Genomic DNA, 51,591 nt, shown 5'->3' with positions numbered 1-51,591 from the left:
TCCCAGCCCCGAGCTGAAACAAGGGGCCATCGAGCTGAAAGAGCAGGTGGATGGCCTGCGCCGCCGCGCCTACGTCGCCCGCCTCGGCGGCTGCATTGTCCACTGGCATGACGAACCCGAGCAGGACGACTTCGAGCTGACCGGCAACATGACCGCCGTCGAGTACCTGCACCACCGCGCCGCCGGTTTCCCGGCTGAGGAACAAGACGATGAAACCTAGCCGAGAAAGCCTTTTGGAATCAGCGCTGGAAGCGCTGCTCTCCGAAGTAACGAACGTCTGTCAGGACTACCCGGCAGAGGCATGGCGATTCAGCAAAAAGACGATAGCTGATGCCGAGAACGCACTTAATGCACCGAAAGCAGAAATAGATAAGGACCAACAACAATGACTATCGCCACCGAAAACAAGACCGAACAACTGCGCAAGAACGCCCTGGGCCACTTCGTACCGGAGTCCCTGATTGCCCCGCTCGACCTGCTGCGCGATGACCTGGTGACCCGCCTGTGCAACGAGGCGCACGAAGAGCAGCTGCGTCTGCTGGCCCGCAAGGCCAGCATCGCCCATGAGATAGAAGCCTTCATGGATCTGTCGGCCGCCGAGTACGGCGTGCAGTACGGCGGCACCAAGGGTAACGTCACCCTCACCAGTTTTGATGGCCGCTTCCAGGTGGTGCGAGCCATCGGCGAGCACCGCAAATTCGACGAGCGCTTGCAGACCGCCAAGACCTTGATCGACGGCTGCATCGGCCGCTGGAGCGAGGGCAGCAGCAATGAGATCCGCGCCCTGGTGGATCACGCCTTCCGCGTCAACAAGGGCGGCCATGTGGACGTCAACCAGGTGCTCAGCCTGCGCAAGCTCGACATCAAGGATGCCGAGTGGCAGGAGGCCATGAAGGCCATCGCCGACGCCATCACCGTGGTCGGCAAGGCCGAATACATCCGGTTTTACGAGAAGACCGGCACCGGGGCCTACAAGGCCATCGTCATCGACTGGTCGAAGCTGTGAGGCCCGCCATGAAGAACCTGACCCCCGAAGTGATCAAGCAGTTGGCGCTGGCCCAGTTGCTGGCGTGGAAGAGCGAAGACCAGGGCACCGAGTTTGAAGATGGCACCTACGAGCAAGGTGTGCGGGATGCCCTCGGCTGGATGTGCGGGCTGCTCGATAACCCGCCATACAACCCCGACGAGTGGCCCGTCTGCAAACAAGAACTGGCGGACATAACCGAAGGAATGGGGCTTGTCGGGATAGACGATGGAGTTTGAAACCCGTTATGGCCCGCTGTACGTCACCCGCCACGCCGTCGAGCGTTGGGTGCAACGTACCGGCCGCAGCGAACTGGACATGCTGGGCGCCCTGTAACGGGCTTGGCGCCCAAGCAAACGACAGCTGCGGCGGATCCGGCAGCGCGAGGCGGGATGGAACCCGCGCCGGATCCTCGAATGTGACCATGCCTATTTCATTCTGAAAAACGGCTCAATCGTCACCGTCTATGACAAGCACCAAACCGAATACGAACAGGAGTTACACCATGATTAATGCGGCTTTGAAGGGTGACCAACTCACCCGCCAAATCGAAAACAAGCCCAACGGCTACATGGCGCTGGCCACCCGCGCCGCCGAGTTCGAACGCGAAGGGCGTTACATCACCGCGCTCGACCTGTGGACCATGGCCCGCAAGGCCGCCAAGAACGTCCTCAATCGCCAGTGGGCCACCGTGCGTGCAGACCTGTGCATGACCTGCATCCACCGTTTCGGCAAGCGGGAGGCATGATGACTATCAGCAAGGAGCAGTGGCAGGCCATAGAGGCCGAGCTGAAAGGCAGTTGGGTGCAGGTCAAATTCAAGCTGCACGGCCACGAGATCTACATCACCCGTGCCCGCAAGAGCGAAAGCACCACCGTGCTGGCGGTGTATATCGATGAAGTCATCAAGTCAGAATGGGCCAAAGAACTGAGTGAGATAGACCCAGCAGACGAGTTTATGAACCAGGTGGTAAAGCAGGTTTTCTTCCACAAGTTCAAGGCCATGTATAGCAAAAAGCAACTTGAAACCATGGCCAAGCATAAACGCCGTCTTGGCGCCAAGCGCATGAAGGAGATGTTTGGCGAAGCCCCAGAAAAAGCAGGGTGGACCTACCTTATACCCTACTTCGGCAGCAGCACCGCCCTGGTGCGCCAGTTCAAGAAGATTGACGGGCTGGAGCTGGTCAGCGAACTGAAAGAGGTGACCGCATGAGCTTTGAAGTCAGCACCGAAGGCGCCTTCTGGCTGCTGGTCAATGTGATGGCCCTGTTCTATGGGGCCTTCGTTGCCGGTCTGTTCACCGGCCTGTTCCTGGTCCACTGAGGTACCCGATATGGAAAACGTGAAAGCCCTGCTCAACACCAGCGTGGCCGATGCCAAAAGCACAATGGAGTGCCACCTGCAGAGCAACCCGCAACAGGCGCTGGCCGATGCGCAACTGGCCATCGACTTCATCAACCAGTACGGCAACACCGAGGGCCAGAAATCCAGGCTGGCCATGCTGGCCGCCATCGTCAACAAGGCGCGCAAGCGCCTGACCAAGTAAGGGATCTGAAATGGAAAACCCTAATAGCTACACCATCACCACCATCAAGGACATCGCGGTCAAGATCCCGGATGACAAGCTCGATGCTTTCTTCGCAGATTTGCGCGCGGCCATTAGCCAGCAAAAGGCTGTCATCGATATGGCTACGTCTGTACTGGGCGAGGATGGCCGTCAGCAAATGATCGATGCGCTCCAGGAGCAAATGGTCTGGATGGATGACGGAAAGGCTGAGGTCACCTCCACCATTACCGTCAACAAGACACCGATCGCCAGCGTCACCGTCGGGTACTCGGCGCCAGAACAATAAGCGAAACGGGGGCTTGCCCCCGTCTACCCAGCGTGGTGGCTGGGTACTGATGAGCAGCCGACCGGGCCCGGTCATGACCGTTCCACTAGATAAGGAAACGAGAATGACAAACGGTGAGTTGAGTATCGAATTAACCAAGCTGTGCGGGGATGCGTGTACCGCCAACAGCTATCTGCAAAAGCTCATGGCCATGCGACGGTACGCGGCCTTCGCAACCAGGGCGAATGAACACGGGGCCATGGCGCTGGCGGCAGAAGCCCAGCGCTATGAAGAGGAACTGCGGGCCGAGCTGTACCAGCTCACCCAGCGCGAACAGAGGGCAACGCCATGCACGGTGAATACACCCCACCGATGAAACCTGGTTTGTTGGAGAAGCGGCTGGCCTCTGGTAAAGCGCGGCTCGATCCATTGGTGGGACTGGAAAAACTGTGCTCCCGCTGCCAGGAGTATTGGCCGCAAGACACCGTGTTCTGGTCGGTGTGGAACAGCCCAAAATCCTGTGATGGCCTGCAGCACTACTGCAAAGCCTGTGAATCCGAAGTAGCCAGGACCAGGAAGGAGGGTAAGGCCGCATGAAGTTGACCGCCTATCAACGCCGTCAGGTGGATTACGTCAAGGCCAATATGCCCGGCATGGTCACCCGCCAGCATAAGGGGATGAGCCGGGCCGCCGTGAAGGCGGCCAAGGCCGAAGATGACCAGAAGGCCATGGCCTGGCTGGATCGCACAGTGCCCCGCTGGCGCGAAGGCACGCCGCCGAAGACCAACAAGATTTATGTCGCCGCGCTGTCAGAAAGCGAGGCGGATAAGGAGCAATATGATGAATGATGCCAAACGCCTGCTCAAGCTGGTGCAAGTCGGCCGCCGCGAGCTGAGCCTGGATGAAGAGGACTATCGCGCCCTGCTGGAGTCGGTCACCGGCGCCCGCTCGGCCAAGGATCTCAAGGCCGCCCAGCTGGAGGCCGTGGTGAAGGCGATGAAGGGATTGGGGTTCAAGGTGAAGGTCAGCGCAACCAGTCACCGCTCCCCCCCCAGCACTGCCCATGTGCAAGCCCCTGAGGTGCGCAAGCTGCGGGCAGTCTGGATCACCATGTCGCAGGATGGCCTGCTGCACGACGGATCCGAGGATGCCCTGGGCAGCTTTATCCGCCGGATGACGGCCAATGCCAACGGCGGTGTGGGTATCAATCGGGCGGAGTGGCTGACGTCGGTGCAGGCCGAGCGGGTGCTGGAAGCGCTCAAGAAGTGGCATATCCGGTTGATGACCGATGCCATATTGAACCGGGGTGATATCATGCCGGAAAGCAACTCCCACCGAGTCAATGCCATGCCGGGCTATGACCTGGTGCGGGAGGTGTACGAAACCCCAGGCTGGCGCGCAGGCGGTCGGATGGTAGTCGATGGCAGCAAGCCGGTGAGTGAATTGCAGAGCAAGGAGAGTTGAGGTGGCAAAGATAAACGGTTTTGGTTTGGCAGTGCTGGGTGTGATAGCGCTAGTTGGTGGCGGAGTGGCTTATCTGGCCATGCCCGCCAAGCAACAAGTCGACATCAGCATACAGGGGGTCAATGACGGCGTTGACCGCACCGACCAGGTGAAAGCCAGCTTCACAGCACTGGCGGCCCATTGCCCAGCCATACTCAAAGCCAAGTCGGTGGTTGTAAAACATGAACAGGGCGAGGCGCTGTTCTGGCGCAACGAGAAGCTGGGCTGGCAGAGCGACTTCTATTTCCAGGCCGTTGACGGCCGGGCCGAAGCCCACCACTTCTATCTGCGTGATGACGGCCCGCGTGAGCTGATGGTCTTTGCCAAACAGGCCAGCCTTGACTGGTGCGGCATCAAGGAGAAGATGCAGGACTATTACCTGATCAAACTGTGACTAGCCCAGAATTGGGCGCCCAGATCCACTGCGTTATCATGATGACACCCAGCCATGCTGGGTGTTGTTTTATCTGGCGTTCGGAGGCGATATGAAACAGACACACGACAAGCAGACCATCGAGCTGTTTGGCATCGGCGTTGACCTGGACGCCATTGATCCAGAGACCTATCGCATGCTGAGCGATGAAACGGCCCCGGGCTGGAGCGAGCAGTTGCGCAGCATGTTCGACACCATCGAGGCAGTGGTGGAAAAGCATGGCGACGACAAGATGCTGCCCTTCATCATGCTCTCAGAGTTCTGCCGCACCTTCGGGGGCGCCCCCTTCTATGTGCCGAACGGCAAGACCCTGGCTACGGTGCTGCGCTCCATTCAAATATGGAAGGAGTTCACCGGTAATAACGTATTCGAGCTGTCGCGAAAATTCGGGGTATCTACCCGTGAAATTCAATTCGTGCTGGCAAAGATGCGCCGCTCTGAAATGCGAAAGATCCAGGGCGATATGTTTACTGGTCTCGACCCGGTGGCTGATGGTCAGGGTCGGCGAAATGGCAGAGCCTATTAACCAGTAATAAGTATCACGAAATAAGCGGCCCAAGTGGCCGCTTCTTTATGAAGTCCGTCAGTACAGCAATGGGCTTTATAAAAAGCACACTGGATTAAATCCCCTACCTATCCAGGTGTGTCATGTCTTCCATCTATGCCCTTATCCGAATAGAAGAGGGCTGGCGCAATAAGCCATACCTATGCACAGAGGGTTACCCCACCGTCGGTTTTGGTTTTCGCATCGGGCCCAAGGGTGCCGATATCAACCTCTATCAGTTCAACCTGCCGGTGCGGGCTGGTGAAGCCTGGCTTGATACCATCCTATCCGGTCTGGAAATGGACATGCGCCGCGATCCCAAGCTGGCCATGGCAATGCAAACCTGCGAGCGCGATCCAGCCCGTATGGCCGTGCTGCAGTCGATGGCCTACCAGATGGGCGTCAAGGGGCTGGCTGCTTTCAAAACCACCCTGCAGGCGGTGATCGAGCGCCGTTGGAACGATGCGGCCGCCGGCATGCTCAATAGCCGCTGGGCCAAGCAGACGCCCAATCGGGCAAAGCGCCATGCCGAGCAGATGCGCTCCGGCCTCTGGTCCCCGGAATACGGTGCCTGACATGGGCCGTAACGCGATGTGGAGCTTTGCCCAGGGCCGCGCCAAGCGGCTGACCCGCGAGCACGAAGCCGCCAAGCAAGGCATTGCCGAGAGCGAGGTGGATCGCGCCGTGCCGCTCCATAGTCACGACGGCACCCTGCAATCCCAGTTCGCCAAAGGCTGGCACTTGGTCACCGCTGCCGAAGTGTATGAAGCCCGCAATCAGCACCGTTTCAACATCCTCACCACTGACAACGACAAGGCCGCAGCGCACTGCGCTCGCCTGCGCGCCCTCTTCAATAAGGACATCCCATGCTTCCGTTAATCCCCGCCCTGGCCGCGCTTGCCGTGCAGCAGGGCCCGGCGTTGATCCGTGGTATCGCCGGCATGTTTGGCGGCAGCAAGACCGCCGACAAGGTCGCCGATATTGTCGAACAGGTATCCGGCATCAACCTGACTGCCGCCCAGCAGCAGGCCTACATCGAAGAACAGCTCGGCCGCATCACCGATCCGACCGCCCTGGTCGAGCTGCAGAAGCTCAGGAACGAGATGGAGAAGGAGCAGACCCGCCGCCAGGAACTAGAACTGCAGGACCGCCAATCCGAGCAGCACGAAACCCAAGAGACCATCCGCAGCGGCGACGCCGCCACCGACACCTATGTGCGCAACACCCGGCCGCTGATGGCCCGCCAGTCCTGGTACGTCACCGCCTTCTACGTGATCGCCTTCGAAGGGCTCAAGGTGGCCGGCTATGGCGAGGGCGCCGATCTCAGCATGGTGGCCATGCTCAGCACCCCGGCCTGGGCCTATCTCGGCCTGCGCACCCTGGACGGCTTCGCCCCGCATCCCAAGAGCAGTGGCCAGAAGGTGCAAACCGCCGTGACCGGCGCCGTCTCCAAACTGCTGACGAGGGGCAAATGACCGACCTGTTTGACCGTGCACAACAACAAGAACAAGAGAATCGCGAGCGAGCCATCACCAAGGTGGTGGGCCGCCGCAAGGAACAACCAGACCAGGACGAACGCGGCAACCGCTTCTGCCTGACTTGTGGGGAGCAGATCGCCCTGGCGCGACTGCAAGCAGAGCCTGACGCGGTGCGCTGTGTGCCATGCCAGTGCCGTGTAGAGATAGCGGGGAGACATCGCTATGGAGTTTGACTGGATCCCGAAGTGGTGGGGAATTGTGAGCTACATCATCAGCGGATTGGCAGCATTGATCGCGACTGTCATCTCGCTATGGCTGAGCAAAACCTTCGCCCGCCGCGAGGACTTGAAGAAAGTGGAGTCAGGTATGGACGAATTAAGTCATCGCGTCACTGGCCTCGAAACCCGCGTTGAAGCTCTTCCGACCCAAGAAGAGGTCACCGCCCTACGCCTTGAAATGGCTGAAAACAGGGGATGTATGAAAGCCCTGACCGAGAAGCTGACATCAGTCAATCACCTCGTTCAGCTGCTACTCGAACAGCAAATGAAAGACAAATAAACGGGGGATATATGAGCTTCAAAGAGATGGTCACCGCCGACCAACGGCTGGTGATGTTGCGTAGTCTGCGCGAGATGACCGGTTACTCGGCCAACGAATCGATCCTGGATTCGTGCCTGGAAACCTACGGCCACAACATCAGCCGCGATGCGGTGCGTACCCACATGCGCTGGCTGGAAGAGCAAGGGCTGATCAGCATCATCAAGGTTGGCGAAACCTTGGTGGCCAAACTGACCGGCCGGGGTGATGACGTGGCCACCGGGCAATCGGTGGTAGATGGCGTGAAGAAACCGCGCCCGGAGTAAGCCATGAAGGAGCTGATGATGAGTATGAAACATGCCCTGATGGGACTGGTACTGAGTGGCATAGGTATCTTGATGAACCGTGACTTACCCAATTACGACACCAACACCCCCATCGAGAAAGTCATCCGGCAGGTGCAGCGTGCCAGCCGCTACCGCCCCGCTTTCAATGGTGGGCGACCATCGGTCAAACGGGCCCAGCGTCAGGCCATGGCCAAGCGTGCCGGCCGCCGTGCTCGTCGGCTGGGCCACGCATGAAATCCCGCCTGCTGGATGTCGCCGCCATGATGGCCATGGGCTACCTGCTGGCCCTGCCTGTTGTCGGCGATCCGGTCTATGCACTGTGGGGCTGTGCGGCCCCGCTCGTTGACAAGCTGCTGGGGTAGTCATGTCCAAGAAGAAAAACACCAAAAGCAAGATCCAGCAGCTGCCTGACGATATTCGCAGCCAGCTGGCGACCATGTTGCGCTCTGACTCCATGTCGCAGAAAGCCATCCTGGAAGAGATAAACCAGCTGATCCGGGAAGCCGGCTTGCCGCAGGAAGATCAGATCAGTCGGACTGGTTTGAACCGCTACTTCAAACGCATGGAGCTGGCCGGTAGTCGCATGGCCGAGGCGCGCGCCACCGCCGAGGTCTGGACATCCAAACTTGGCCAGGCCCCCACCTCAGAGGTGGGCAAGCTGCTGCAGGAGTTCGTGCGCACCATGGCGTTCGAGACCTCCATGAAGATGATGGATGCCAGCGACGGCGAAGAGGGCAAGATGATCGACCCCAAATCCCTGGGCCAACTCGCCCTAGTGATCCAGCGGGTGGAGCAGGCGGCCATGACCAGCCACAAGGTCGAGAAGGAGATCCGCGCCGCGTTCGCCGCCGAGGTCGCCGACAAGGCCGAGACCATCGTGAAGCAAGCCGGTCTGACGGCTGAGACCGCCGCCGATATCCGGCGCCAGATCCTGGGGATTGCGCGATGAAGCATCTCACCCAAGCTGAAAATTCCCTGCGCAACCAGTCAGCGGCCGCCATCATCGGCGGCCAGTTCAATCCTGCCGATGTGCTGCTGCCCTATCAGAAGCGTTGGATCGCCGATGATGCCACCCTCAAGATTGCCGAGAAGTCGCGCCGTACCGGGCTCACCTGGGCAGAGGCCGCCGATGCCGCGCTCAATGGCTCGATGTCAACGGCGGCGGGCGGCTGCGATACCTTCTATGTCGGCACCACCAAGGACATGGCCCGCGAGTTTATCGACGCCTGCGCCATGTGGGCCAGGGCCTACCACTACGCTGCCAGCGAAGTGAGCGAAGAGGCGCTGGCCGATGAAGACAAAGACATCCTGGTCTACGTCATCAACTTCGCCAGCGGCTTCAAGATCAAGGCGCTCAGCTCCAACCCCAGCAACCTGCGGGGGATGCAGGGCAACGTGGTGATCGATGAAGGGGGCTTCCATAAAGACCTGGCCGCCATCCTCAAGGCCGCGATGGCGCTCACCATGTGGGGCAGCAAGGTGCGCATCATCTCGACCCACAACGGGGTCGAGAACCTGTTCAACACCCTGATCCAGGACAGCCGCGCCGGCAAGAAAGAGTTCAGCGTGCATCGCATCGATATTGAGACCGCCATCAACGAGGGTCTCTATCAGCGCATCTGCCAGGTTTCCAAGCAGGAGTGGAGCCGCGGTGCCGAACAGGAGTGGCTGCGCAAGCTGCTGCGCAATACCGCCACCGAGGAAGACGCCCGGGAGGAATACTTCTGCGAGCCCAAGAGCGGCGGCGGTGCCTATCTGCCCCGGGGCCTGCGCGAGCGGGCCTGTCGAATAGATGGCCCGGTGCTGCGCTTCACCGGCTCGGCACAGTTCAATGCCGCCAGCGAGTCAGCCCGCCAGGGCGAGATGCAGGAATGGCTGAATACTGACGTCCTGCCCGAGCTCGACAAGCTTGACCCAACGCTGCGCCACGCCCTGGGGGAAGACTTCGCCCGCTCCGGTGACCTTACCGATTTCGCCCCGATCCAGGTGCTGCCCAATACCCGTCGCCGAGTGCCGTTCCTGGTAGAGCTCAAGAACGTGCCGTTCAAGCAGCAGGAGCAGGTGCTCTATTTCGTCTGCGATCGGCTGCCACGGCGAGACGGGATCTGGCTCGATGCCCGAGGCAACGGCCAGTACCTGGCCGAGCAGGCGGCCTATCGCTATGGGCAGGAGGTGGTGCAGGTGATGCTGTCGGTCGGCTTCTACCGCGACAACATGCCGCGCTTCAAGGCGGCGTTTGAAGATGACGAGCTGGAACTGCCCAAGCACGAAGACATCATCACCGACCTGGGGCAGATCCAGATCTACCGGGGCACCCCTGGTATCGATGACAGCCGCACTCAGGGCAGTGATGGCAACAAGCGCCACGGTGACTCGGCGGTGGCCATCTTCCTCGCCTACCTCGCCAGCCGAGCCGAGAACGTCGAGTACGCCCTGCACACCATTGGTAACCGTCACCCCGATCCTGCTGCATATATCACTGATGTAAACGAGCGAAATCGACTCGCTGACCTGCAATCGAATACGAAGGCCCTGCGTGGCCGAGGAGTCTCACTGTGACCAGCATTCTCGATGACCGGGGCAACCCCATCAAACCCGACGTGCCAGCCCTCGGCGAAGATATCGCCAAGGCCTTTGTCACCGGGGTGCGTAACCCGCGCCCGGCGAGCGTGGCCAGCACCATCACCCCCCATCGGTTGGCGGGCCTGCTGCGTTCGGTCGTGGATGGCAATAATCCCCAGGACTACATGACCCTGGCCGAAGAGATCGAAGAGCGGGATCTGCACTATGCCTCGGTGCTGCGTACTCGCAAGCTGGCGGTGGCGGCGCTGCCCCCCAGCGTCGAGGCCGCCAGCGAAGAAGCCGAAGACCTGCGCCTGGCCGAGGAGGTGCGCAAGCTGATGACCGGCGACCAGATCCCTGAGCTGTTCTTCGACCTGCTCGATGGCCTAGGCAAGGGCATGGGGGTGTGTCAGATCTTGTGGGACACCACCCAGCGCCCCTGGATGCCGAAGGATTACACCTGGGTCGATCCCCGCTACCTGCGCCCGGACCAGGAGACCCTGAGCGAGATCCTGCTCATCAGCGACGATGCCCCCCAAGGCGCCCCGCTGGAGCCCTACAAGTTCATCGTCCATCTGCCGCGCACCAAGTCCGGCAGCATCTGGCGCAACGGCCTGACCCGCCTCTGCGCCGTAATGTACATGCTCAAGAGCTTCACCATTCGCGACTGGTGGGCCTTCGCCGAGGTGTTCGGCATCCCCATCCGGGTGGGTAAGTACGGCGCCAACGCCACCCCCGAGCAGATCGACACCCTCAAGCATGCTATCGGCAGCATCGCCTCCGACGCCGGCGCGGTGATCCCCGAGAGCATGAAGCTCGAACTGATCGAGACGGCGAAGGGCAACGGCGGCAACACCCTGTTCGAGAACATGGCGCGCTGGTGCGACGAGCAGACCAGCAAGGCGGTGCTGGGTCAGACCATGACCACCGACGATGGCAGCAGCCGTTCCCAGGCCGAAGTGCACGACGAGGTGCGCCTCGACATCGCTCGCTGGGATGCCCGCCAGCTGGAAGCCACCATCAACGAGTACCTGGTCAAACCGTTCATCATCCTCAACTGGGGTGAACAGAAGGCCTATCCCCGCGTCTGCATCCGGGTGCCGGAGCCGGAAGACCTCAAGCTGCTGGTCGAGAGCCTGATGCCGCTGATCGATCGCGGCATGAAGGTCAGCGAGAGCGAGCTGCGCGACAAGTTTGGCCTGGCCAAACCGGCTGATGACGACATCGTGATGCAGCCCCTCAGTGTCATGCAGATTCAGGCGGTGCAGCCAGTCGCGCTCAATCGCGAGCAGGGCAAGCGCCTGGCCATCAACCGCATCCAGCAATCGAGCGAGACGCTCATCAACGAGCTGACCGACGAGGCCATGAGCGACTGGGTCGAGCTGGGCGGCGACGAGTTCATGAACCCCATCATCGAGCTGGCCACCACCTCCGCCAGCTTCGAGGCATTCAATGCCGGCCTGCTGGCCCTGCAGGAGCAGTTGGCGCCGGAGGCGTTCGTGCAGCAGATGGCCGATTACATGTTCCGCACCCGTGGCCTGGGAGATGCCCAGGATGGCTGACAAAAAGCAGGCTGAGGTCAAGACCACCGACTATCCCCCCCAGGCGGCGCTCGACTGGTTCAAGGCCAAGGGCATCCAGCCCGGGTTCGACTACCGCGACGTCTGGAAGGAGGAGCAGGCCAACGCCTTCACCGTGGCCAAGATGCTCAACGCCGACCTGCTGGTCGAGGTGCGGCAGCTGGTCGAGCAGGCGCTGGCCGAGGGGCAGACCTTCTCCCAGTTCCAGGCCATCCTCAAACCGCTGCTGGTCAAGTCCGGGTGGTGGGGCATCCAGACCATGGATGACCCGACCACCGGAGAGACCAAGCAGGTGCAGCTCGGCAGTGAAGGTCGCATCAAGACCATCTACAGCACCAACATGCGCACCGCCCGCGCCGCCGGCCAGTGGCAGCGCATCGAGCGCACCAAGCGGGCCATGCCCTACCTGGTCTACCAGCTGGGGCCGGCCAAGGAACACCGGGCCCTGCATGTCAGCTGGCAGGGCATCACCCTGCCGGTGGACGATCCCTGGTGGTTGAGCCATATGCCGCCGAATGGCTGGGGTTGCCACTGCGGGGTGAGGCAGGTCTCGAAGTACGAGCGGGACAAGATGGTGGCCAGCGGTGCGGCGCTCACCACGGCGCCAGACAACGGCACCAAGGAGTGGGTGAACACCCGCACCGGGGAAGTGGAGACCCTGCCAAACGGGATCGAGCCAGGTTGGAACTACAACCCCGGCAAGAGTCGTCCGCAGGCCCTGCAAGCCGACTTGGCAGCCAAGGAACAAACCATGCGCCAGACGCTCTCAGTGCCTCTGTGAGCGTTTCAGGCTACCAGCGCATGACTGTAGGTGCTGCCTCTTCATCTGACGCGATTTAAAGATGGTTTAAAGATGGTGTGAGGTGGCGGCGAGGGCTGCCATTTCATGCCGCGCTATCCGTCCTGCAGATTGCCGTGTACCCTGTTGATGCCCGGTCATCACCTCCCTGTTCAGAACATCGCCACCCTCTCGCCGGCGATCTCCCACCCCCAGACCTTCCCTGTTTCAAAGCGAAAACCGTCATTACACCCAGGCCGCCCCGCGCCGCCATCATCGACTCGTCCCAATTACTTCATTCAACCCACTCAGCCACCTGGCGGGAGGTTGTTATGTGACGGAGCGAGTCATGCACCAACGTATCCATAAGGCCATCTGTTTCGACATGTCCCGCATGGTGGCAGAAGACCAGAGCAGTTGGCTGCCGATGATACCGGCCGGCCTGTTCTCTGGTCGTGATGGTCGCAGTTGGAATAATTCAGACCCTGATGGAATGGTCGCGTCCTTCGATATGAAACTGCCGTTCGACGTTGAGCACGCCACCGAAACCCGCGAAGGCAACACCGAAGCTGTCGGTTGGATCGTCGAACTGCAGAATCGCGCTGGCGAAGTCTGGGCCCGAGTGGAATGGAACGCCGAAGGAAACGAGCTGATTGAAGGCAAGAAGTTTGGCTTCTATTCGCCGGCGTTCGATTACTCCCCTGTTGACGGTCGGGTGGTGGCGATGTCCAGCGCCGGCCTTACCAACAAACCAAATCTGAACGTCCCCGCCCTCAACAATCAAGAGGATAACCCTGTGAAATTGCCCCTTATCGTGACCCAAAAACTGGGCCTGGCAGAGGATGCCACCGCAGAACAGGTCGTGACGGCCATCAATGCCATGCAGGTACAACACCAGGTGGCACTGAATGCCCAGCAGGACCCGACCAAGTTCGTCCCTGCTGCGACCCACCAACTGGCCCTGAACCGCACCCAGGAGCTGGAGACCAAATTGGCCGACATCGAGAAGGGCAAGATCGATTCCCTGGTCGATGCAGCCATCACCGAAGGCAAGGTCGCCCCGGCTGATAAAGCGATGTATGTCGGCCTCTGTCAGACCGAAGCCGGTCGCGAACAGTTCACCGCCTGGTGTTCTCGCGCCCCGGTCATTGCCGATGACAACAAGGTCAATGGCCAGGAGCACCAGCAAGACGGCAAGCTCAGCAAAGACGAGCTGGCGCTGTGTCGTGCCATGGGCGTCAAACCCGAAACCTGGTTGGCTAACCGCCACCACAAACCCACCTATTAATCGGAGAGTCTGACCATGGCTTTTACTGAAGCGCAGATTATTGAAGCCCTGACCGTCGGCGCTAATTCCGCCTTTGTCGAAGGGCTCAATACCGTCGAACCGCAATGGCCCCTTGTTGCCAGTCAAGTCCCCAGTTCTGGCTCCAGCGAGTTTTATGGCTGGCTCAAAGATTTGCCAGGCCTGGTGGAGTGGACCGGTGATCGCATGCTCAAAGTGCTGGGTTCCCACGGCTACGCCATCCCCAACAAAACTTTCGAAGCGTCCATCAAGATCAAGCGTGAAGATCTGGAAGACGACAAGATCGGCAAATACTCTATTACCTCCCGTGGCTGGGGGCGTGAAGTCGGCCTGTTCCCGGACAAGAATTCATTTGGCCTTCTGGTCGCAGGATTTACCACCCTCTGTTACGACGGCCAGAACTTCTTCGATACCGACCACCCGGTCGAATCGACTCCGGCTACCACCTTCTCCAACGTCATCGGCGACCCGAGCACCGATACCGGTTCGCCCTGGTTCCTGATCGACGACATGCAGATCCTCAAGCCGATCATCTTCCAGGAACGGCGCCCGATGGCCCTTGAGTTCGTCGGGGCAACTAGCGAATACGCCTGGTTCAACAACATGGTCGCCCAAGGGGTGGATGGTCGTCACGGCTATGGCTTCGGCTTCCCGCAGACCGCCATTGGCTCCAAGGCCGCGCTCTCGGTTACCAACTTCGAAGCCGCCTATGACCGGCTGGCCAGCATGAAAAAAACGGATGGAACCCCCATCGGAACCATGGGGCGTGTGCTGATCGTGGGCCCGGGTAACCGTGCCGCCGCCGAGGCCATCCTCAAGCGTCAGCTGCTCGATAACGGTGGCAGCAACACCAACTACGAGCGCGTCAAGTTGGTGGTCACCCCCTACATCGTGTAACCCCCAGGCCTGGGCAGAGCTTCATGGCGATGAAGCCCAGGCATTTATTCACCCGGCCAGGGTGGAGCTTCAAAGCGTCGAGGCCCAGGCCATTACCAGGACAGCGAGATGGACAACCAACATCGCAAGATTGCCGGCTATCGCGAGCTGAGCCAGGCCGAGATCGATCTGATGAACGATATCAAGGCCAACGGAGAACAGTTGCGATCCCTGCTGACCAGGGTGCGGGCTCATGTTGCCAGCCAGCCCGAGCCGGAGGTGCCGCACAGCACTGTGACCGAGCCCATGCTGGCTATCGATGAAGCTCAGCGCCTGCTGCAATCCGGCCAGATGTGGCTGGTGCGGGCTGTTGCCCAACCGAACAGCTTCTAAGGGAACACCATGGCCACCAGTATCAAGACCCTGACCACGACCGCCTGGGTGCTGGTCTCCAGCGCCGTCAGCGGCACCATGGAGAACCAGACCGGCCAGCTTGTTATCTACCGCGTCGGCGCCGCATTGCCAGCTCCCACCGAGATGGTGGGCTTGACGCTGGAGCGAGGCAAGTCTGTGAGCTGGAGCTTTAACCCGGCCCAGAACGTCTATGCACGTGCGAAGAGTCAGCCTGGCGGTCCGCTGGTTGTGGTGGAGGGATAACCCATGCCGTTCGGTGACAACTTCATTCCGGGGCCTGTCATGCCCCTGCCTGCTCGCAAGAAGAGCGAGGTGTTTTGGGCTGCACTGACCGGCGCCTCGCTGGTGGCCAACACCGATATCGACCTGGTGGCTTGGCTTAATGCACTGGTGGCCCCGACCAGCGGCACCCTGGCCCCGTTCTTCAACACGACCAGCAACAAGCTGAACGTCTACAACGACAACGCCAGCGTGGCGTTCAAGTTGAACCTGCGCGGTACCTGGACCGGCGGCAACAACCGCTCCATGCAGCTCGACTTCGTGGGTACCAACGGCAACCGCCTGGTGCAAAGCCGTGACTCGGCGGTGACGGTAGATGATCTCACCCTGGCCACGTTCTTCAGCATCGACAAGAACGGCAACATCGCCACCAACGGCACCAAGCCGGTGATCCGCAGCAACGGGGCTCCCTTCACGGTGACCGCCGTCCAGATCATCGCCGAGCAGATCACTACCGAGACCGTCATTACGCCGGTTTAACCCCCGTTTAAAGGAGCATTGAAGATGGCTGGTAAGAAAGTGAAAACCTTGGGTGACAACAAAAGCGAGCAGCTGGCAGCTGCGGCAGTGGGCGCAGGTACCGACCTGGTACAAGCGCAATCCGAACCGAAGAAAGACGGTGAAGTGCTGGTAGACCCGGAGGCCGAAGCCGCCCGCCTGGAAGCGGAAGCGAAAGCCGCCGAAGGGCAAGGTGATGACCAGGGCGCGGCCAACGCCATCGGTGCATCGAACGAACCCGGGGCGAACCTGAGTTCCGACGTGCTCACCGCCGAGCAGTTGCCTGCAGGTGTGAATGAGGAAGGTCTCACCCTGGAGGGGATAGATGCCTCCGCCGCCACCTTGATCCTGGGTGTCGAGGCAAACCAGTCCGACTGGCTGCTCGGCCAGTTCGACGTCAAGGCCAAGTCGCCGGCTGGCTTCTGGCGCTGCGGCGTGCAGTTCCTCCACTCCAGCCCGACGCGGGTGTTCGTGGTGAACAGCAAGGCCGACGTGCCGGCGGATCACGACTGCAGTGTGGTGTGCTGCTACCTGACCCTGGAAGAAGCCCGCCGCGTTCATAGCGACCAGTGGCTGACCGTGGTACTCGGCAGCGAAGTGATCAAGGAGTAACGGATGACAACCCCAATCGAAGAACAACTGGCAGGCATTGCGCTGCCGCCCGCCAAACTGGTCAAGATTGACCAGCTGATGACGACCACCAACGGCCTGATTAACCAGATCCAGCATGACCTGGCGCCTTTGGTAAAAGAGCTCGGTGGTAGTGCCGACCACGAGGTGCAAAAGCTTCTCGAACAGGCAGCGGGTTGCCTGCTGGCCGCAGCAGCGACCACCTCTGGCGCTGCCTTGGTTGGCAGTTACATCAAGGTATAAGCCATGGCCATCTACGCGACGAAACAGGATCTGGAGACGAGGGACGGGAGCATGCTTTACAACCTCGCCCTCGATCGCTCTACCGACACCCTCAACGACACCTGGATCGATGAGGCGTTGGGAACGGCCGACGACGAGATCAACGGCTACCTGTCGCGTCGCTATGTGCTGCCGCTGCCGGAGGTGCCTGACCTGCTCAAACGTCAGGCCGTGGTCATCGCCTTCTACTGGCTCGGGGATCGGGACAACCAGGTCACCGACCTGCTGCAGGACCGCTATGACCGCGCCATCACGAAGCTGAAAGAGATCGCCTCCGGCAAGCTGGATCTGGGGCTGCCCACGCCAGAACAACCGCCAGAAGGCGTTGTTGGCAAGGTGGAGCTGGTGCAGGAGAACGAGCGCCTCTTCACCCGCAACAGCCTGAAAGGGGTGCTTTGATGGCCGTCTCGGTCGAGGTCCACACCCAGGGGCCCGAGCTCGCGGCTTATCAGCGCCTGCTAGATACCCTGGGGCGCAGCGATCACAAGGCCGAGCTGCTGGAGAGCCTTGGCGCCGTGGTAGAGAGCCAGACCCGGCGCCGCATCAGCGACGAGAAGACAGCACCCGATGGCAGTTCCTGGACGCCCTGGTCTACGGCCTACCAGAAGACCCGCCACGGCAACCAGTCGCTGCTGCAGGGAGAAGGCGCGCTGCTCGACAGCATCGAGTACCAGGTGCAGCGCAACAGCGTGCGGGTGGGGTCGGCCCTGGCCTATGCCGGCGTGCACCAGGACGGGTTCAGCGGCTCGGTGCAGGTGCCGGCCCATATCCGCCGCATCACTCAGGCGTTCGGCAAGGCGCTCAAGTTCCCGGTCTATTCGTCGGTGGGGGCTTTCACCCGCCAGATGGAGATGCCAGAGCGCCCCTACCTGGGGCTTTCCAATGACAACCAGACCGAGTTGCTCGCCGTGATCGGCGACTTCTGGCAAGACGTGATGAAGGAGGCAGGCCTATGAGCCGCCCGGATTTCGGCACCATCGGCAGCACCGTCTCCGCCTGTGAGGCGGTGGTGCAGTATCTCAAGCCTTACCTGGAAGCGACGGGCCCCGGCGCCGATCGCTTGGTTGATCGGGTGCAACTGGTCGAACGTCATATCGGTCAATTCGACAAGGCCGAAGAGCTCGGCCGCTGGATGAGCGACAAGGATGGCGGGGTGCGCATCGCCGCCTTGCGGGTTCCTAAAATGGAGAACCAGGGTAATACCCTGATCGGCACCATCGAATTTGCAGCCTATGTGTTCTGCGCCGACATGTGGGCCTACGCCAAGGACCAGCGCGCCGAGGTGATCGCAGGCCGCCTGGCCAAGGCGCTGATGCTCAAAGGCAACTGGACGGGCACGGGCGCGGCCAAGGCACCCGAAGCGGTCTCGATGCAGAACCTCTACACCATCAAGACCGACAAGAAAGGCTTGGCCATCTGGGCCGTCACCTGGCGCCAGGACTGGCCGCTGGATGACCCCATCGACCCGGCCACCCTGGACGACTTCCTGCACTTCAACTGGCAGGCCAAGCAGGGCGATGGCGCGCCTGTGTGCGAAGCGGATATCAACCTGCCCGGCCCAACCCCCTAGGAGAGAACGTGGAGCTGACCCTGAAACCCAAACCCGGGCTGACCGTGAAGAAGCCCGATGGCAGCAAGCTGGCCGAGGCGGGTGAAACCGTATCGCGCAACAGCTTCTGGTTACGTCGCATCAAAGATGGCGATGTGCTTCCTGTCGAGGAAGCGCAAGCCGCGCAGGCTGACCAAGAAGACGTGAAACCGGCCAGCAAGGCCCCCAACAAGAAGACGGAGAAGTGACCATGGTCCTCGGATCCATCCCCAATGACGTGCGCGTGCCGCTCGTCTACATCAAGATCGACAACAGTCAGGCGCTGAGCGGCAACATCGCCCAGGACCAGCAGGTGATGCTGTTCGGTAAGATGCTCAACGCTGGCCCCGATGCCGGTACCGCCACCCCGCTCAACGTGGTCGAGGTGCCGGTCAGCGAGTCGGCCATCGATAGCTTGTTCGGCGTCGGCTCCATGATGGCGCTGGCTGCCAAGCGCTACCGCAAGGCCAACAGCTACACCCGCACCTTCGCCCTGCCCATCGGTGATCTCACCGCCGGCGCGGCGGCCGTGGGCTCGTTCACCTTCGCAGGCCCCGCGACCCAGGCCGGTACCCTCTACCTGCTGATCGCCGGCCAGGCGCTGCAGGTGGGGGTGGCCGCTGCTGCCACGGCTGCCAACGTGGCCACCAACGTGGCCGCCGCGATCACCGCCGCCAAGAACCTGCCGGTGACTGCCGCCGTGGATGGCACCGATACCGCTAAGGTCAACATCACCGCCAAGTGGAAGGGGCTGACCGGCAACGACATCGATCTGCGCTTCAACTACTACGCGGGCGAGCAGCTGCCGCCGGGTATCACCATCACCACCGTGGCCATGACCGGTGGCTCTGGTTCGCCCGATATGAGCGCGGTCATCGCCGCCATGCCGGATGAGTGGTTCAACCACATGATGATGCCGTTCACCGATACTGCCAGCCTCAATACTCTGCGCGATGAGCTGCTGGAGCGTTGGGGCCCGCTCAAGATGAGTGAGGCCATCGCCTATGCTGCATTCCGGGGCACCTACGGCGAAACCATCACCTTCGGCGAGGGGCGTAACGACTTCCTGATCTCCTGCCTGGGCACCAGCAAATCCCCCAGCCCCTCCTGGGAGTTCGCCGCCAGCTATGCGGGCATCGCGTCCTACTACCTGGCCATCGATCCGGCGCGCCCGCTGCAGACCCTGGTGCTGCCCGGCATCCTGCCGCCGGCCAAGGCCGATCGCTTTGCCTTCGACGAGCGCAACAACCTGCTCAAATCCGGTATCGCTACCTGCCAGATCCAGCCTGGCGACGTGGTGGCCATTGAGCGCGAGATCTCCATGTACCAGGAGAACGCCTACGGCGACCCGGATCCGAGCTACCTGGACATCACTACCCCGGCCACCCTTGGCAAGATCCGTTATGACATCAAGGTTATGGTCACCAACCGTTTCCCGCGCCACAAGCTGGCCGATGACAACGTGCTGAGCCAGATCGACCCGGCGCAGCCCATCGTCACCCCCAAGCTCATGCGCGAAGCCATTCTGGAAGTGGCGCTGGATTGGGTCACTGCCGGCCTGATGGAGAACTACGACCTGTTCAAGGAGACCCTGGAGGTCTACCGCGACACCGCCGATCGCAACCGCCTCAACTGCGTGTGCCACCCGGACGTCGTCAACCAGCTGCGTGTGTTCGCGGCCCTGATCCAATTCAAACTGTAAGGAGCGCCCCATGGGACAAGTCCTGGGTGAAGTCATCATCCGTGCCAATGGCCAAGAACTGAAAACCAAGACCGGTGCCGTGCTCAACCCCGGCGGCTTTACCCGCACCCAGCATACCGGCGGTGGCCGGGTGCGAGGCGTGAGCAGGCGCTTTGCCGCCCCCAGCATCGAGGTCGTCATCGCCGCAGATGAAGACGTGGATGTGATGACCATCAACGCCATCGAGAACGCCGCTATGGTCTGGGATGGCGATAACGGTGTCAGCTACATGATGACCGGTGCCGCCGTTGGCGAGCCGGCCACCCTGCGGGAAGAGAGTGGCGACATCGCCGCCACCTTTATCGGTGATCGGGTGGTGAGGATCTGACGATGGCACTGACGACCTTTGAGCTTGAACATGGCATCACGGGCACGACTGAGGAGGGGGAAACCCTCCTCTATCGTGAAGTCGGCCTGCGAGAGCTGACCGCCGCCGACCTGATTGATGCGCAGCTTGCCGCCGAAAAGGTGGTGGTGCAGAACGGCAAGGCCGTTGCCTATACCAGCGATGTGCTCTATGGCCTGAACCTGCTCTGCCGCCAGGTGGAATATATCGGGCAGATAAAAGGCCCGCTCACCATCAACATGATCAGGAAATTGCATGTGGATGATTTCGGCCTGCTGCAGGCCAAGGCTCAAGAGTTAGATATGGTGCTGGCCGAGGCGCTGGCCGAGCGGGGGCGATCTAAATCAGCTGGTTGAACCGGTCATGGGGATAATGTTGGCGATGAGCAAATATATTCCTTCAACCGAGCTGAAATATTTACCAATACGCCACTTGCTGCGCCGCTTTGACCAATTAAAGCAAGCCATCACGCCGAGAAATAAATAGGAAATAATATGGCCAAGCAACTCGTCACCGATATTGTCATCAACTTGGCCGGCAATCTGGCGACCAAGTCGCGGCAATATAGTCAGAGCATGAGCCAGTTTGCGGCCAATAATCAGCGTGCCATGAACCTGACCAAGATGTCTTTGGATGCAGCTGGCCGGGGGATCGACTCGGTGGGCAGCCGTTACGTCGCCCTGGGGGCGACCTTGGCAGGTGGCGCGGCGATTCGTGGTTACTCCCAACTCGACCGCCGGATTTCTCGCATCGCCATCGCTGCCGATATCAGCCGCGAGAAGTCAGCCGAGCTCTATGACGAGATCCAGCGGGTATCCAATCTCAAGGGCATCCGCATCGACCCCACCGAGGCAACAGCAGCGGTGGAAGAGATCCTGACCAAGACCGGCGATCTCGATTACGCCATCAGCAACCTGCCCAATATCGCCGCCGTGATCCAGGCTACCGGTGCCGGCGGTCTGGAGGTCGGCGGTATCTTCACCGAGTTCAAGAAGCTCGCCATCGACTCCAGCGAAGCGGCTATGCGCGCCATCGATACCCTCAACCTGCAGGGCAAGAGCGGAGCGTTCACCCTGGCCAGCATGGCCAAAGAGGGGCCCAAGATCTTCGCAGCCTATGCGGCCACCGGGCGCCAAGGTACAAGTGCAGTCACCGAACTGGGCGCCGCCCTGCAGATCATCCGCCAGGGCGTGGGCTCGGATGCCGAGGCGGTCACCGCCTTTGAATCCATCATCCGGGATATCACGCGGCCGGAGACCGTCAAGAAACTCAAACAGTTAGGCAACATCGACGTGTTTGACCCGGAGCAACTCAAGCAGGGCAAGGAAGTGATGCGCTCCCTGCCGGTGCTGATCGAGGAGATAGTCACCAAGTCCAAAGGGCTCTCCACCAATCTGGCAGGAATGAATCTGACCGACGAAGCCAAGCGGGCCCTCAAGCCGGTGATCGCCGAGTTCGTCCAGTCCGGTGACGTCAAGGCGTTCGACGAGTTCCTTAGTGTCGCTGGAGACGGTACCACCACTCTGAACGATGCCTCTGTGGCCGCCAATGACTTCGCCGGCAGCCTGCAGTTGATCAGCAATAGTTGGAACCAGTTTGCCAACCAGCAACTGGCAGGCCCGATCGCAGAACTGGCCGAGGCCATTAACAGCCTGGAACCGGATGCAGTCCAGAGCTGGCTGGAGACCGGCAAGAATATCGCCCTGGTAGTGGGCGGCCTGGTGGCCGTCAAGAAGGGGGTGGATGCCATCAAATGGACCAAGGGAATCTGGGATGCAGCTAAGCCGAGCAAGGGTGGCGGTGCCGGCGGCTTGGGCGACGCCATGGCAGATCTGGGTGCGACCCCAGTCTACGTGGTGAACATGCCAGGCGGCGGTTTCAATGCGGATGGTGCGATGAATCCTACCGGCAATCAGCCTGGTAAAAATACTACCTTGAACGTCCAAAATCTGGTTGCAGCTGGGACTGTTCTCTATGGTGTGTCCCTGATCCCTGAGCTGGGCGGCCTTCCATTCTGGTCCAGGGCTGAAGATCGCAAGAAAGAGCTGGCCGCGAAGGGCAATGGTCTGCTGAATCTCGATACGAATGGCCTCACACCTGCTCCAGGCCTGCTCGATGTCTTCGATGAGATGCAGGCCTTCTTCACTCGCGATGTGCAGGCCTCCCCTCGTCCTGACAACCTGGCTGCCTCCCTCGATATCAAGGTCAGCGATGATCGCATTACCGTGCGCACCCGCGATGCCGCCCCTGGGCTCAAGGTGAACGTCGATACCGGCCCATCTTTGATGCCTTGATGGCGGTCCTTTAACGGAGGGATGAATGAGCTTTATAGATCGTTTGACCGCCTCGATCCGGGGCGTTGAGTTTCTGCTGAACACGGTCGATGGCAAGGGTGGCCGCCGCGCCATCCCTCGCGAATACCCCAAGCGCGAGAACGGCTGGACCGAAGACAACGGCGCCGTGCTGACCAACGAACAGATCACCGGCAAGGTGGTGGGCCGTAATTACCTGGAAGATCTGCGCGCCCTGCTCGCTGCCCTGAACCAACCCGGCACCTGCGAGATGATCCATCCCTGGTGGGGTGTGCGCACCGTACAGGTCGGCGAAGTCAGCCACCGTCTCGACAATGACGAAGACGGCGCGGCCTATGTCACCTTCACTGTATGGGAGGCAGGCACCAACCTGTTCCCCAGTGCTGCCGTCGATACTGCGGCCACCATGGGCAATGCCGCCGGCGTGGCCCAGGCTGCCACCGAGCAATCCTTCCTCGATCAGTTCATCACCGGCCTCGACAACATGGGCCCCATGGTTGATACCTTCCTGGATGACCTGGACGAACTCACGCGAGGGCTGCCGACCCTGCCTGACCAGTTCCGTGAATGGACCGATCGCCTGCTTCGCACCAAAGACAGCGTCGGTTCGCTGCTGGCTTATCCGGGCGAGCTGGCCAGGGAGGTGACCGGCATCGTCGAAGACATCAAGGGCGTGGTGACGGACCCCATCCGGGCGCTCTCTGTCTATGACCAGGTGAGTCGCCGCTGGGAAGGGATGCGGGCCGAGCTTGCCATCACCGGCGGTCTGCCGAGTGGCATCCTCAGCGACGTCACCACAGGTACCGCTTCGTCAGTGCCAACCATCGATACCCCGACCGAGCAGACCGCAGCCCTGGCCAACGGAGAAGCCTTTACCAGGTTAATCGACCGGGCTACCGCCGCGTCGGCCGCCAGCGCCCTGGCCAGCACCAACCTGGGCACGGATCGCGCCTTTACTGCTGATCCCGCCGACGCCGTCACCATCGGCAAGTCGCTGACCGGCGACCAGGTCAACAACCCGCTGAGCCGCCCGGTGGTGATGGATGGTGTGGTGGGCGCTGACCGCAACCTGCTGCTGACCGCCGATGACCTGGAGGCCATCGCCAACAAGCTGGCGGCCCGTCTCGCCGAGCTGGCCATGGAGGCGGTCGAAGCAGATGAGAGCTCGGTGTGGCGCGCCCTGCGGGATCTGCGTCTGGCCGTACTGAATGACAGCCGCGAGCGGGCTGCGCAGCTGCCGCGTCGTCGTGCCCTGGTGCTGGCTATCACGACCCCATCCGCGCTGCTCGCCTGGCAGGAGTACGGCAACACTGAATACCGGGATCGGCTGGTCAGCAGCAACAACCTGCGTGATCCCGCCTTCATCACACCCACCACCAAGGTGGAGGTGATTGATGGCTGAACCCATTACCCTGCGCGTCGATGGCCAGCTCTATACCGGCTGGCAGAAGGTGCGCATCACCCGCAGCCTGCGCGATATCGCCGGCGACTTCGAACTGCGCCTGACCCGCAAATGGGAAGATGCCAAGGCCATGGTCATCAAGCCCCTCAGCGCCTGCACCGTCTCCATCGGCAGCGACCTGGTGCTGACCGGGTATATCGATGACTTCATCCCCAGCTACGATGCCCGCGAGGTGGAGTGGGTGGTGAGCGGCCGCAGCAAGACCAGCGATCTGGTGGACTGCTCGGCCATCTACAAGAGCGGCCAGTGGCAGAACGTGACCCTGGATCGGGTCGCCAAGGATATCAGCGCCCCGTTCAAGATCGAGGTGGTGGTGGAGTGCGATCTGGGGGATGCCTTTCCCCGCGTCACCATCGAGCAGGGCGAGAGTTGTTTCGAGCTGCTTGACCGCCTGGCCAAGCAACGGGCCGTGTTGCTGACCACCAACGAAAAGGGCGAGCTGGTGCTGACCCAGGCCAGCGATCAGGACATGGGCGCCAGCCTCATCCTGGGCGAAAACATCCTGGCCGCCCGGGGCAACTTCAGCATGCGGGATCGGGCCTCTGAATGGATTGTGAAGGGCTCCAGCTACGGCGGCGGATCGACCTGGGACAACACGGCGCCGGCCACCCTCGGCGGCCAGAAGGCGACAGTTACCGATCCAGCCGTCACTCGCTACCGCCCCCGCATCATCATCGCCGAGGACGTCACCACAGTGGCCGGTGCCAGCAAGCGCGGCCAGTGGCAGAAGCAGCGCAGCATCGGCGAAGGCACTCAAACCGAGATCACCGTGGCCGGCTGGCGCATTCAAGGGTTGAAGGGAGATAGCGGAGCGCTCTGGCGCATCAACCGCATGTGCCCCATCAAGGACGAGATCCAGGGGCTAGACGAGCGTTGGCTCATTGTTACCGTCAGCCTGATGGAGGACGAAAAGGGAGGCCGTGAGGCCATCATCAACCTGATGCCCAGGGAGGCGATGCTGATCCCGGCCGAGGTAGTCAAGAAACAGACCAAGGAGGTGACCACATGGTAACCATCCGCGATGTGATGAAAATTGTGGAGCCCATCAAGCGCCGGTGCCGCCTTATTGCCGATCGCGCCATTGTCACCTGGGTGAATGATGCCCTGCAGCGCCAGAACCTGCAGCTCAAGGTGTTGGCCGATGAAGGCGCCGACGACGTGGAACGCTTCCAGAACTACGGCCGCAGCAGCGTACCGCCAGAAGGGTCTGAGGCCATTGTGCTGGGCATCGGTGGCGCTCGTGCCGGGATGGTCGCCATCGTAGTGGAAGACAAGACGGCGCGGCCAAAAGATCTGGAGGCGGGCGATAACTGCCTATACCATCTGGAAGGTCACCGCATCATCCTGCGCAAGGATGGCGAGATCGCCAGCCAAGCGAAAACCGTCATTACACAAGTCGAAACCAAAACCACCACGATAAGCCCTGATAACGAGATTCAGGGCGCTTTGCACGTTACATTGAACATCACCACCGATGCCGATGTGATCATCAATGGCAAGTCGTTCCTGGATCATAAGCATGATCTACCGGGTGGAGGCCAAACATCTCCCCCAGTGTGAGGGGCGATGACCACAGCCATCATCTGGAACAACGAAACCGGCCGAGGGGATATCGAGATCACCTCGGCCGGTTTGCGTCAGGATGACGGGCTGGAGACTCTGGTGCTGCAGGTGCTGTTTACCGATGCCCGCGCCGATGAGTCGGACGAACTGCCCGACGCCAGCGGCGATCGTCGTGGCTGGATTGGCGACACCTTCGCCGACCAGCCTTGTGGCAGCAAGCTCTGGCTGTTGGAGCGATCCAAGCTCACCACCGACGTGCGCAACAAGGCAGTGACCTATGCACAAACCGCCCTCGATCGCCATTTAAAGCCCGATTACGCCAAACAGCTCGTCGTCACCGGCTCCATCCCCCAGTTCCAGTGGCTCCAGCTCGACATTGCCATTACCCGTCCCGACGAGAGCACCATGACCTTGACCATCAAGCAGCGCTGGGAGGCACAGGCCAATGCCGTATAGCGTCCCGACACTGCGTCAGATTACTGCCAGTGGCCAGCTGGATATCGAATCCAGCCTCAGCACCGTGCTACCAAAGTTCGGTATCGAGCAGGCCCTCAATGTGGCGGTGTCAGCTAGCCAACGCGACCTTTACGACCACCAAATGTGGATCGTACGCCAGATCATTCCGACGACTGAATCAGACGACCAAACCATCATCGAGCTGGCCCAGTATGAAGGGGTAATCCGTAAGCAAGCGACCTATGCCGCCGGCCCCGCCACCCTCAATGGAACCGTGCCGGCACCGGTCGGTACCGTGCTGCAGCACAAGGATGGCCGCCAGTACGCCGTCACCTCCAGTGCCAGCCCCAGTGGCGCTACAGTGGCCGTGCAGGTGCAGGCCATCGAAGTAGGCGCCGCTGGTAACCTGGCCGCCGGCGAGCAGCTCACCCTGGTTACGCCGGTACCAGGTCTGCAATCCAACGGCACCAGCGGCGACATCAGCGGTGGTGCGGACATTGAGCCGATTGCTCAGGTGTTGGAGCGACTGCTATTCCGTAAGCGCAACCCGCCCCTAGGTGGCGCGGTTCATGACTATGTGGCCTGGATGAGAGAGGTGGCAGGAGTGACCCGCGCCTGGTGCTATGACGCTTGGCATGGTGGCAGCACTGTAGGGATAGCCTGGGTTTATGATGAACGGGTTAATATCTTGCCCACACCCACCGACCAGTCCGGTATGCAGGACTACCTGTTCCGTCACGCCGATCCGGCCACGGGCGTCGATGTCGGTCGCCCAGGTGGCATCGAGCCGGTAGACATTGGCCTGACGCTGAAGAGTACTCCTCTAACTATCACCCCCATCCCGGACAATTCCGATGTACGGGCCGGGATCACTGCCAATCTGCGTGGCTATCAGAATACCCTGGCCCCCGGTCAGACCTTGCTACTTTCCAAAGTCCGCACCGCCATTGGATCTGCTGCAGGAGTCAATAACTACACCTTGAACCTGGCTGCTGACGTTCCTGCCGCGTCAAATGAATTGAATGTCATCGGGAGCATCACATGGCCCACTCTGTAGAGCAGTGGCATGAAGTCCTGCTGCAACAGATGCCACGTGGCCGCGCCTGGCCACGGGATCCTGAGTCAGATTTGGCGAAGTATGTCCTCGGCTTTGCCAAGCGCCTGACGGATGCCGAGCTCTCTGCCGATCAGTTGTTACTGGAAATGCGCCCGGAAACGACGGTGCAACTGCTGCCAGACTGGGAGCAATACCTCGGTCTGCCAGAGTGCAACGTGCCCAACCAGACGTTCGAGAGCCGCCGCGCGGCCGTGGTCGAGAAGTACCACCGCAAGGGAGGCTTACAGACCTGGCAGATAGAAGCTCTCGCGCTTGCGCTTGGCTTCGTGGTCGAGGTGCGGGAGCATTTCCCCCACCACGTGCTGCGCAACGTGCTCTATCCCATCTGGCCCAATCGCTGGCGTCACACCCTGGAGGTAATCGTCTACGGTCTGCCTGATGGCCGCTTTCGAGTCACTGACAACGTACTTACCCCTCTGAAAACCCAGACTGCTCTGCTGCTGGAATGCACTCTGTCCCGCTACAAGCTGGGCGGTTTTACCTATGAATTCGTTTATGAGGTCTGACTATGTATTGGTTAGATAATGATTCTGGCGTGACTACGCCACCCGCCATCCCGCCGGTGGTGTCTGGTACTCGCCAATACTTCACTGAAGGGGGCGCCGGCGACCAGCCCAGCATACCGGGCGGCGAATGGTTCAATATGATGACCGATGAGCTACTGCAGGTGTTGACCCTTGGTGGTATCACGCCTGACAAGGCTGATCACACACAACTGGCCAAAGCCATCCAGACTATCGCTTTCAGCGCTTACCCTGTTGGAGCACCTATCCCCTGGCCTTCTGCCATCGTCCCTTCTGGCTATGCCAAGTTCAATGGTGGTTCATTTAGTTTGGGAGCCAATCCGAGGCTCGCCGCCCTCTACCCCTCTGGCGTATTACCTGATATGCGCGGTTTACACATTCGGGGGCTTGATGATGGTAAAGGACACGATCCCGGACGCAGTCTGTTGTCTTACCAAGCCGACCAGAACAAAGCGCACAGCCACTTTTTCGAAAACACATTCGGCGCACCAACTGGAACATTCAACTCCATTGATGGACGAATCGGCACGATATCTCCCCAACCAATTGCTTCAAGCGCCGCACATGTTGGATCTGTTCCTGTAAGTGGTGCTGCTTCATTTAGCGCAATTATCGCGTCTCAAGGCGGTACTGAGTCGACGGTGAAAAACATGGCATTTTTATGGATCACAAAACTGGGGTGACTAGATGAACGAACCAAGAACCACGCTTGATTCCGACGGGTTTGCCATCAGCAATGGCTGGTTTATGTGCTATTGCATCAACATGCAAACCATGGAATACACTGGCCCACGCGATGAATACATTTCTGCGACATGCGGGCTCCCAGGTGGTGCATATGCTGATGAGCCATCCATTCTTGCCAAGGATGGTTACGCTATCTGTCGTGATGACGTAGCTCGAACCTGGATATACGTCGAAGACCATCGCGGTAAATACGCATACAACAAGCAGACTCGCCAGCGAGTTCAAGTATCCGTTCTCGGCGCTCTGAGCCCTGATTTCACCCTGCTGGCACCCCAAAGTAGCTTTGACGTGTGGGACCCGGTTACTGAAACATGGGTAACCGACTCGGCCGCAGAGCGGCAATGGCTCATTGACCAGGCCAACTATCAGCGACAAGCGTTGATGAGTGAAGCCAGCCAAGAGATCGCCGTGCTGGTTGATGCGCTCGACCCTGCTATCATCAGCGACCCGTCTGATGATGACCAGGTCAAGCTCATTGCTTGGAAGGCCTATCGGGTCGAGCTCTCCAAAATCGACCAACAGCCCAGTTATCCAGATGCCATCAATTGGCCAGCAAAGCCCCTGTAACCCACCTTTAAACCAGATACAAACAAGGGGCCTTATGGCCCCTCGTTATCTCTAATCCCACCCTGTGAGCTATTGAATTGATCACGATCGTCAATGATCAATTCAATAGCTCTTCGTGATCAATTCGCCCGCGCGGCTACAGCCAGCTTGTCACTCTCCTTGACGTCGCGGGCGGAGCCATTGGCCGCTCCGCTGATGGCAAGCGCCATCAGCAGCCATAAGCCATCCCTGGCAGCGCAGTCTCTCATCAGCATCCATCCCTGTTGTTCTTGATGTCGGTACTCAATCTATTGCCACCATACCCGATTTTCTCGTTCAGGAAAGGGACAACTGCGCCAGGGCGCCGCTGGCGGCAATCTCGGCCAGCAGCAGCCCGCACAGGGTCACCGACAGTACCACGGGGGCCGTCTCCTGCTGCCGATAGAGCGGCGTGAACCAGAGCAACAGCGAGGCGACCAGCAGCGCGGCCTGAGTCAGGATCCAGGGTTGCAAGGCGCTCAGCACAGGGGCTGCGGGCTCGGCCAGCAGCAAGAGCACGACAAACCAGAGCAGACTGGCGATGGCCGCCACCAGCCCGGCCACCGGCAGCAGGGTGTTGAACGCCTGCAAGCGGTGACGGGCTCGCAGCAACATCAGGTGAGCGAAGGCCGAGCCCAGCAGCACCATCTGCAGCAAGCCGCTAAGCCAACCCTGATACTGCAGCAGACCCACGCCATAGAGGGCCAGCGGCATGGCGGGCAGCCACAGCAGGGTGGCGGGAATGGCGCGCTTGCCCTCGAGGCGGGACTGCACCAGTGACAAGGCAATCCCCAGGATCAGCGCGGCGCCCCCGCACCAGACAAGCCAACCCTTTATCCCAGCCTCGATGGCCAGCATCAGGGAGAGACCGGTGATAACCCAAATAGAGAACAGCTGGGTGGTGATGCGCGAGCGCTGGCCAGGGCAGAGATCACCGCGCCACAGCACCAGCCCAAGGGCAATCAGCGCACCCAGCGCCATCAGGCCGGTCAGGGGAAAGAGCCAAAACGGAAGTTGGACGAACATAGGGTCTCCAGCAGCAAACAAGGTGCGGGCGCCAAAGGGGCGCCCGGCAGTCAAAAGAGAGGGGCGAGTATACCCAAACTCGCCCCCTTCCCCAACGCGTGCAACGGCAATGGCCGGATCTAGCCCTGCCCGCGCGCCAGGGCGACCACCTTAGCGAACATCTGGCGGATCACCGGCGGGATGTGCTCACCGCCGAGCCGCTCCGCCTCCTCCACCACCGCCAGCGCCATGCCGGGTTTGCTGCGATGATGAATGGCCTTGGAGATGATGCGCCCGGCATTGAGGGTCGAGCGCCCGCCGACCCCGGCCTCGCGCCGAAATACCGCTTCGAAGCCGTTCTGATAGAGATAGTGCTCGATGTCGGCCGCCGGCAGCTGAGTGATCCTGTCTCGCTCGCGCTCGCCCTTGAGCAAGGAGCGGGCGGAGCTGGCGTACTTGGCCCCCGCCTCGTCGCCGTCGGTGAGCAGATGCCACTCGATGCCAAAGTCACGCGCTACCTTGATGAGCGGTGCTTGGCCACACTGGGCAAACTCGATGATGCGCACCCCTTCAGCCCGCAGGCTGTAGCCGCAGATCTGGGCGAGCTCGGAGAGCAGCCAGATCTCGGTCTCCCCTTCCACCAGCAACCAACAGCGGGCAAACATCGACATGGGCCTGTTGATACGCACATGGAAGGCAATTTTGCGCAGATCGTCGCTGCTGTAGCGCTCACCGCCCAGCTGATGGCAGAGGATATCCTGCTGGCGACGCACCAGTCGGCGGATCTGGTTGAGCGGCAGGGAAGAGAGCAAGTCCCCCGAATTGGTAGTGAGCAGCTTCTGGCCTGGCAACTGCTCGAGCAGGCCCCAGGCCAGCGCCAGCATGGTCGGGTGCAATCGGCTTTCGGGATCTTCCAGGATCATGATGGGCCTGGCCCCCTCTTCTAGCTCCCGGTTGCCACGGGCATTGAGCAGCATGGCCGCCATGCCCGCCATCGCCAGTTGCAGCGCCCGGTTGTCGGCGCCGCGCAGCAGGCTCTGCAAGTTGCCTGGGTTGCGCAGTGTCATGGGGCGGTTGACGATCTCTCGCTGGCTGCGCGGCTTGGTCTTGATGGGCGCCAGTGCGCTGAAGTAGTGCTCCATCAATTGACGCACCGCCTCTAGCGCCTCCTTCAACTCGGGTTCGCCGATGCGCTGGGGCTCATCCGTCAACTTGCCGGACAACTCCCCCAGCCGCTGCGCGGACAGATCCCCCCATGGCAGCATCTCGACCCCGTCGCGGGTGGTGCGGGCATCGCGCAGCCGGAATACCGGGTTCATGGTGATGAGCAGGCGCACCAGCTCATCGTTGTTGTCGAGCTCCAGACTCTTGCCGATGCCGTCGAGAAAGTCGTGGGTGGTCAGCACGCTCTCGTCAGCTTGCAGCTCGGCGCTGGCGCGATAGTGGATGCGATGAAACTTGTCCCGATGGGGGGTCCAGGCCGCGCCGAGGCGCGCCAATCGGCGCGAGTGCTGGCACATATGGGGTCGGTATTCGCTGAAGGTGAGCACCAGTTGCAGGGTGCGCGAGGGGGCCAACTCGGGATCTTCCGGTTGGTGGAAGTCGTCACGGCTGAACTGATAGGGCTCGGCATCCCCCAGCAAACACCAGAGGGCGCGCAACAGGCTGGACTTGCCCCAGGCGTTTTCGCCGATGAGCACCGTGGTGTGATCCAGCCCGAGCGAGAGTCGATTTATCCCGCGAAAACCTTTGATTTCAATACGTTCCAGAAACATGAGGCCATACCCAAGTCCATGCTGATGGCGTCATAGTGGCAAAATTGCTTAGAAAATCCTATCGAGTCGTGGTGATTTCAGCGGGAACTGTGAGGAACGAGGGGTTCGGGGGCGGCGGGGACACAGAGACGCGTCTTGGGGCCATTCCAGTGGCTGAACCAGAGGTGGCGGGTACGGACCTGACGCTTGCGATGATTCAATGGGCACTCCTTTGAGGAAAAGGGGCAGCCAGGCTGCCGTTACCCAAGCAGTGTGCGACTCATCCGTGACAATGGGATGACAGTTGGCTGCGCCACTGACCGGGGCTCAGGCCGAAGGCTTCCCGGAAGCGATTGCCAAGATGGGCCTGGGAGGAGAAACCGCACTGAACGGCGATGCTGGCCAGGGGATCCGATCCCGCCAGCAGCTGTTTGGCGCGTTTGAGCCGCAATCCAAGCAGGTAGCGATGAGGCGGACAGCCCAGGCTCTGGCCGAACATGCGGGCGAAGTGGTATTCGCTGAGGCCCGCCTCTTGGGCCAGCTCGCTCAAGGTAATGGAGTCGGCCAGATGGGCCAGCAGGTACTCCTGCACCCGCCGGATCACCACGGGCGCCAGCCCGCCGCGCACCTCGGGCAGGCTGGGCGCCTCCCGGGTGTGATGACGATAGGCGTGCAGCATCAGCATCCAGGCGCCGTGGGAGAGCGCCATGCGATCGCCTCCGTGCTGCCAGTTCAGCTTCATCAGCTGGGCCTGCACCAGGGCTGCGGCCTGGGGATCCTCGATGAAGGTCTTGTCTTCCAGCAGTAGATGGCGCCCCTCCTTGTCGCAAACCTGCTCGGCGATGCGACCGAGGTGATCGGGTCTGAAATAGAGGTGGAAGAAGCGAAACTCCTCGCGCACCAGCCATTCCGACCTGTGGTGATCCGGCATGATGCACACCTTGCCGGTGCCGCCGTGACCACCGGGCCCGTCCAGCCGCTCGGTCTGCTCGCCGCCCTGCAGGTAGACGCTGATCGTGTGATGACCGGGTTTGTGGTAGCGGGTCTGATCGTAACAGTTGCGCCAGCTGGCAAGGCCAAGCCCGGGTTCCAGCCAGCAGGAATCCTCCAGCCGCGCCCCCGTGCTGACCAGTGCATCGAATACTCCCGCCTGTCTCATCTGCTGCAACCTGCCTGTGCCTTGCGCATCATCCTGCCCCATCTTACCCCGCGACCCGGCCCGCCGCAGCGGCCCCGCCAAAAAAACCGCAAGATGCTGTAAGCCAGCGCGGCCCAGTCAGCCCATGCTGAACACCATACTGTTCTCCTTATCTCACCGGATCCCTTATGAACCTGTTGCTGTATATTTCCACCGTTCTTATCTGGGGCAGCACCTGGATTGCCATCGCTTGGCAGCTCGGCCCCATCCCCATCGAGGTCTCGGTGCTCTACCGCTTCGCTCTGGCGGCATTGGCGCTGTTTGCCCTGCTCACGATAAGCGGCAAGTTCCCACGCCTGCCCTGGGCCGGTCAGCGCTACGCGGCCCTGCTCGGCGGCTTGCTGTTTTCCACCAACTTCCTCTGCTTCTATCACGCCACCCTCTATATTCCGAGCGGCCTGTCGGCGGTGATCTTCGCCAGTGCCAGCATCTTCAACGGCCTCAACCTCTGGCTGTTCGAAGGCAAGAAGCCGGGGCTGCGCTGGTTGCAGGGATCTGTGTTGGGACTCGTCGGCACCCTGCTGCTGTTCTGGCCTGTGCTGGCGGATGCACAGCTCGGTGCCAACGCCTGGAAGGGGCTGCTGTTCTCCTGCGCGGGCACGCTTTGCTTTTCGCTCGGCAATCTGGTGTCGGCCCGCGGCCAGCGCCAGGGCTATCAGGTGCTGCAGATGGTGCCCTGGGGCATGGTGTACGGCGTCGTCTTGCTCTTAGGCTGGGTCATTGTACTCGGCCAATCCCTGGTCTTGCCGACCGAACCCCGCTACCTGGCGGCCATGGTCTACCTGGCCATCTTCGGCTCCGTCATCGCCTTCACCGCCTACCTCACCCTGGTGGGGCGCATCGGCGCCAGCAAGGCAGCCTACGCCACCGTGCTGTTCCCTCTGGTGGCGCTCAGCCTCTCGACTCTGTACGAGGGCTTCGTCTGGCAGACGGTATCCGTGGTGGGCGTGGTGATCAGCCTGCTCGGCAACCTGGTGATCTTCGCCCCGCCCCTGAAGAGCTGGCGTTGGCCCTCTGCCAAGGCGGCGAATGGCACTTGCCCCTGAGCACGCCAGCCCCTAAGGTAACGCCTTCCAACGAGAATGACGGGAGGCGATATGTTACTGGAAGGGCTGGAGACACTCAGCTTGCTGGCGAGCGAAGGCACCATGGCCAAGGTGGCCAGTCGCCTCTACATCAGCCAGTCGGCGGTGAGCAAACGCATCGCCCAGCTTGAGCAGCGCCTCGGCAAGAAGCTCATCGAGCCGGATGGCCGCCAGATCCGGCTAACCCCCCAGGCCCTTGAGCTGCTCGCCCGGGTGGCGCCTAGCCTGGCGGAAATGAAGGGAGTGCTGGCCGACAGCCAGACGCTGACCGATCGCACTCCCCTGCCCGTCGCCTGCTCCGAGACCCTGCTGGCAGGCTACCTCGCCCGCTTCATGCACCAATACCTCAGTCAGGATCCCCACATTGCGCTGTCCACCCATCACACCCCGGTGATCCTGGCCCGGGTGCGCGGCGGCGACGCCCTGCTCGGCATCTGCGCCGGTCGGCTGCCTCCCGGCCACGGGCTGTGCGCCGAGCTGTTGCTGGAGGAGCCCTTCTATCTGGTGGGAGAGAACGATGCCGATCAGGCGCAAGGGGCGAGGCGCGATCAGGGCCGGCCCATCCTGACCATGGATCTGGATAATCCCTCCAACCGTTATCTGCGCGAGCCGCTGGCGGCGCTTGGGCTGGTGCCGGCCATGGAGCTGGACTCCTATCTGGCGCTGATTGAACTCGCCAAGGCTGGTATAGGCCCGGTGCTGCTGCCGGCTGGCTTGCTGGCGCTGGTCGGTGAGCAGGGTCAACGGGCTCAGCCCTTGCCGGGGTTGGGGCGCCCGCTGCACCTGGTTTACCGACAGAGCAGTTTGAAGCGCGAGCGCATCGCCCGGCTGGTCGAGGGGATCAGGACGCACTTCGCCCAGGTACAGGAGCGCCGCTAAAAACGGAACGGATAGAAACAGGAAGGCCGCGATGACGCGGCCTTCCTGTTTTCAATCTCGGTAGCAAAGCCCGTCACCTAGCTTACCCAGCTAAACAGCTCGGGATACTGGCTCCAGACCAGCTTGGCTGACATTAACAAGGAGACGGTCACCAATAGCGGCTTTATGAGCTTCACCCCCTTCTTCAGCACCAGCTTGGAGCCTGCGCGGGCGCCGATGAATTGGCCAATCGCCATACAGAATCCCACGCTCCACACCACCTTGCCGCCGAGGGCGAAAAATAGCAGGGAGGCGATGTTGGAGGTGAAGTTCAGCAGCTTGGTGTGAGCCGTGGCCCGCGCCATGCCAAAGCCCGCCAGTGCCACGAAGCCGATGGCAAAAAACGACCCTGTGCCGGGCCCAAAGAAACCGTCGTAGAAACCGACCCCGCCCCCCACCAGCAGCGCAAACAGCATGGGGGTGAGGCGACGAGTGCTCTCGGCATCGCTCACCCGGGGGGAGAAGAAGAAATAACAGGCGAACGCCATCAACAGGAAGGGCAGCAACCGCTCCAGAATGGCGGCGTCTATGGTCTGCACCGCCAGGGTGCCGAGCGCCGCACCGATGAAGGTGCAGATCACCGCGGGCCAGATGATGTTCCACTCCAGCAGCCCCTTGCGGGCATAGAACCAGGTGGCGGAGAAGGAGCCGAAACTGCTCTGCAACTTGTTGGTGCCGAGCACCAGGGCCGGTGGCATGCCGGTGGCCAGCAGGGCCGGCACCGTCAGGAGGCCGCCGCCCCCGGCGATGGCGTCGATAAAGCCGGCGACAAGGGCCACCCCGAACAGGGCGACCAGGGTGTACAGTTCCAATTCCATCCATAGACCTCGTGTGATGATAGTGCCCGCCGCACCGGCGCCGGGAACCTGAATGAGTCAAGCTGGCCGCTATCCTAGCGGGCTCTCGCTCATGAGGCTAACGAAACAATGGCAGCCAATCGATTCCTGATTTTCACCATTCTACCCCTGTTGCTCAGGCGGCGTCCGATCCTGGCAGAGCTGGGGTAGCCTGCTGGATACCCTCCCCCTTGATGGCTTCGAGGGCCTGCAACAGCGGCGTCTCGTCTTCACCGGGTGCCCGGCTCACTCGCCCGGCCATGTAACGGCTGCTGAACAGATTAAACCAATGCTGCAAAGCCTGACCGGCCTTGAGCTCACCGGCCACCTCCAACACACATGCCGCCACCTCGGCAGTGCACAGGTGCTCGTCGCAATTGGCCACCCGCATGCCGTAGGTAGAGAGCGCATCCGGGCGCACCGACAACACCGGAAAGCCGTCCAGATAGGGGCTCATGTTGAACATCTTGCGCGCCTCGGGCCAGGTGCCGTCCAGCAGGATGAACAGCGGCTTCTTGCCATTGGCCAGGGTCACCCGCTCGGTCAGCCGCGCCGGCTCCTTCTCGCAGGCGGGAAACACCACATAGGGTTGCCAGGCGGGATCCGCCAGCAGGGCCAGCAATTCGGGATGGGGCTGGGTGCGCTGCCAGAGAAAAGCCCAGGTGGTATCGGGCAGCACATCGGCGATGAGACGGCCGGTGTTAGAGGGTTTCATCGGCTCGCTGTCATACATCAGCAGGCAAAAACCCGCCTCAGCCTTGAGCTCTGGCCGCCATTCGCAGGCACACCAGGCATGGCGCAGCTGGCAGGCTTCACAACGGGGTACGGCGCCGCCACGGGCGAGAAAGGGTCGGGTCGAGATGCTCTTGCGCCAGATGCGCAGGCGATTGACGGCGTGATCGGGGATTGGCTTCATAGGAAGGCGGCTCGGCGGTGCAGGTTGCGGTACGAAAGGGGCCAGATTGTAACGAGCGGATCTGCAGGGGGCAAGGTGCGTGGCCAAGCCCCGACTCGGAGCGGCGTCCCTGCCGCGCCACTCTATACTTGGTCGTCACCCCATCATCCCACGTACGGGAGCCTGATGGGACACAGGAGGACAAGATGGCAGAACAAGACATGGCCAAGGAGCATGCCCTGGCCGAAGGCTCGACCTTTACCTGGCACGAACTCTATGTGCCCGATGGCGAGGCCGGCGCCCGTTTCTATACCGAAGTACTCGGCTGGCAGGTGCAGCAGACCGCGCTGGAAGGGTTCGACTACCCCATGCTGGTCGCCAACGGCCGGCCGGTGGCCGGGGTACAGGCCACTCGCGGCAACCCGCAGATGGAAGGGATACCACCCCACTGGGCTACCTACATCGCCGTGGATGATGTGGATGCCAGGCTCGCCAAGGTGACCCAGCATGGCGGCAGCGTAGTGGTGCCACCCATGGACATCCCCACCGTCGGGCGCATGGCACTGATTGCCGATCCCCAGGGCGCCCATATCTGGCTGTTTACCTCTGCCCCTATGTAATAAATAACGCCCATGTGATGACCATACAGGCGCAGAAATGACAGAGGGGCCCTTGGGCCCCTCTTGCTTGAAACAGAAAGCGCTATTTACGCAGGATCTGCTCGAGGAAGTGCGCGAAGCTGTGACCGTGATGCTCCAGCAGTTTCGGGAACATGGAGATGGAGGTCATGCCCGGGAAGGTGTTGATCTCGTTGAGCAGGATCTCACCCTCTTCGGTCAGGAAGAAGTCGATGCGCGACAGGTGAGTCAGTTTGAGCTGACGGAATGCCTTGAGGGCATAGGCCTGGATGGCATCGGACTGCACCTGGCTCAGCCCTTCGGCCCGCAAGGCGGTCTCGGTGTGGCTGGCGCTGCTGTATTTCTCTTCGTAGGTATAGAACTTGTCGGTGGGCACGCAGATCTCGCCCGGATAGGTGGCCACCAGCTCGTCACCGTACTGGTAGACCGCCACTTCCAGCTCGCGAGGCTTGACCGCTTTTTCGATCAATACCTGCTCGGAGTAACCGAACGCATCCTTGATGCCCTGCTCCAGCTCGGCTTCGTTGCTGGCGGAGTAGCAGCCCACGGAAGAGCCCTGGGAGGCGGCCTTGATAAACACCTTGCCCCATTTGGCCAGCGCCGCTTTGGCATCGCTCATGCCGGCCTCGTCCTGCTCGGTCAAGAACAGATAAGGGGTGTTGGGGATGCCAAGGGCGGAGAACCACAGCTTGGTGCTGATCTTGTTGAAGCAGATCTTGCTCGCCTCGGCGTCGCAGCCCAGATACGGCAGGCCCGCCAGCTCGAGGAAGGATTGCAGATCGCCGGTCTCACCCGGGTAGCCGTGGATGCAAGGCACCACGTAATCCACCGGACGGGCCACGCTGTCAAAGGAGAGCAGCTTGTCCAGCCCCAGCTTGCACTCGCGGCCATCGGCGCTGAGCCAGCGATCGGCAAACATCTCGACCCGGGTCACTTCAACTCCGGGCAGAAGGCCGAGTTGTTGCTCGAGGAAATTGGCACTGCGCAGAGAGACTTCGTGCTCGGCGCCACCGCCGCCGCACAGCAGCAAGACATGCATGTTCTTCATTCGATATGATCCCTTGGGAAAAGCGGCTTCGTCATGACCATTTGATAACCCAACCACACTGAAAAACTGGACGAAGCCAAGTGCGGGCCAGTGTAGCAAGGGACATCAAGCCTTGTCAGCTGATGGGACGCCCATCACCCCACACGGACCCGTAAAAATAATCGCATCGGTCAAAAATTGGATGAAATGCGGTCAGCGGGGCGGATCGACGCGGCCCACACCGTTGCCATTGACCCTAAACCAGCCGGCGATGCTGTAACGCTCGAGGCTGGCGGGCAGCACCTCGTGGGGAAACTCTTCCGACAGGAACAACACCAGCCGCCCGCCCTTCGGCGAGACGTCCATCAGAAACTGCTCGTCGTTGTCATAGACCCGCAGCAGCCCGCCCGCCTCTGGCGCCCAGCCGTTGTTGAGATAGAACACCGAGGTGAGGCGACGGTTGGAGCGACCGGCGAAGGCGTCACGATGGGTGGCGTAGAAATCCCCCTCCCGGTAGCGGGCAAAATGGGCCTCGTAGTCAAACAACCCTAACATCAGGCTGCGATTGGCGGCCAGTCGCAGGGATTCCATGCGCGCCAGATAGTCCACCACAGGCGCACCGAGATCGGACTCGAGCCAGTGGATCTGATCGCGGCGGATCTCGGGGTTACCCTGATGCAATGCCTCCCGCCCGATGCCGGCCGGTTGCCAGTCTGCGGGCAGGCAGGCCCGCAGGGCATCCACCTCGGTGGGGGTTAAGAAATCATCCACTATCACCCATCCTCGGGTGTAAATGGCATCCATGACGGCTTGATAGTCCAAGAGTGACTCGCAACGAGTGGAGAGAGTGCGCTTTGTAGCGACTTAGTGCCGCTGGCACAAACCGGTTTGCTTCTCTTAAGAAGTCCCACCATCAATGTGCAGCGGCAACGGGGTATTAGGCCTGGATGTTCCCCTTGCCCCGTCGCCCTGGGCCAGCTAACGTGCAAAGAGTCGCCTTACACAGCGCCGTCCTCTTCGGCCTTTGCTCATCCCATTCACCACAGGATCCCGCCATGCCCTTACCCACAGTCTCCCTGCAACGCCTCGATGGCAGCGACTTTCCCACCAGCGCCCTGCAAGGCCAGGTTGCCCTGGTGGTCAACGTCGCCAGCCGCTGCGGTTTCACCCCCCAATATGAGGGGCTGGAGGCGCTCTACCGCCAATTCGGCCCACAGGGGTTGGTGATCCTGGGTTTCCCCTGCGATCAGTTCGGTCATCAGGAGCCGGGGGACGCCGAGGAGATCGCCCGCTTCTGCTCGGTGGATTACCCGGTCAGCTTCCCGCTCATGGCCAAGTGCGAGGTCAACGGCGAGCAGGCTCACCCCTTCTACCGCTGGCTCAAACAGCAAAAACCGGGGCTGCTGGGCATCGAGGCTATCAAGTGGAACTTCACCAAGTTCCTCATCAACCGCGAAGGCGAGGTGGTGGAGCGGTTCGCCCCCCAGACCAAACCCGACAGCCTGGTAGAAGAGATCCGCGCCCTGCTCTGATCCCCTGAAAATCGGCAACGGCGACTCGCGCAGCACCACGACGCTGTTACTGCGCAGACGCCGCAGTTCTGCTATATTACACGCCCATAATCTTTTCCATGTCGTGGCGGCCACCGATGCGCCGCCCCTGTTGAGCCCAAGGCTCGGAGTTTCTCTCGAACATGTCATTCAATGAACTGGGTCTGTCACCGCATATTCTGCGGGCCGTCAAGGAGCTGGGTTACGAACAGCCAACCCCCATCCAGCAGCAAGCCATTCCCGCCATTCTGGCAGGACAGGACGTGCTGGGCGGCGCCCAGACAGGCACAGGCAAGACGGCCGGTTTCACCCTGCCCATGTTGCATCGCCTGCTGGCCAACCATGGCCGTGGCGGTCGTCGTCAGGTCCGCGCCCTGGTGCTGACGCCAACCCGTGAGCTGGCCGCCCAGGTGGGTGAGAGCATCATCAAATATGCCCACCACCTGCCATTTCGTACCCTGATTGCCTACGGCGGCGTTAGCATCAAGCCAAACCTCGATGCCATCAAACTCGGGGTCGACATCCTGGTCGCAACCCCAGGTCGCCTGCTGGATCTGCTGACCCAGCGCGCCCTCACCCTGAGCTCGCTGGAAGTGCTGGTGCTCGATGAAGCGGATCGCATGCTCGACATGGGCTTTATCACCGACATTCGCCGCATCATGAAGGCGCTGCCGGAAGAGCGGCAGACCCTGCTGTTCTCCGCCACCTTCTCCGATGACATCAAGGCGCTGGCGGACGATCTGCTCAAAGACCCGACCCTCATCGAGGTGAGCCCGAGCAACTCCACCGCCGAACAGGTCAACCAGCGCATCATCAAGGTGGATCGCGAGCGCAAGCGCGAGCTGCTCTCCCACATGATTGGCCGTGGCAACTGGCAGCGGGTGCTGGTGTTTGTGCGCACCAAGCAGATTGCCGACCGTCTCGCCGAGCAGATGGTAAAAGACGGTCTCAATACCGTCGCCATCCACGGCGACAAGACCCAGGGTGCCCGTAACCGGGCGCTGGCGGATTTCCGTGAAGGCAAGGTGCGGGTGCTGGTCGCGACCGACATCGCCGCCCGGGGTCTGGACATCGACCACCTGCCCCACGTGATCAACTTCGAGCTGCCCCAGGTGGCCGAGGATTACATTCACCGCATCGGTCGTACCGGCCGGGCCGGGCGTGGCGGCGAGGCCATCTCCCTGGTGAGCCTGGATGAGCACGAGCAGCTCAAGATCATCGAATCGCTGATTGGCCAGACCATTCCCAGCGAGATCCTGGAAGGCTACGAGCCGAGCGGCAAGCTGACTCGTCAGACCCTGCCGGGCAACAAGCCGCTGCAGAACCCGTCGCGGGATCGTGGCCATGCCAACGCCAAGCACAATGCCAAGTTCGGCAAAGACAAGCCGGGCGCCAAGGGCAAGGCCAAGCCAGGTGCCGCCAAGCCCAAGGGCGATGCGCCCAAGAAGCCGGCGCCGTCGCGCAAGCGTGAGATCGTGGGGGAAGATATCGGCTTCACCCCGATGCGCCGCTTGCCCAAGACCCAGCGCGACGACTACCAGGACAACTCCAACGAGGAGTAACGGGTTGAGTCCGCACAATAAAAAAACCGCCAGATGGCGGTTTTTTTATGTCTCCCGACCCTCTGCTAGCAACCATTGGCTAGCAACTATTGGCTAGCCGGGATAGACCTTCTCGAAGCGCTCGAGCACCAGCTCCGATTGCGGGTTGAAAGGCACGCCGACCTCCCGTGCAAAGGCAGTGAAAAACGCCATATGAGCATCGCGCCACCACACAAGCGTGCCATCACCCTCCCCTTCGGCAGCAGCAAACGCTGCATCCACCGCCTCGAAAGGACAGACTGACACCTCGGTCAGCCGGACGATGCAGACCGGCTGCTGGGCCCAGCTCAGTACCAGGCAGAGCCTGCCCACCTGGGGCAGCGGCTCCTGCTCTTTTTCATAGGCGGCCTTCAGGCTGCAGGAGGCGCGCTTGATGCCGGCCGCGATCAGCTTGGCACATTCGTTGGCATTGGCTTCATCGGCGCAGAAATGCTCCGCCACCAGCTGGGGAATGGCGCTGCGCTGTGCCGCGCTCAGGGTGGACAGATAGGCATCCATAAAGGCCTGCTGGCTCGGGGTCATGACGGATCCTCACCCCGATTGGTCGCCAGGTGCTGAGCGGGCAGATCCTCCTCGCGAGGCGCCAGCGCCATATGCAGCAGTGGATAGGGCCTGCCCTCCCCATCCAGTGGCGAGCGTCCCACCACCACGAAGCCCATCCGTCGATAGAACGCCAGCGCCTGCTCGTTTTGCTCGTTCACATCCACTCGGCGAGCCCCAAGCTCAGAGATGGCGTGGGCCACCAGTTGGCGGCCAACCCCTTGCCCCATCGCCTCGGGAGCCACGAACAGCATCTCGATATTGCCATCCAGCACCCCGATAAAGCCGACGATCTCGCCATTTTCCCCTCTGGCACAGTTCAGGGTCACGGCATCGAAATAGTGATCGAGGATCAGGGGTCTGAGCGCCGCGATGTCGGCTTCTTGCAGGAAGTGGTGGCTGGCACGCACCGAGTCCTCCCAGAGGGTGATAAGGGCCTGGTGATCGCATTTGCGTGCGGCTTCAATCTTCATCGCTACCTCAATGTGTTGTGGGAAAGTGCCCATGATCTGGCGCTACAGGGGGGAGCATATTGCCTACTGCGGCGCCTTGATGACAAAACCCCGCTCGATGCCGGCCTTGAAACCCAGCCCCTCGTAGAGGCGATGGGCCGCTTCGCGCCCCTCGCCGGAGAGCAGCATCACCTTGTAGCAACCGAGCTCCCAGGCGAGCGCCAGGGTACGTTCGAGCAGCTGATGGCTCAGTCCCTGGCGGCGAAACGCCGCGCCTGTGATGACGTGCTCTATGATGCCGAAGGGCCTACCACCGTTGGTCAGGGTCGGGATCACCCCGAGCTGACAGCTAGATACCAATTGGCCCTCCACCAAGGCCACCATAATGCGGGTATGGGGTTGGCTTAGCAGCGCCGCCAGCCCCTCCTTTGCGGCCAACTCGCTCAATACCGGATCCTGGGATCTCAGCTCCCGATAGAGGGCCAGCAGCCCGGCCAGGTCCTGCGCTTCACACTCCCTGATCACCACCATAGTGCTTCTCCTGATCTCGCCTTATGCCGGCCTTGGGGCAAACATGATGATGGCCATGCCGACGAGCGCCACCCCGGCCCCCACCAGATCCCACAGGCTGGGCCGGATGCCATCCACGGCCCAGAGCCAGAGGATGGCCACGAAGATATAGACGCCACCATAGGCGGCATAGACGCGCCCGGCGGCGGTCGGGTGCAGGGAGAGCAGCCAGGCAAACAGGGCCAGGCTCAGGGCCGCGGGCAGCAGCAGCCAGATGCTCTTGCCCTGGGTCAGCCACAGATACGGCAGATAACAGCCCACAATTTCGGCGACGGCAGTCACCAGAAACAGGGCCAGGGTCTTGAGTTCGACCATGAATACGGGGGATCCTTGCAAACAGAATGGACTTCTTTCGGTAAATCATACTGTTATATCAGGTTACTGCAATCGGCTTTAGCGGGTAGTGCGCCATGGGACAACGCAAGGCGCGGGAGACGCAGAGCAAACACTCTGATGTGGGGGGATAAAGGCAAGGCTGGGGAGACACAGAGAGGCAAAAAAGAGCTGAACGGCCAGTGCGGTTGGGCCAAACCACAAGGCCCGCCGGGTGGCGGGCCTTGTGTCGGCATCAGCGGGTCTTGACCGCCTGCAGCAACACCGAGACGTCCGGACCGAAGCTGCGGGCACGGATGGCGGTGCGAATATCCTGCTCGCCGTAACGGCTACCCGGGTAGACCAGCACACAGGCGGTGTCGCCGGGTTGCAGGAAGTGGGTCTCGCCGAACGGGGTGTAGCGGGTGGCGCCAATGCTGATGAGGGCATGGCTCGGGCGGCCCGCCTGGGCCAGCAGCCCCTGGATGTGCTCGGCCGGGCCTTCGTCCTGTTGATGGTTGAACTTGTCGATGGCCCAGTCCAGCAGCTGGCCGTGGAAGTAGCTGTAATCCACCGCCGCGCTGTCAACGCCGTAAGGATGAAGCTCCCCATCGCGCTCCAGATAGCAGGCGATGCGGTAATCATCGAGCTCGCAGCCCTTGGCAAAACCGGACAGCGGCAAGAGATTGGTGGCCAGCCCCTTGCTCTCTGGGCCCCAGTTCTTCTTCTCGCTGATTTTTTTGGCGTTGGGACGACGGATGGAGCAGTCGTTATAGGCGCCAAAGGCACGCGGGTGGATGGCCACCACCTGCTCACCTGCATATTCCAGCTCGCACCAGAGCGCCACTTCCGGCTCTATCTGCACCTTCTCATCGCCGCTCACCGCCGCCTCTGGCAGGAAGATGGCATCGCTGCTCAGGGGGAAGACACCCAGCTGACCCGGATGGGACGGCACATAGAAGGGAAACAGCGCCTTGGGAGCCACCTTGTCGGTGACTTTGACGGCGACGAAATCGGCCGCCTCGCCCGCCTGCTCCAGGTGGCCGGCGAAGTTGCCCGCGACCCCCAATCCGATAAAGTTGCTCAATTGCGTGATCTGCATCCAGGGCTCCACTCGCGTCGACTCAGTCGCCGCCGTTGTCGTTGTGCATGGGCGGCGTCGGAGTTGAGACTACCGCCAAAGAGGCACTTATTAGAGCACAGCCCCCGAACCGTGCCCAGCGGCCCTGCCGCAGGCTGTGCGCCAGCCCAACTTTTGCCAGGCCAGCTGCTTATAAACGCGACAATTAGCATCAGGCTGTGATCCAGGCGCTTGGGCAAGGCCCGCTCTTTTGCTAGGCTGCGCTATTCATTTGCCGCCCTATCGCCGAGTGCACTGCCATGACCACACATTTCCAAGGCCGCTTCGAAGTGGAGTTCAAGTACCGCCTGACCGATCGCGCCACTTTCCTGAGCGCCCTCGCCGCCCTCACCCCCGAGGTGATGCTGGAAGACAATCACGAGCAGGACTGCTACTTCGACAGCCCAGAGCGCACCCTGGCACGGGACGGCAAGAGCCTGGTGATTCGCACCATGGCGCCCTCCGGCATTCGCCTCTGGATCCTGAAAGGGCCTGAGCCGGATCGCTGCGAGGCAGTCGATATCAGCGACGCAGACAAGGCCAGCAGCATGCTGCGCACATTGGGCTATGAGCAGGTGCTGCATCTGGAAAAACGCCGCAGCATCTACTTCGTCGGCCCCTTCCATGTGACGCTGGATCACCTGACCGGGATCGGCGATTTCGCCGAGCTGGCCATCATGACCGACGACGAATCGGCCCTGCCCGAGTATCGCCAGCAGTTGCTGGCACTGGCGGCCCGGCTCGGTCTGCAGGACAAACAACGGGAGACCCGCTCTTATCGCACCCTGTGCGAGCAGCATGACTCACTTAAATGACAGGAGTTAACATGATAGACAAGCTGGCCTGGCTCAGTTTTAAGGATAAACAACTGCTGTGTGCGCGCTCTCACGGCAAGGATATCTACTATATTCCCGGCGGAAAACGGGAGCCGGGCGAGAGTGACGAAGCGGCCCTCATCCGGGAAATCGACGAGGAGCTGGCGGTCAGTTTGCGCCCCGACACGCTGCGCTTTGCCTGCGAGTTCAGTGCCCAGGCCGATGGCAAACCGGCAGGTGTCAACGTGAGGCTGCGCTGTTATACCGGCGAGGCCGAGGGGACGCCGGTTGCTTCGGCAGAGATCGCCGAGCTGCGCTGGCTCGACAGCCGCCATCTGGACGAGATCTCCCCCGTCTCCCGGTTATTGTTCAAATGGTTGGTCGAGCAGGATCTTCTCCGTTAAGCACAGGCACCATGGAGCAGGTCTCTTTTGTGCCACCAGCCGTTGCGTTGGCTAACGGGGCAGGACTTGATCCCTTCACAGCCGATTTTATTGGCCAAATTGATTGATGCGAAATGATGAGGAGTGTCAATGGAGATCATTGAGGTTGATAGCACCAGAGGCATCAAACCGGCGCTGATCGCCCTGCTGCAAGACAGCGTGGCCAGCGGTGCTTCGGTGGGCTTCCTGCCACCGCTGCAAGATGAGCAGGGGCTGGAATATTGGCAAGGCATCGAGGCTGAGTTGGCCGATGGGGCGCGCAGACTCTGGGTCGCCTTCGATCAACACCATCTGGTCGGCGCCTTGCAACTGGCGCTCTGCACCAAGGCCAACGGCGGCCACAGGGCCGAGGTGGAAAAGCTGGTGGTGCACAGCCAGGCCCGTGGCAAGGGGGTGGGCCGCGCCCTGATGGAGGCCATGGAGCAGGGAGCGCGCGACGCCCATCGCACCCTGCTGGTGCTGGACTCCCGGGTCGGTGATATAGCCTCCAGCCTCTATCGCCAGCTTGGTTATCAGGAGGCGGGCCAGATCCCGAATTTCGCCCAAAGCGCCGACGGTTCGCTGGCGGCGACCCAGTTCTTCTACAAGCAACTGTGACGCAAAGAGAGCGTCGCGCCGGCGGCGTGATGGCTCATCCCCTTTTGTCCGTCTTTTGCCTGTCTTTTTATCCGCTACCGGCAACAACAAGGCCAGCCTCACGGCTGGCCTTGTTTATTGGGCCATTCATTGCTGAAATGGCCCTTCAATCAATGCACGGCAAGGAGCCATCATGATATTGGAAGTCGCCCCACTGCAGATCATCCCGGGCCAGAGCGCCGCCTTTGAGCTGGCATTCGAGCAAGCCCAGCGCATCATCAGCACCATGCCGGGCTACGCGGGCCACCAGTTGCAACGCTCATTGACCGATCCGCACCGCTACTTGCTGCTGGTCAACTGGCAGCAGCTCGAGGATCACACCCAGGGCTTTCGGGGTTCCCCCCAATACCAGCAGTGGAAGGCGCTGCTGCACCACTTCTACCATCCCTTCCCCACGGTAGAGCATTTCCAGGCCGTGACTCTGGATGGCGCGGTGCAGGAAAGGTAAAGCTGATCAGCCCGCCGCATGGTGGGCTGATCATCTTCCTTAGGCCAGCCGCTCGGCCCTATGCTCGACGATAGGTTCGGCGAACGCCGACTGCGCATCGATCAGCTGCAGCTCATAGGCATCGGCCTGCCAGGTGCGTAGCAGCACCGCATCGACCGCCGCGTTGGTGCGCTCAAACGCCGTCACGGCGCCGTGCCCCGCCTGCAGGTTGGCCAGCATCAGGGCGCTGATGAGATCCCCCACTCCCACCGGCTGGCGGGCAAATTCGTAGAGCGGGCGGGAGATCAGATAATCCCCCTCGTCGGTGGCCAGCAGCATCTCGAAGCGACCAGGCTGACTGGCGGCGCGGCCCAGATGCTTGACCAGCACCATCTGCACACCTTTTGCCAGCAACTGATGAGCTGCGGCGCGTGTCTGGGTCAGATCCGCCAGATGGGTGTCGCACAGGGTCTCCAGCTCCAGCAGGTTTGGCGCCATGATGTCTGCCACCGGCAACGCCTGCTCGGTCAGAAAGCGGGTCACGCCGGGGGCGACGATGCAGCCCTTCTCCGGATGGCCCATCACAGGGTCGCAGAAATAAATGGCCGCCGGATTGGCCGCCTTGACCGCGGCCACCACCGCCAAGATCTCGTCGCCCTGCTCGGCCGAACCGAGATAGCCGCTCAGCACGGCGTCGCACTGCCCCAGCACCTCGATGTCCGCCAAGCCCTTGCACAGAGCCGTGATGTGACCGGCCGGCATCGCCATTCCCTGCCAACCCGCCGCGTACTGGGTATGGTTGGAGAACTGCACCGTGTTGATGGGCCACACTTCCATGCCGAGACGGCGCATGGGAAACACGGCGGCGCTATTACCGGCACAGCCAAAAACCACGTGGGACTGGATAGAGAGAATGCGTTTCATCGAAACCACCACAGAGAAGCGTCAGGAAAGGGGGCAATATATCGGATGAAGATAGGGCGCTTCCAGTGATTCGCCCTATAAGCCGCCATTTGATCCGGAAAAAACCCGCTGATGGTGAATTTTCCCGCCATCGCGCCGCTGGCATCAGCCACCCTGCTTTGCCTCTTTCAATAGGTCCCCTCGTCTGCCGCAGAGTCATTCAGTGATTCAAACATCTAGTTTGATGGCATATGAGAGCAATATTTCAACAACCAGCCTTGGGCCTGCTGTTGAAATAAGGGGAAAAACAGGGAGGAAGAGAGCAAGAAGTGGTTGTATGCCAATAACTTAGGCTAAAGCCCGATGCTTAATCCCGGGCGAAGTGATAGACCCAGCCTTCGTCCAGGGGGAAGTCGGCAGCGGGTGAGACCAGAGGTGGCAATAAAGAGACGGTGCCCTTGGCGGCGTATTGCAGCGCCATCAGGGCGCAGAGGGCGGCGTCATAGCGATCCGTCCCTGGGCTGACATCCTCTGGCAGGCTAGCGGCAAGCTCCGTCCTGGCCGGGGAGGCCTTGCCACCTACCTTGGCCAGGGCCGGATAGACCTCCAGCACCGCCCGCTCGGCCTGTGGCACCCGGCTTGGCACCAGTTGCAAGTCCGCGAGGCGCGGCAACATGGAGAGCGCCAGGGTGGCATTGTTGCCCAGCCTGTCGAAGGTGGCCGAGAGCGGCTTCTTGCCATACTGGCGATGCAACCAGCGTTCGCAGTCCCGATAAGCGTAAGGGTTGTCTATCTCCCGTTGCGGCACCGCGCAATCTCCTCCCCTCCCCGCCAGCAGCTCAATGAGCGCCCTTGGGAAGGCGAGCGGCGCATCGATGCCCAGCACCAGTTGCGGGCAGGCCAGCACCTGCATCAGTCGCATCTCGTCTTGCAGCGCCGGGCGCAGCAGCGCGTCCAGGTCCGGGGCAACCCGGGAGCTCAACCGAAACAGGGGGGAAACGCCAAACCAATGCAGCCGCTGTTCACGGGCCTGCCAACCCACCACGGCCACCGCCTGGGCATTGCCCTGCCAGCCTCTCACATCCCAGCCGATGCCAATGGCATCCATATGCCCAGTTGTCATATCACCATCACTTTCTCTGCACTATCGATGCAGCACAGGGTAATGCTTGCCTGTGCTAATGCAAGATCAACACAAGGCCGGACCATGGCTCAGAAGGATTTCTTGAAATTAATGAGCGGCAAGATGGGGAAGATGCCGTTCTCGGCATAGTTCGCCAGGCCAATCTGCAGGCCATCGAGATGCTTGGTGGCATTGATGAAACCGATCTGGAAAGTGGTGCGCTCGGCGTAGTTGACGAAGCCCACGTTGGCCAGCGCATTGCCCTTGGCGATGTTGACCGCGCCCCAGTTCAATCCCCGCACATTATTGGTCAGGTTGACGAAGCCGAGGTTCAGCCCGGTGTCCTGCCCCTCATGCCAGTTGAAGGCGTTGATGGCAACCCCGTTAAACTGATGACGCACCCTGCCCGCCCCGAAGAAGATGCCGAGCTGCAAGCCGCTGAGCTGATCCACGTCGGAGAGCGCGAAAATCGGCAGATCCAGCCCTTTCACCTGACCGGTTCGACCATAGAGGAAGGAGCCACGCACCCCTTCGACCTGATGGGAAGCAGGCAGGTTGATGCCGGGTAGCGAGACCTGGACCGGGGTGCTGGCCTGGGCGACACCGGCCAGCGCGCTGCAACCGAGCAGCAGGGCAAGAGATTTCATCGAACATTCCTTGGGAGCTGAGTGACGTGTCAGCCTACCAGTGGCCCGCCAGAGGCACGAGATCGATCCGGCCAGAGTGCGTCACCCCTCGTCTGACCACGCCCGGTAGATGCAGATGAAATCAAAATTCAAACTGAAATTAACATTTATGTTATTTACACCAAACCATATTTCGTAACATGATGGTTAAACGTGCGTTTGAACAGAGTAAATGACACGTGAACAGGGATGACAAGTTGTACCCAACAAAGAGAGCCTGCAGGCTCATAACAATACAGTTCTGCCGAAATGGAGACGCATGATGAATATGGATATCCTCAAGAGCTTTACCGAGCAGATGCAAGGCTTCGCCGCTCCCCTCACCCGCTACAACCAGTTGCTGGCCAGCAATATTGAGCAGCTGACCCGCCTGCAATTGGCCTCCGCCAACGCCTATGCCGAACTGGGGATCAACCAGTTGCAGAGCGCGGGCAAGGTGCAGGATGCCCAGAGCCTGGCCGCCCTTGGCACAGTGCAGCTGGAAACCGCCAGTCAACTCTCCCGCCAGATGCTGGATGACATCCAGAAGCTCAACGCCCTCGGTTTGCAGTTCAAGGAAGAGCTGGATGTCCTGACCGCTGATGGTATCAAAAAGACCACGGGCAAGGCCTGATAACCCTGGCTGCCCGCTCGGGCAGCCACATCTCCCCATGACACCTTATGACGGGCTAGTCCCGCCACGGGCATGGGTGAAGGAGAGAACATGAGCCAACCATCCTACGGCCCGCTGTTCGAGGCCCTGGCCCACTACAATGACAAGCTGCTGGACATGGCCAAGGCGCAGACCGAGCGCACCGCCCAGGCCTTGTTGCAGACCAGCCTGGACGATCTCGGCCAGGTGCTGGAGCAGAGCAGTCAACAGCCCGGCCAGTTGATCCACGCCCAGATGAACTGGTGGCAGGATCAGCTCAAGCTGGTGCAGCACACCCTGCTCAAGAGCGCCGGCCAGGAGAGCGAGCCGGTGATCCATCCGGATCTGGGGGATCGCCGCTTCAAGGCCGAGGCCTGGAGCGAACAGCCCATTTACGACTACCTCAAGCAATCTTATCTGCTGACCGCCAAGCACCTGCTGGCGTCGGTGGATGCGCTGGATGGCATACCGCAGAAGAGCCGGGAGCGGCTGCGCTTTTTCACCCGCCAGTACCTCAATGCCATGGCCCCCAGCAACTTCTTGGCGACCAACCCGGAGCTGCTCAAGCTCACCCTTGAGTCCGACGGCCAGAATCTGGTGCGCGGGCTGGCCCTGCTGGCCGAGGATCTGGAGCGCAGCGCCGATCAGCTCAACATCCGGCTGACCGATGAGACGGCCTTCGAACTGGGGCGGGATCTGGCGACTACCCCGGGCCGGGTGGTGCAACGTACCGAGCTCTATGAGCTGATCCAGTACAGCCCGACCACGGAAACCGTGGCCAAGACCCCGGTGCTGATCGTGCCCCCCTTCATCAACAAGTACTACATCATGGACATGCGGCCCCAGAACTCGCTGGTCGCCTGGCTGGTGGCTCAGGGCCAGACGGTGTTCATGATCTCCTGGCGCAATCCGGGGGTGGAGCAGGCCCAGATCGATCTCGACGACTACGTGGTGGATGGCGTCATCGCCGCCATGGACGGGGTCGAAGCGGCGACCGGGGAGCGCGAGGTGCACGGCATCGGCTATTGCATCGGCGGCACGGCGCTCTCTTTGGCCATGGGCTGGCTGGCGGCGCGCCGCCAG

The 51,591-nt window shown here is 61.2% G+C and carries 75 protein-coding genes, 1 other RNA gene and 1 pseudogene (1 of these 77 cut by a window edge); 60 read left to right on the top strand and 17 right to left on the bottom strand.

Annotated features, from left to right (window positions below; genetic code table 11):
* The 49 genes from BN1137_RS03860 to BN1137_RS03625 all read left to right on the top strand — a co-directional run.
* Positions 1-220: the 3' portion of a hypothetical protein gene (locus BN1137_RS03860; RefSeq protein ID WP_050717337.1), read on the top strand. Its footprint begins 125 nt before the window's first position; only the last 220 of its 345 coding nucleotides appear in the window; its start codon lies beyond the left edge, outside the window; its stop codon occupies positions 218-220.
* The gene (locus BN1137_RS03855; RefSeq protein ID WP_050717336.1) at positions 210-389 is read left to right on the top strand and encodes a hypothetical protein; all 180 of its coding nucleotides are present in this window, start codon (positions 210-212) and stop codon (positions 387-389) included. The genes BN1137_RS03860 and BN1137_RS03855 overlap by 11 nt, the downstream gene beginning before the upstream one ends.
* Positions 386-1,006: a DUF3164 family protein gene (locus tag BN1137_RS03850; RefSeq protein ID WP_050717335.1), complete on the top strand. Its 621-nt coding sequence runs from the start codon at positions 386-388 to the stop codon at positions 1,004-1,006. Before BN1137_RS03855 ends, BN1137_RS03850 begins: the two co-directional genes overlap by 4 nt.
* Before the next feature lie 8 nt (positions 1,007-1,014).
* Positions 1,015-1,263 carry a hypothetical protein gene (locus tag BN1137_RS03845; protein WP_050717334.1) on the top strand — a complete coding sequence of 83 codons (249 nt, stop codon included), beginning with the start codon at positions 1,015-1,017 and terminating at the stop codon, positions 1,261-1,263.
* 266 nt (positions 1,264-1,529) lie between these two features.
* The gene (locus tag BN1137_RS03835) at positions 1,530-1,772 is read left to right on the top strand and encodes an ANR family transcriptional regulator (protein ID WP_050717333.1); all 243 of its coding nucleotides are present in this window, start codon (positions 1,530-1,532) and stop codon (positions 1,770-1,772) included.
* A complete protein-coding gene (locus BN1137_RS03830) occupies positions 1,772-2,236 on the top strand; it encodes a hypothetical protein (protein ID WP_050717332.1) in 465 nt (154 codons plus the stop codon). The genes BN1137_RS03835 and BN1137_RS03830 overlap by 1 nt, the downstream gene beginning before the upstream one ends.
* A 120-nt stretch (positions 2,237-2,356) precedes the next feature.
* Positions 2,357-2,569, top strand: coding sequence for a hypothetical protein (locus BN1137_RS03825; RefSeq protein WP_050717331.1), 213 nt, complete (start codon positions 2,357-2,359; stop codon positions 2,567-2,569).
* A gap of 10 nt (positions 2,570-2,579) precedes the next feature.
* The gene (locus BN1137_RS03820) at positions 2,580-2,876 is read left to right on the top strand and encodes a hypothetical protein (protein ID WP_050717330.1); all 297 of its coding nucleotides are present in this window, start codon (positions 2,580-2,582) and stop codon (positions 2,874-2,876) included.
* An RNA gene (locus BN1137_RS21780) (hammerhead ribozyme type II) lies at positions 2,875-2,939 on the top strand. Before BN1137_RS03820 ends, BN1137_RS21780 begins: the two co-directional genes overlap by 2 nt.
* A 40-nt stretch (positions 2,940-2,979) precedes the next feature.
* Positions 2,980-3,231 carry a hypothetical protein gene (locus BN1137_RS03815; RefSeq protein WP_050717329.1) on the top strand — a complete coding sequence of 84 codons (252 nt, stop codon included), beginning with the start codon at positions 2,980-2,982 and terminating at the stop codon, positions 3,229-3,231.
* Positions 3,232-3,448: 217 nt separating this feature from the next.
* Complete coding sequence (locus BN1137_RS03810; RefSeq protein ID WP_050717328.1) at positions 3,449-3,703, top strand: hypothetical protein; 255 nt, start codon at positions 3,449-3,451, stop codon at positions 3,701-3,703.
* Complete coding sequence (locus tag BN1137_RS03805) at positions 3,696-4,319, top strand: gp16 family protein (protein WP_232306888.1); 624 nt, start codon at positions 3,696-3,698, stop codon at positions 4,317-4,319. The genes BN1137_RS03810 and BN1137_RS03805 overlap by 8 nt, the downstream gene beginning before the upstream one ends.
* A gap of 1 nt (position 4,320) precedes the next feature.
* Complete coding sequence (locus BN1137_RS03800; RefSeq protein WP_050717326.1) at positions 4,321-4,752, top strand: hypothetical protein; 432 nt, start codon at positions 4,321-4,323, stop codon at positions 4,750-4,752.
* 91 nt (positions 4,753-4,843) lie between these two features.
* Positions 4,844-5,317 (top strand): Mor transcription activator family protein, encoded by a 474-nt coding sequence (locus tag BN1137_RS03795; protein WP_050717325.1) that lies wholly within the window; start codon positions 4,844-4,846, stop codon positions 5,315-5,317.
* A gap of 122 nt (positions 5,318-5,439) precedes the next feature.
* Entirely contained in the window at positions 5,440-5,910 is a 471-nt protein-coding gene (locus BN1137_RS03790; protein WP_050717324.1) for a glycoside hydrolase family protein, read from the top strand.
* Position 5,911: 1 nt separating this feature from the next.
* Entirely contained in the window at positions 5,912-6,214 is a 303-nt protein-coding gene (locus BN1137_RS03785) for a hypothetical protein (protein WP_050717323.1), read from the top strand.
* Positions 6,202-6,810 carry a hypothetical protein gene (locus tag BN1137_RS03780; RefSeq protein WP_050717322.1) on the top strand — a complete coding sequence of 203 codons (609 nt, stop codon included), beginning with the start codon at positions 6,202-6,204 and terminating at the stop codon, positions 6,808-6,810. The genes BN1137_RS03785 and BN1137_RS03780 overlap by 13 nt, the downstream gene beginning before the upstream one ends.
* Entirely contained in the window at positions 6,807-7,046 is a 240-nt protein-coding gene (locus BN1137_RS03775) for a TraR/DksA C4-type zinc finger protein (protein ID WP_050717321.1), read from the top strand. The genes BN1137_RS03780 and BN1137_RS03775 overlap by 4 nt, the downstream gene beginning before the upstream one ends.
* Complete coding sequence (locus tag BN1137_RS03770; protein ID WP_050717320.1) at positions 7,036-7,371, top strand: DUF2730 family protein; 336 nt, start codon at positions 7,036-7,038, stop codon at positions 7,369-7,371. The genes BN1137_RS03775 and BN1137_RS03770 overlap by 11 nt, the downstream gene beginning before the upstream one ends.
* 11 nt (positions 7,372-7,382) lie before the next feature.
* A complete protein-coding gene (locus BN1137_RS03765; RefSeq protein ID WP_050717319.1) occupies positions 7,383-7,676 on the top strand; it encodes a VpaChn25_0724 family phage protein in 294 nt (97 codons plus the stop codon).
* Between the two features lie 18 nt (positions 7,677-7,694).
* Positions 7,695-7,931: a hypothetical protein gene (locus tag BN1137_RS03760; RefSeq protein ID WP_157433615.1), complete on the top strand. Its 237-nt coding sequence runs from the start codon at positions 7,695-7,697 to the stop codon at positions 7,929-7,931.
* On the top strand, positions 7,928-8,059 hold the full coding sequence (locus tag BN1137_RS23020) for a hypothetical protein (protein ID WP_269745108.1): 132 nt from the start codon (positions 7,928-7,930) through the stop codon (positions 8,057-8,059). Before BN1137_RS03760 ends, BN1137_RS23020 begins: the two co-directional genes overlap by 4 nt.
* 2 nt (positions 8,060-8,061) lie before the next feature.
* Positions 8,062-8,646 carry a DUF3486 family protein gene (locus BN1137_RS03755; RefSeq protein WP_050717317.1) on the top strand — a complete coding sequence of 195 codons (585 nt, stop codon included), beginning with the start codon at positions 8,062-8,064 and terminating at the stop codon, positions 8,644-8,646.
* Positions 8,643-10,256, top strand: a complete 1,614-nt coding sequence (locus BN1137_RS03750) for a terminase large subunit domain-containing protein (protein WP_050717316.1) — start codon at positions 8,643-8,645, stop codon at positions 10,254-10,256. The genes BN1137_RS03755 and BN1137_RS03750 overlap by 4 nt, the downstream gene beginning before the upstream one ends.
* Positions 10,253-11,821 carry a DUF935 domain-containing protein gene (locus BN1137_RS03745; RefSeq protein ID WP_050717315.1) on the top strand — a complete coding sequence of 523 codons (1,569 nt, stop codon included), beginning with the start codon at positions 10,253-10,255 and terminating at the stop codon, positions 11,819-11,821. Before BN1137_RS03750 ends, BN1137_RS03745 begins: the two co-directional genes overlap by 4 nt.
* Entirely contained in the window at positions 11,814-12,620 is an 807-nt protein-coding gene (locus tag BN1137_RS03740; protein WP_050717314.1) for a phage head morphogenesis protein, read from the top strand. The genes BN1137_RS03745 and BN1137_RS03740 overlap by 8 nt, the downstream gene beginning before the upstream one ends.
* Positions 12,621-12,966: 346 nt before the next feature.
* Positions 12,967-13,905, top strand: coding sequence for a phage protease (locus tag BN1137_RS03735; RefSeq protein ID WP_050717313.1), 939 nt, complete (start codon positions 12,967-12,969; stop codon positions 13,903-13,905).
* Positions 13,906-13,920: 15 nt separating this feature from the next.
* Positions 13,921-14,820, top strand: coding sequence for a Mu-like prophage major head subunit gpT family protein (locus BN1137_RS03730; RefSeq protein ID WP_050717312.1), 900 nt, complete (start codon positions 13,921-13,923; stop codon positions 14,818-14,820).
* A 108-nt stretch (positions 14,821-14,928) separates the two neighbouring features.
* Entirely contained in the window at positions 14,929-15,192 is a 264-nt protein-coding gene (locus tag BN1137_RS03725; protein ID WP_050717311.1) for an Acb2/Tad1 domain-containing protein, read from the top strand.
* A 9-nt stretch (positions 15,193-15,201) separates the two neighbouring features.
* Positions 15,202-15,456 (top strand): hypothetical protein, encoded by a 255-nt coding sequence (locus BN1137_RS03720; RefSeq protein WP_050717310.1) that lies wholly within the window; start codon positions 15,202-15,204, stop codon positions 15,454-15,456.
* A 3-nt stretch (positions 15,457-15,459) separates the two neighbouring features.
* Positions 15,460-15,972 carry a tail needle knob protein gene (locus BN1137_RS03715; protein WP_050717309.1) on the top strand — a complete coding sequence of 171 codons (513 nt, stop codon included), beginning with the start codon at positions 15,460-15,462 and terminating at the stop codon, positions 15,970-15,972.
* 24 nt (positions 15,973-15,996) lie between these two features.
* Positions 15,997-16,602, top strand: coding sequence for a hypothetical protein (locus BN1137_RS03710; protein ID WP_050717308.1), 606 nt, complete (start codon positions 15,997-15,999; stop codon positions 16,600-16,602).
* A gap of 3 nt (positions 16,603-16,605) precedes the next feature.
* The gene (locus BN1137_RS03705; protein ID WP_050717307.1) at positions 16,606-16,863 is read left to right on the top strand and encodes a hypothetical protein; all 258 of its coding nucleotides are present in this window, start codon (positions 16,606-16,608) and stop codon (positions 16,861-16,863) included.
* A gap of 3 nt (positions 16,864-16,866) precedes the next feature.
* Positions 16,867-17,301, top strand: coding sequence for a gp436 family protein (locus BN1137_RS03700; RefSeq protein ID WP_050717306.1), 435 nt, complete (start codon positions 16,867-16,869; stop codon positions 17,299-17,301).
* Positions 17,301-17,858, top strand: coding sequence for a phage virion morphogenesis protein (locus BN1137_RS03695; RefSeq protein WP_050717305.1), 558 nt, complete (start codon positions 17,301-17,303; stop codon positions 17,856-17,858). Before BN1137_RS03700 ends, BN1137_RS03695 begins: the two co-directional genes overlap by 1 nt.
* On the top strand, positions 17,855-18,472 hold the full coding sequence (locus BN1137_RS03690) for a hypothetical protein (RefSeq protein WP_050717304.1): 618 nt from the start codon (positions 17,855-17,857) through the stop codon (positions 18,470-18,472). The genes BN1137_RS03695 and BN1137_RS03690 overlap by 4 nt, the downstream gene beginning before the upstream one ends.
* A gap of 8 nt (positions 18,473-18,480) precedes the next feature.
* A complete protein-coding gene (locus BN1137_RS03685; RefSeq protein WP_050717303.1) occupies positions 18,481-18,699 on the top strand; it encodes a DUF2635 domain-containing protein in 219 nt (72 codons plus the stop codon).
* 2 nt (positions 18,700-18,701) lie between these two features.
* On the top strand, positions 18,702-20,192 hold the full coding sequence (locus BN1137_RS03680) for a phage tail sheath subtilisin-like domain-containing protein (protein WP_050717302.1): 1,491 nt from the start codon (positions 18,702-18,704) through the stop codon (positions 20,190-20,192).
* Between the two features lie 10 nt (positions 20,193-20,202).
* Positions 20,203-20,559: a phage tail tube protein gene (locus tag BN1137_RS03675; RefSeq protein ID WP_050717301.1), complete on the top strand. Its 357-nt coding sequence runs from the start codon at positions 20,203-20,205 to the stop codon at positions 20,557-20,559.
* Positions 20,560-20,561: 2 nt separating this feature from the next.
* Positions 20,562-20,933 (top strand): phage tail assembly protein, encoded by a 372-nt coding sequence (locus tag BN1137_RS03670; protein WP_050717300.1) that lies wholly within the window; start codon positions 20,562-20,564, stop codon positions 20,931-20,933.
* Positions 20,934-21,071: 138 nt separating this feature from the next.
* On the top strand, positions 21,072-22,871 hold the full coding sequence (locus BN1137_RS03665) for a phage tail tape measure protein (protein WP_050717299.1): 1,800 nt from the start codon (positions 21,072-21,074) through the stop codon (positions 22,869-22,871).
* A 25-nt stretch (positions 22,872-22,896) separates the two neighbouring features.
* Positions 22,897-24,291, top strand: a complete 1,395-nt coding sequence (locus tag BN1137_RS03660) for a DNA circularization protein (protein ID WP_050717298.1) — start codon at positions 22,897-22,899, stop codon at positions 24,289-24,291.
* Positions 24,284-25,363, top strand: a complete 1,080-nt coding sequence (locus BN1137_RS03655) for a phage baseplate assembly protein (protein ID WP_050717297.1) — start codon at positions 24,284-24,286, stop codon at positions 25,361-25,363. The genes BN1137_RS03660 and BN1137_RS03655 overlap by 8 nt, the downstream gene beginning before the upstream one ends.
* Positions 25,357-25,911, top strand: coding sequence for a phage baseplate assembly protein V (locus BN1137_RS03650; RefSeq protein WP_050717296.1), 555 nt, complete (start codon positions 25,357-25,359; stop codon positions 25,909-25,911). Before BN1137_RS03655 ends, BN1137_RS03650 begins: the two co-directional genes overlap by 7 nt.
* A 6-nt stretch (positions 25,912-25,917) precedes the next feature.
* Positions 25,918-26,370 carry a phage GP46 family protein gene (locus tag BN1137_RS03645; protein ID WP_050717295.1) on the top strand — a complete coding sequence of 151 codons (453 nt, stop codon included), beginning with the start codon at positions 25,918-25,920 and terminating at the stop codon, positions 26,368-26,370.
* Positions 26,360-27,427, top strand: coding sequence for a baseplate J/gp47 family protein (locus tag BN1137_RS03640; RefSeq protein ID WP_050717294.1), 1,068 nt, complete (start codon positions 26,360-26,362; stop codon positions 27,425-27,427). The genes BN1137_RS03645 and BN1137_RS03640 overlap by 11 nt, the downstream gene beginning before the upstream one ends.
* On the top strand, positions 27,412-27,993 hold the full coding sequence (locus BN1137_RS03635) for a YmfQ family protein (protein WP_050717293.1): 582 nt from the start codon (positions 27,412-27,414) through the stop codon (positions 27,991-27,993). The genes BN1137_RS03640 and BN1137_RS03635 overlap by 16 nt, the downstream gene beginning before the upstream one ends.
* 2 nt (positions 27,994-27,995) lie before the next feature.
* Positions 27,996-28,694, top strand: a complete 699-nt coding sequence (locus BN1137_RS03630) for a phage tail protein (protein ID WP_050717292.1) — start codon at positions 27,996-27,998, stop codon at positions 28,692-28,694.
* Between the two features lie 4 nt (positions 28,695-28,698).
* Entirely contained in the window at positions 28,699-29,325 is a 627-nt protein-coding gene (locus BN1137_RS03625) for a tail fiber assembly protein (RefSeq protein WP_050717291.1), read from the top strand.
* A 119-nt stretch (positions 29,326-29,444) separates the two neighbouring features.
* On the opposite strand, the gene BN1137_RS23015 is transcribed toward BN1137_RS03625, so the two are convergent.
* The 5 genes from BN1137_RS23015 to BN1137_RS03610 all read right to left on the bottom strand — a co-directional run bounded on the left by BN1137_RS23015 (position 29,445) and on the right by BN1137_RS03610 (position 33,261).
* Positions 29,445-29,573, bottom strand: a complete 129-nt coding sequence (locus BN1137_RS23015) for a hypothetical protein (protein WP_269745107.1) — start codon at positions 29,571-29,573, stop codon at positions 29,445-29,447.
* 67 nt (positions 29,574-29,640) lie between these two features.
* Positions 29,641-30,369, bottom strand: coding sequence for a hypothetical protein (locus tag BN1137_RS03620; protein WP_050717290.1), 729 nt, complete (start codon positions 30,367-30,369; stop codon positions 29,641-29,643).
* A 119-nt stretch (positions 30,370-30,488) separates the two neighbouring features.
* Positions 30,489-32,123 (bottom strand): ATP-dependent endonuclease, encoded by a 1,635-nt coding sequence (locus BN1137_RS03615; RefSeq protein ID WP_050717289.1) that lies wholly within the window; start codon positions 32,121-32,123, stop codon positions 30,489-30,491.
* A 77-nt stretch (positions 32,124-32,200) separates the two neighbouring features.
* Positions 32,201-32,323, bottom strand: a complete 123-nt coding sequence (locus tag BN1137_RS23010; protein WP_269745106.1) for a hypothetical protein — start codon at positions 32,321-32,323, stop codon at positions 32,201-32,203.
* 59 nt (positions 32,324-32,382) lie between these two features.
* Positions 32,383-33,261 carry a helix-turn-helix domain-containing protein gene (locus tag BN1137_RS03610; RefSeq protein WP_408605524.1) on the bottom strand — a complete coding sequence of 293 codons (879 nt, stop codon included), beginning with the start codon at positions 33,259-33,261 and terminating at the stop codon, positions 32,383-32,385.
* A gap of 167 nt (positions 33,262-33,428) precedes the next feature.
* Here BN1137_RS03610 and BN1137_RS03605 point away from each other — a divergent pair, with 167 nt between their 5' ends.
* Together BN1137_RS03605 and BN1137_RS03600 are read left to right on the top strand one after the other, a co-directional pair.
* Complete coding sequence (locus BN1137_RS03605; RefSeq protein WP_050717287.1) at positions 33,429-34,346, top strand: DMT family transporter; 918 nt, start codon at positions 33,429-33,431, stop codon at positions 34,344-34,346.
* 51 nt (positions 34,347-34,397) lie between these two features.
* Positions 34,398-35,264, top strand: a complete 867-nt coding sequence (locus tag BN1137_RS03600) for a LysR family transcriptional regulator (RefSeq protein ID WP_050717286.1) — start codon at positions 34,398-34,400, stop codon at positions 35,262-35,264.
* 77 nt (positions 35,265-35,341) lie between these two features.
* On the opposite strand, the gene BN1137_RS03595 is transcribed toward BN1137_RS03600, so the two are convergent.
* On the bottom strand, positions 35,342-36,121 hold the full coding sequence (locus BN1137_RS03595; RefSeq protein ID WP_050717285.1) for a TSUP family transporter: 780 nt from the start codon (positions 36,119-36,121) through the stop codon (positions 35,342-35,344).
* A 154-nt stretch (positions 36,122-36,275) separates the two neighbouring features.
* Positions 36,276-37,055 (bottom strand): tRNA-uridine aminocarboxypropyltransferase, encoded by a 780-nt coding sequence (locus tag BN1137_RS03590; protein WP_050717284.1) that lies wholly within the window; start codon positions 37,053-37,055, stop codon positions 36,276-36,278.
* Positions 37,056-37,240: 185 nt separating this feature from the next.
* On the opposite strand from BN1137_RS03590, the gene BN1137_RS03585 reads away from it, so the two are divergent.
* Positions 37,241-37,654 carry a VOC family protein gene (locus tag BN1137_RS03585; RefSeq protein ID WP_050717283.1) on the top strand — a complete coding sequence of 138 codons (414 nt, stop codon included), beginning with the start codon at positions 37,241-37,243 and terminating at the stop codon, positions 37,652-37,654.
* Between the two features lie 82 nt (positions 37,655-37,736).
* Here the strand turns inward: BN1137_RS03585 and BN1137_RS03580 are convergent, their stop codons facing one another.
* On the bottom strand, positions 37,737-38,720 hold the full coding sequence (locus tag BN1137_RS03580) for a D-alanine--D-alanine ligase (RefSeq protein WP_050717282.1): 984 nt from the start codon (positions 38,718-38,720) through the stop codon (positions 37,737-37,739).
* Between the two features lie 192 nt (positions 38,721-38,912).
* Positions 38,913-39,521, bottom strand: a complete 609-nt coding sequence (locus tag BN1137_RS03575) for a 2OG-Fe(II) oxygenase (RefSeq protein WP_050717281.1) — start codon at positions 39,519-39,521, stop codon at positions 38,913-38,915.
* Positions 39,522-39,754: 233 nt separating this feature from the next.
* Here BN1137_RS03575 and BN1137_RS03570 point away from each other — a divergent pair, with 233 nt between their 5' ends.
* Positions 39,755-40,231: a glutathione peroxidase gene (locus BN1137_RS03570; protein ID WP_050717280.1), complete on the top strand. Its 477-nt coding sequence runs from the start codon at positions 39,755-39,757 to the stop codon at positions 40,229-40,231.
* Between the two features lie 161 nt (positions 40,232-40,392).
* Positions 40,393-41,811 carry a DEAD/DEAH box helicase gene (locus BN1137_RS03565; protein ID WP_050717279.1) on the top strand — a complete coding sequence of 473 codons (1,419 nt, stop codon included), beginning with the start codon at positions 40,393-40,395 and terminating at the stop codon, positions 41,809-41,811.
* 93 nt (positions 41,812-41,904) lie between these two features.
* Here BN1137_RS03565 and BN1137_RS03560 read toward each other — a convergent pair whose 3' ends face one another.
* From BN1137_RS03560 to BN1137_RS03540, 5 genes are all read right to left on the bottom strand, one after another.
* Positions 41,905-42,372 (bottom strand): ASCH domain-containing protein, encoded by a 468-nt coding sequence (locus BN1137_RS03560; RefSeq protein ID WP_050717278.1) that lies wholly within the window; start codon positions 42,370-42,372, stop codon positions 41,905-41,907.
* On the bottom strand, positions 42,369-42,863 hold the full coding sequence (locus BN1137_RS03555; protein ID WP_050717277.1) for a GNAT family N-acetyltransferase: 495 nt from the start codon (positions 42,861-42,863) through the stop codon (positions 42,369-42,371). Before BN1137_RS03555 ends, BN1137_RS03560 begins: the two co-directional genes overlap by 4 nt.
* A gap of 63 nt (positions 42,864-42,926) precedes the next feature.
* Positions 42,927-43,373 (bottom strand): GNAT family N-acetyltransferase, encoded by a 447-nt coding sequence (locus tag BN1137_RS03550; protein ID WP_050717276.1) that lies wholly within the window; start codon positions 43,371-43,373, stop codon positions 42,927-42,929.
* 21 nt (positions 43,374-43,394) lie between these two features.
* Positions 43,395-43,727, bottom strand: a complete 333-nt coding sequence (locus tag BN1137_RS03545) for a YnfA family protein (protein WP_050717275.1) — start codon at positions 43,725-43,727, stop codon at positions 43,395-43,397.
* Positions 43,728-43,980: 253 nt separating this feature from the next.
* Positions 43,981-44,826, bottom strand: a complete 846-nt coding sequence (locus BN1137_RS03540; protein WP_050717274.1) for a DUF5718 family protein — start codon at positions 44,824-44,826, stop codon at positions 43,981-43,983.
* A 278-nt stretch (positions 44,827-45,104) separates the two neighbouring features.
* Here BN1137_RS03540 and cyaB point away from each other — a divergent pair, with 278 nt between their 5' ends.
* The 4 genes from cyaB (at position 45,105) to BN1137_RS03520 (ending at position 47,186) form a co-directional block, all read left to right on the top strand.
* Positions 45,105-45,659, top strand: a complete 555-nt coding sequence (cyaB, locus tag BN1137_RS03535; protein WP_050717273.1) for a class IV adenylate cyclase — start codon at positions 45,105-45,107, stop codon at positions 45,657-45,659.
* A gap of 11 nt (positions 45,660-45,670) precedes the next feature.
* The gene (locus BN1137_RS03530) at positions 45,671-46,063 is read left to right on the top strand and encodes an NUDIX hydrolase (RefSeq protein WP_050717272.1); all 393 of its coding nucleotides are present in this window, start codon (positions 45,671-45,673) and stop codon (positions 46,061-46,063) included.
* A 129-nt stretch (positions 46,064-46,192) separates the two neighbouring features.
* Complete coding sequence (locus BN1137_RS03525) at positions 46,193-46,699, top strand: GNAT family N-acetyltransferase (RefSeq protein ID WP_050717271.1); 507 nt, start codon at positions 46,193-46,195, stop codon at positions 46,697-46,699.
* Between the two features lie 172 nt (positions 46,700-46,871).
* Complete coding sequence (locus BN1137_RS03520; RefSeq protein ID WP_050717270.1) at positions 46,872-47,186, top strand: antibiotic biosynthesis monooxygenase family protein; 315 nt, start codon at positions 46,872-46,874, stop codon at positions 47,184-47,186.
* A gap of 39 nt (positions 47,187-47,225) precedes the next feature.
* Here the strand turns inward: BN1137_RS03520 and pdxY are convergent, their stop codons facing one another.
* From pdxY to BN1137_RS03505, 3 genes are all read right to left on the bottom strand, one after another.
* Positions 47,226-48,089, bottom strand: coding sequence for a pyridoxal kinase PdxY (gene pdxY, locus BN1137_RS03515; RefSeq protein ID WP_050717269.1), 864 nt, complete (start codon positions 48,087-48,089; stop codon positions 47,226-47,228).
* Positions 48,090-48,435: 346 nt separating this feature from the next.
* Positions 48,436-49,191 (bottom strand): DUF429 domain-containing protein, encoded by a 756-nt coding sequence (locus BN1137_RS03510; protein ID WP_050717268.1) that lies wholly within the window; start codon positions 49,189-49,191, stop codon positions 48,436-48,438.
* A gap of 89 nt (positions 49,192-49,280) precedes the next feature.
* Positions 49,281-49,838: a VC2662 family protein gene (locus BN1137_RS03505; RefSeq protein WP_050717267.1), complete on the bottom strand. Its 558-nt coding sequence runs from the start codon at positions 49,836-49,838 to the stop codon at positions 49,281-49,283.
* 301 nt (positions 49,839-50,139) lie between these two features.
* Between BN1137_RS03505 and BN1137_RS03500 the strand changes: the two genes are divergently transcribed.
* On the top strand, positions 50,140-50,490 hold the full coding sequence (locus BN1137_RS03500; RefSeq protein ID WP_050717266.1) for a phasin family protein: 351 nt from the start codon (positions 50,140-50,142) through the stop codon (positions 50,488-50,490).
* Between the two features lie 90 nt (positions 50,491-50,580).
* Positions 50,581-51,591 (top strand): annotated as a pseudogene (locus BN1137_RS03495) (class I poly(R)-hydroxyalkanoic acid synthase); the annotation flags it as partial.

This window comes from Aeromonas tecta, assembly GCF_000820185.1.
Lineage (GTDB): Bacteria > Pseudomonadota > Gammaproteobacteria > Enterobacterales > Aeromonadaceae > Aeromonas > Aeromonas tecta.
The sequence above is the reverse complement of the archived record's forward strand: the minus strand, read 5'-3'. Positions and strand labels throughout refer to the sequence as shown.

Coding starts and splice junctions, on each gene's coding strand:
- BN1137_RS03550 (WP_050717276.1), bottom strand. CDS start 43,373: ATGGTGGTGATCAGGGAGTGTGAAGCGCAGGACCTGGCCGGGCTGCTG.
- BN1137_RS03705 (WP_050717307.1), top strand. CDS start 16,606: ATGACAACCCCAATCGAAGAACAACTGGCAGGCATTGCGCTGCCGCCC.
- BN1137_RS03835 (WP_050717333.1), top strand. CDS start 1,530: ATGATTAATGCGGCTTTGAAGGGTGACCAACTCACCCGCCAAATCGAA.
- BN1137_RS03620 (WP_050717290.1), bottom strand. CDS start 30,369: ATGTTCGTCCAACTTCCGTTTTGGCTCTTTCCCCTGACCGGCCTGATG.
- BN1137_RS03690 (WP_050717304.1), top strand. CDS start 17,855: ATGAGCCGCCCGGATTTCGGCACCATCGGCAGCACCGTCTCCGCCTGT.
- BN1137_RS03695 (WP_050717305.1), top strand. CDS start 17,301: ATGGCCGTCTCGGTCGAGGTCCACACCCAGGGGCCCGAGCTCGCGGCT.
- BN1137_RS03525 (WP_050717271.1), top strand. CDS start 46,193: ATGGAGATCATTGAGGTTGATAGCACCAGAGGCATCAAACCGGCGCTG.
- BN1137_RS03830 (WP_050717332.1), top strand. CDS start 1,772: ATGACTATCAGCAAGGAGCAGTGGCAGGCCATAGAGGCCGAGCTGAAA.
- BN1137_RS03700 (WP_050717306.1), top strand. CDS start 16,867: ATGGCCATCTACGCGACGAAACAGGATCTGGAGACGAGGGACGGGAGC.
- BN1137_RS03770 (WP_050717320.1), top strand. CDS start 7,036: ATGGAGTTTGACTGGATCCCGAAGTGGTGGGGAATTGTGAGCTACATC.
- BN1137_RS03775 (WP_050717321.1), top strand. CDS start 6,807: ATGACCGACCTGTTTGACCGTGCACAACAACAAGAACAAGAGAATCGC.
- BN1137_RS03560 (WP_050717278.1), bottom strand. CDS start 42,372: ATGACCCCGAGCCAGCAGGCCTTTATGGATGCCTATCTGTCCACCCTG.
- BN1137_RS03735 (WP_050717313.1), top strand. CDS start 12,967: ATGCACCAACGTATCCATAAGGCCATCTGTTTCGACATGTCCCGCATG.
- BN1137_RS03820 (WP_050717330.1), top strand. CDS start 2,580: ATGGAAAACCCTAATAGCTACACCATCACCACCATCAAGGACATCGCG.
- BN1137_RS03760 (WP_157433615.1), top strand. CDS start 7,695: ATGAGTATGAAACATGCCCTGATGGGACTGGTACTGAGTGGCATAGGT.
- pdxY (WP_050717269.1), bottom strand. CDS start 48,089: ATGAAACGCATTCTCTCTATCCAGTCCCACGTGGTTTTTGGCTGTGCC.
- BN1137_RS03600 (WP_050717286.1), top strand. CDS start 34,398: ATGTTACTGGAAGGGCTGGAGACACTCAGCTTGCTGGCGAGCGAAGGC.
- BN1137_RS03755 (WP_050717317.1), top strand. CDS start 8,062: ATGTCCAAGAAGAAAAACACCAAAAGCAAGATCCAGCAGCTGCCTGAC.
- BN1137_RS03505 (WP_050717267.1), bottom strand. CDS start 49,838: ATGAAATCTCTTGCCCTGCTGCTCGGTTGCAGCGCGCTGGCCGGTGTC.
- BN1137_RS03725 (WP_050717311.1), top strand. CDS start 14,929: ATGGACAACCAACATCGCAAGATTGCCGGCTATCGCGAGCTGAGCCAG.
- BN1137_RS03590 (WP_050717284.1), bottom strand. CDS start 37,055: ATGAAGCCAATCCCCGATCACGCCGTCAATCGCCTGCGCATCTGGCGC.
- BN1137_RS03765 (WP_050717319.1), top strand. CDS start 7,383: ATGAGCTTCAAAGAGATGGTCACCGCCGACCAACGGCTGGTGATGTTG.
- BN1137_RS03595 (WP_050717285.1), bottom strand. CDS start 36,121: ATGGAATTGGAACTGTACACCCTGGTCGCCCTGTTCGGGGTGGCCCTT.
- BN1137_RS03815 (WP_050717329.1), top strand. CDS start 2,980: ATGACAAACGGTGAGTTGAGTATCGAATTAACCAAGCTGTGCGGGGAT.
- BN1137_RS03715 (WP_050717309.1), top strand. CDS start 15,460: ATGCCGTTCGGTGACAACTTCATTCCGGGGCCTGTCATGCCCCTGCCT.
- BN1137_RS03580 (WP_050717282.1), bottom strand. CDS start 38,720: ATGAAGAACATGCATGTCTTGCTGCTGTGCGGCGGCGGTGGCGCCGAG.
- BN1137_RS03785 (WP_050717323.1), top strand. CDS start 5,912: ATGGGCCGTAACGCGATGTGGAGCTTTGCCCAGGGCCGCGCCAAGCGG.
- BN1137_RS03615 (WP_050717289.1), bottom strand. CDS start 32,123: ATGTTTCTGGAACGTATTGAAATCAAAGGTTTTCGCGGGATAAATCGA.
- BN1137_RS03540 (WP_050717274.1), bottom strand. CDS start 44,826: ATGCAGATCACGCAATTGAGCAACTTTATCGGATTGGGGGTCGCGGGC.
- BN1137_RS23015 (WP_269745107.1), bottom strand. CDS start 29,573: ATGAGAGACTGCGCTGCCAGGGATGGCTTATGGCTGCTGATGGCGCTT.
- BN1137_RS03545 (WP_050717275.1), bottom strand. CDS start 43,727: ATGGTCGAACTCAAGACCCTGGCCCTGTTTCTGGTGACTGCCGTCGCC.
- BN1137_RS03850 (WP_050717335.1), top strand. CDS start 386: ATGACTATCGCCACCGAAAACAAGACCGAACAACTGCGCAAGAACGCC.
- BN1137_RS03650 (WP_050717296.1), top strand. CDS start 25,357: ATGGTAACCATCCGCGATGTGATGAAAATTGTGGAGCCCATCAAGCGC.
- BN1137_RS03530 (WP_050717272.1), top strand. CDS start 45,671: ATGATAGACAAGCTGGCCTGGCTCAGTTTTAAGGATAAACAACTGCTG.
- BN1137_RS03780 (WP_050717322.1), top strand. CDS start 6,202: ATGCTTCCGTTAATCCCCGCCCTGGCCGCGCTTGCCGTGCAGCAGGGC.
- BN1137_RS03740 (WP_050717314.1), top strand. CDS start 11,814: ATGGCTGACAAAAAGCAGGCTGAGGTCAAGACCACCGACTATCCCCCC.
- BN1137_RS03640 (WP_050717294.1), top strand. CDS start 26,360: ATGCCGTATAGCGTCCCGACACTGCGTCAGATTACTGCCAGTGGCCAG.
- BN1137_RS03605 (WP_050717287.1), top strand. CDS start 33,429: ATGAACCTGTTGCTGTATATTTCCACCGTTCTTATCTGGGGCAGCACC.
- BN1137_RS03520 (WP_050717270.1), top strand. CDS start 46,872: ATGATATTGGAAGTCGCCCCACTGCAGATCATCCCGGGCCAGAGCGCC.
- BN1137_RS03635 (WP_050717293.1), top strand. CDS start 27,412: ATGGCCCACTCTGTAGAGCAGTGGCATGAAGTCCTGCTGCAACAGATG.
- BN1137_RS03730 (WP_050717312.1), top strand. CDS start 13,921: ATGGCTTTTACTGAAGCGCAGATTATTGAAGCCCTGACCGTCGGCGCT.
- BN1137_RS03855 (WP_050717336.1), top strand. CDS start 210: ATGAAACCTAGCCGAGAAAGCCTTTTGGAATCAGCGCTGGAAGCGCTG.
- BN1137_RS23020 (WP_269745108.1), top strand. CDS start 7,928: ATGAAATCCCGCCTGCTGGATGTCGCCGCCATGATGGCCATGGGCTAC.
- BN1137_RS03825 (WP_050717331.1), top strand. CDS start 2,357: ATGGAAAACGTGAAAGCCCTGCTCAACACCAGCGTGGCCGATGCCAAA.
- BN1137_RS03710 (WP_050717308.1), top strand. CDS start 15,997: ATGGCTGGTAAGAAAGTGAAAACCTTGGGTGACAACAAAAGCGAGCAG.
- BN1137_RS03795 (WP_050717325.1), top strand. CDS start 4,844: ATGAAACAGACACACGACAAGCAGACCATCGAGCTGTTTGGCATCGGC.
- BN1137_RS03805 (WP_232306888.1), top strand. CDS start 3,696: ATGAATGATGCCAAACGCCTGCTCAAGCTGGTGCAAGTCGGCCGCCGC.
- BN1137_RS03810 (WP_050717328.1), top strand. CDS start 3,449: ATGAAGTTGACCGCCTATCAACGCCGTCAGGTGGATTACGTCAAGGCC.
- BN1137_RS03680 (WP_050717302.1), top strand. CDS start 18,702: ATGGTCCTCGGATCCATCCCCAATGACGTGCGCGTGCCGCTCGTCTAC.
- cyaB (WP_050717273.1), top strand. CDS start 45,105: ATGACCACACATTTCCAAGGCCGCTTCGAAGTGGAGTTCAAGTACCGC.
- BN1137_RS03510 (WP_050717268.1), bottom strand. CDS start 49,191: ATGACAACTGGGCATATGGATGCCATTGGCATCGGCTGGGATGTGAGA.
- BN1137_RS03610 (WP_408605524.1), bottom strand. CDS start 33,261: ATGAGACAGGCGGGAGTATTCGATGCACTGGTCAGCACGGGGGCGCGG.
- BN1137_RS03660 (WP_050717298.1), top strand. CDS start 22,897: ATGAGCTTTATAGATCGTTTGACCGCCTCGATCCGGGGCGTTGAGTTT.
- BN1137_RS03845 (WP_050717334.1), top strand. CDS start 1,015: ATGAAGAACCTGACCCCCGAAGTGATCAAGCAGTTGGCGCTGGCCCAG.
- BN1137_RS03720 (WP_050717310.1), top strand. CDS start 15,202: ATGGCCACCAGTATCAAGACCCTGACCACGACCGCCTGGGTGCTGGTC.
- BN1137_RS03645 (WP_050717295.1), top strand. CDS start 25,918: ATGACCACAGCCATCATCTGGAACAACGAAACCGGCCGAGGGGATATC.
- BN1137_RS03500 (WP_050717266.1), top strand. CDS start 50,140: ATGAATATGGATATCCTCAAGAGCTTTACCGAGCAGATGCAAGGCTTC.
- BN1137_RS03675 (WP_050717301.1), top strand. CDS start 20,203: ATGGGACAAGTCCTGGGTGAAGTCATCATCCGTGCCAATGGCCAAGAA.
- BN1137_RS03655 (WP_050717297.1), top strand. CDS start 24,284: ATGGCTGAACCCATTACCCTGCGCGTCGATGGCCAGCTCTATACCGGC.
- BN1137_RS03790 (WP_050717324.1), top strand. CDS start 5,440: ATGTCTTCCATCTATGCCCTTATCCGAATAGAAGAGGGCTGGCGCAAT.
- BN1137_RS03750 (WP_050717316.1), top strand. CDS start 8,643: ATGAAGCATCTCACCCAAGCTGAAAATTCCCTGCGCAACCAGTCAGCG.
- BN1137_RS03630 (WP_050717292.1), top strand. CDS start 27,996: ATGTATTGGTTAGATAATGATTCTGGCGTGACTACGCCACCCGCCATC.
- BN1137_RS03565 (WP_050717279.1), top strand. CDS start 40,393: ATGTCATTCAATGAACTGGGTCTGTCACCGCATATTCTGCGGGCCGTC.
- BN1137_RS03570 (WP_050717280.1), top strand. CDS start 39,755: ATGCCCTTACCCACAGTCTCCCTGCAACGCCTCGATGGCAGCGACTTT.
- BN1137_RS03665 (WP_050717299.1), top strand. CDS start 21,072: ATGGCCAAGCAACTCGTCACCGATATTGTCATCAACTTGGCCGGCAAT.
- BN1137_RS03625 (WP_050717291.1), top strand. CDS start 28,699: ATGAACGAACCAAGAACCACGCTTGATTCCGACGGGTTTGCCATCAGC.
- BN1137_RS03585 (WP_050717283.1), top strand. CDS start 37,241: ATGGCAGAACAAGACATGGCCAAGGAGCATGCCCTGGCCGAAGGCTCG.
- BN1137_RS03555 (WP_050717277.1), bottom strand. CDS start 42,863: ATGAAGATTGAAGCCGCACGCAAATGCGATCACCAGGCCCTTATCACC.
- BN1137_RS03670 (WP_050717300.1), top strand. CDS start 20,562: ATGGCACTGACGACCTTTGAGCTTGAACATGGCATCACGGGCACGACT.